Annotated in this window: 58 protein-coding genes and 2 riboswitches (2 of these 60 running past the window's edge); of the genes, 35 read left to right on the top strand and 23 right to left on the bottom strand. The window is 77.0% G+C overall.

Annotated elements, in window-relative coordinates; all coding sequences use genetic code 11:
* Positions 1-1,732: the 3' portion of a serine/threonine-protein kinase gene (locus ACI79V_RS02235; protein ID WP_456886454.1), read on the top strand. It extends 14 nt beyond the left edge of the window; only the last 1,732 of its 1,746 coding nucleotides appear in the window; its start codon lies beyond the left edge, outside the window; its stop codon occupies positions 1,730-1,732.
* A 14-nt stretch (positions 1,733-1,746) separates the two neighbouring features.
* Positions 1,747-3,390: a serine/threonine protein kinase gene (locus tag ACI79V_RS02230; protein WP_456886452.1), complete on the top strand. Its 1,644-nt coding sequence runs from the start codon at positions 1,747-1,749 to the stop codon at positions 3,388-3,390.
* Between the two features lie 13 nt (positions 3,391-3,403).
* On the opposite strand, the gene ACI79V_RS02225 is transcribed toward ACI79V_RS02230, so the two are convergent.
* Entirely contained in the window at positions 3,404-4,162 is a 759-nt protein-coding gene (locus ACI79V_RS02225) for a hypothetical protein (RefSeq protein WP_456886451.1), read from the bottom strand.
* A gap of 298 nt (positions 4,163-4,460) precedes the next feature.
* Between ACI79V_RS02225 and ACI79V_RS02220 the strand changes: the two genes are divergently transcribed.
* The 8 genes from ACI79V_RS02220 to ACI79V_RS02185 all read left to right on the top strand — a co-directional run bounded on the left by ACI79V_RS02220 (position 4,461) and on the right by ACI79V_RS02185 (position 12,972).
* Complete coding sequence (locus ACI79V_RS02220) at positions 4,461-5,744, top strand: competence/damage-inducible protein A (RefSeq protein WP_456886449.1); 1,284 nt, start codon at positions 4,461-4,463, stop codon at positions 5,742-5,744.
* A complete protein-coding gene (locus tag ACI79V_RS02215) occupies positions 5,741-6,088 on the top strand; it encodes a hypothetical protein (RefSeq protein WP_456886447.1) in 348 nt (115 codons plus the stop codon). The genes ACI79V_RS02220 and ACI79V_RS02215 overlap by 4 nt, the downstream gene beginning before the upstream one ends.
* Positions 6,085-6,480 carry an SRPBCC family protein gene (locus ACI79V_RS02210; protein WP_456886445.1) on the top strand — a complete coding sequence of 132 codons (396 nt, stop codon included), beginning with the start codon at positions 6,085-6,087 and terminating at the stop codon, positions 6,478-6,480. The genes ACI79V_RS02215 and ACI79V_RS02210 overlap by 4 nt, the downstream gene beginning before the upstream one ends.
* A gap of 128 nt (positions 6,481-6,608) precedes the next feature.
* Positions 6,609-7,826 (top strand): DUF222 domain-containing protein, encoded by a 1,218-nt coding sequence (locus tag ACI79V_RS02205; protein WP_456886443.1) that lies wholly within the window; start codon positions 6,609-6,611, stop codon positions 7,824-7,826.
* Between the two features lie 133 nt (positions 7,827-7,959).
* The gene (locus tag ACI79V_RS02200) at positions 7,960-9,609 is read left to right on the top strand and encodes an acyl-CoA dehydrogenase family protein (RefSeq protein WP_456886442.1); all 1,650 of its coding nucleotides are present in this window, start codon (positions 7,960-7,962) and stop codon (positions 9,607-9,609) included.
* A 143-nt stretch (positions 9,610-9,752) separates the two neighbouring features.
* Complete coding sequence (locus ACI79V_RS02195; RefSeq protein ID WP_456886440.1) at positions 9,753-11,855, top strand: putative bifunctional diguanylate cyclase/phosphodiesterase; 2,103 nt, start codon at positions 9,753-9,755, stop codon at positions 11,853-11,855.
* A 126-nt stretch (positions 11,856-11,981) separates the two neighbouring features.
* A complete protein-coding gene (locus ACI79V_RS02190) occupies positions 11,982-12,686 on the top strand; it encodes an NYN domain-containing protein (RefSeq protein ID WP_456886438.1) in 705 nt (234 codons plus the stop codon).
* A gap of 49 nt (positions 12,687-12,735) precedes the next feature.
* Positions 12,736-12,972, top strand: coding sequence for a hypothetical protein (locus ACI79V_RS02185; RefSeq protein WP_456876746.1), 237 nt, complete (start codon positions 12,736-12,738; stop codon positions 12,970-12,972).
* A gap of 4 nt (positions 12,973-12,976) precedes the next feature.
* Here ACI79V_RS02185 and ACI79V_RS02180 read toward each other — a convergent pair whose 3' ends face one another.
* Positions 12,977-13,474, bottom strand: a complete 498-nt coding sequence (locus ACI79V_RS02180) for an ATP-binding protein (protein WP_456886785.1) — start codon at positions 13,472-13,474, stop codon at positions 12,977-12,979.
* Positions 13,475-13,624: 150 nt separating this feature from the next.
* Here ACI79V_RS02180 and ACI79V_RS02175 point away from each other — a divergent pair, with 150 nt between their 5' ends.
* Complete coding sequence (locus ACI79V_RS02175) at positions 13,625-14,314, top strand: GAF and ANTAR domain-containing protein (RefSeq protein ID WP_456886436.1); 690 nt, start codon at positions 13,625-13,627, stop codon at positions 14,312-14,314.
* A 9-nt stretch (positions 14,315-14,323) separates the two neighbouring features.
* Here ACI79V_RS02175 and ACI79V_RS02170 read toward each other — a convergent pair whose 3' ends face one another.
* The gene (locus ACI79V_RS02170; RefSeq protein ID WP_456886434.1) at positions 14,324-15,277 is read right to left on the bottom strand and encodes a nucleoside hydrolase; all 954 of its coding nucleotides are present in this window, start codon (positions 15,275-15,277) and stop codon (positions 14,324-14,326) included.
* A 39-nt stretch (positions 15,278-15,316) separates the two neighbouring features.
* Between ACI79V_RS02170 and ACI79V_RS02165 the strand changes: the two genes are divergently transcribed.
* From ACI79V_RS02165 to ACI79V_RS02150, 4 genes are all read left to right on the top strand, one after another.
* Positions 15,317-16,189 (top strand): ATP-grasp domain-containing protein, encoded by an 873-nt coding sequence (locus ACI79V_RS02165; protein ID WP_456886432.1) that lies wholly within the window; start codon positions 15,317-15,319, stop codon positions 16,187-16,189.
* Positions 16,190-16,498: 309 nt separating this feature from the next.
* On the top strand, positions 16,499-17,383 hold the full coding sequence (locus tag ACI79V_RS02160) for a hypothetical protein (protein WP_456886430.1): 885 nt from the start codon (positions 16,499-16,501) through the stop codon (positions 17,381-17,383).
* Between the two features lie 687 nt (positions 17,384-18,070).
* A complete protein-coding gene (locus ACI79V_RS02155; RefSeq protein ID WP_456886428.1) occupies positions 18,071-18,958 on the top strand; it encodes a trypsin-like serine protease in 888 nt (295 codons plus the stop codon).
* A 161-nt stretch (positions 18,959-19,119) separates the two neighbouring features.
* Positions 19,120-21,204, top strand: coding sequence for a SpoIIE family protein phosphatase (locus ACI79V_RS02150; protein ID WP_456886427.1), 2,085 nt, complete (start codon positions 19,120-19,122; stop codon positions 21,202-21,204).
* 12 nt (positions 21,205-21,216) lie between these two features.
* Here the strand turns inward: ACI79V_RS02150 and ACI79V_RS02145 are convergent, their stop codons facing one another.
* On the bottom strand, positions 21,217-21,624 hold the full coding sequence (locus tag ACI79V_RS02145) for an ATP-binding protein (protein ID WP_456886425.1): 408 nt from the start codon (positions 21,622-21,624) through the stop codon (positions 21,217-21,219).
* Between the two features lie 117 nt (positions 21,625-21,741).
* Positions 21,742-23,073, bottom strand: a complete 1,332-nt coding sequence (locus tag ACI79V_RS02140) for a purine-cytosine permease family protein (protein WP_456886423.1) — start codon at positions 23,071-23,073, stop codon at positions 21,742-21,744.
* A riboswitch (TPP riboswitch) is annotated at positions 23,063-23,175 on the bottom strand. Its footprint overlaps the gene before it by 11 nt.
* A gap of 32 nt (positions 23,176-23,207) precedes the next feature.
* Between ACI79V_RS02140 and ACI79V_RS02135 the strand changes: the two genes are divergently transcribed.
* The 6 genes from ACI79V_RS02135 (at position 23,208) to ACI79V_RS02110 (ending at position 27,895) form a co-directional block, all read left to right on the top strand.
* Entirely contained in the window at positions 23,208-23,792 is a 585-nt protein-coding gene (locus tag ACI79V_RS02135) for a thiaminase II/PqqC family protein (protein ID WP_456886421.1), read from the top strand.
* Positions 23,789-24,409 carry a TenA family protein gene (locus tag ACI79V_RS02130; RefSeq protein WP_456886419.1) on the top strand — a complete coding sequence of 207 codons (621 nt, stop codon included), beginning with the start codon at positions 23,789-23,791 and terminating at the stop codon, positions 24,407-24,409. Before ACI79V_RS02135 ends, ACI79V_RS02130 begins: the two co-directional genes overlap by 4 nt.
* A 26-nt stretch (positions 24,410-24,435) precedes the next feature.
* Positions 24,436-24,532: riboswitch (TPP riboswitch) on the top strand.
* Entirely contained in the window at positions 24,525-25,310 is a 786-nt protein-coding gene (gene thiM, locus ACI79V_RS02125; RefSeq protein ID WP_456886417.1) for a hydroxyethylthiazole kinase, read from the top strand. It overlaps the preceding riboswitch by 8 nt.
* Entirely contained in the window at positions 25,307-25,942 is a 636-nt protein-coding gene (gene thiE / locus ACI79V_RS02120; protein ID WP_456886415.1) for a thiamine phosphate synthase, read from the top strand. Before thiM ends, thiE begins: the two co-directional genes overlap by 4 nt.
* Positions 25,939-26,754, top strand: coding sequence for a bifunctional hydroxymethylpyrimidine kinase/phosphomethylpyrimidine kinase (gene thiD / locus ACI79V_RS02115; RefSeq protein ID WP_456886414.1), 816 nt, complete (start codon positions 25,939-25,941; stop codon positions 26,752-26,754). The genes thiE and thiD overlap by 4 nt, the downstream gene beginning before the upstream one ends.
* 52 nt (positions 26,755-26,806) lie before the next feature.
* Positions 26,807-27,895: a GNAT family N-acetyltransferase gene (locus ACI79V_RS02110; protein WP_456886412.1), complete on the top strand. Its 1,089-nt coding sequence runs from the start codon at positions 26,807-26,809 to the stop codon at positions 27,893-27,895.
* Here ACI79V_RS02110 and ACI79V_RS02105 read toward each other — a convergent pair.
* The 3 genes from ACI79V_RS02105 to ACI79V_RS02095 all read right to left on the bottom strand — a co-directional run bounded on the left by ACI79V_RS02105 (position 27,892) and on the right by ACI79V_RS02095 (position 30,814).
* Positions 27,892-29,190 (bottom strand): Nramp family divalent metal transporter, encoded by a 1,299-nt coding sequence (locus ACI79V_RS02105; RefSeq protein WP_456886411.1) that lies wholly within the window; start codon positions 29,188-29,190, stop codon positions 27,892-27,894. The genes ACI79V_RS02110 and ACI79V_RS02105 overlap by 4 nt on opposite strands.
* Positions 29,191-29,354: 164 nt before the next feature.
* Entirely contained in the window at positions 29,355-29,984 is a 630-nt protein-coding gene (locus ACI79V_RS02100) for a superoxide dismutase (protein ID WP_456886408.1), read from the bottom strand.
* Between the two features lie 77 nt (positions 29,985-30,061).
* A complete protein-coding gene (locus ACI79V_RS02095) occupies positions 30,062-30,814 on the bottom strand; it encodes a Mut7-C RNAse domain-containing protein (RefSeq protein ID WP_456886406.1) in 753 nt (250 codons plus the stop codon).
* Between the two features lie 71 nt (positions 30,815-30,885).
* On the opposite strand from ACI79V_RS02095, the gene ACI79V_RS02090 reads away from it, so the two are divergent.
* The 3 genes from ACI79V_RS02090 to ACI79V_RS02080 all read left to right on the top strand — a co-directional run bounded on the left by ACI79V_RS02090 (position 30,886) and on the right by ACI79V_RS02080 (position 32,859).
* On the top strand, positions 30,886-31,398 hold the full coding sequence (locus tag ACI79V_RS02090) for a VOC family protein (RefSeq protein ID WP_456876256.1): 513 nt from the start codon (positions 30,886-30,888) through the stop codon (positions 31,396-31,398).
* 64 nt (positions 31,399-31,462) lie between these two features.
* Positions 31,463-32,269 carry an SDR family NAD(P)-dependent oxidoreductase gene (locus ACI79V_RS02085; protein ID WP_456886404.1) on the top strand — a complete coding sequence of 269 codons (807 nt, stop codon included), beginning with the start codon at positions 31,463-31,465 and terminating at the stop codon, positions 32,267-32,269.
* A gap of 26 nt (positions 32,270-32,295) precedes the next feature.
* Complete coding sequence (locus tag ACI79V_RS02080; protein WP_456886403.1) at positions 32,296-32,859, top strand: GNAT family N-acetyltransferase; 564 nt, start codon at positions 32,296-32,298, stop codon at positions 32,857-32,859.
* Here ACI79V_RS02080 and ACI79V_RS02075 read toward each other — a convergent pair.
* A complete protein-coding gene (locus ACI79V_RS02075; RefSeq protein ID WP_456886401.1) occupies positions 32,843-33,283 on the bottom strand; it encodes a rhodanese-like domain-containing protein in 441 nt (146 codons plus the stop codon). The two genes, ACI79V_RS02080 and ACI79V_RS02075, sit on opposite strands and share 17 nt — an antisense overlap.
* Before the next feature lie 126 nt (positions 33,284-33,409).
* Here ACI79V_RS02075 and ACI79V_RS02070 point away from each other — a divergent pair, with 126 nt between their 5' ends.
* Together ACI79V_RS02070 and ACI79V_RS02065 are read left to right on the top strand one after the other, a co-directional pair.
* Positions 33,410-34,075, top strand: coding sequence for a GntR family transcriptional regulator (locus ACI79V_RS02070; protein ID WP_456886400.1), 666 nt, complete (start codon positions 33,410-33,412; stop codon positions 34,073-34,075).
* Positions 34,059-35,081: a 1-aminocyclopropane-1-carboxylate deaminase gene (locus ACI79V_RS02065; RefSeq protein WP_456876261.1), complete on the top strand. Its 1,023-nt coding sequence runs from the start codon at positions 34,059-34,061 to the stop codon at positions 35,079-35,081. Before ACI79V_RS02070 ends, ACI79V_RS02065 begins: the two co-directional genes overlap by 17 nt.
* Here the strand turns inward: ACI79V_RS02065 and ACI79V_RS02060 are convergent.
* The 5 genes from ACI79V_RS02060 to ACI79V_RS02040 are packed head-to-tail and all read right to left on the bottom strand — an operon-like array spanning position 35,060 to position 37,752.
* On the bottom strand, positions 35,060-35,377 hold the full coding sequence (locus ACI79V_RS02060; protein ID WP_456886398.1) for a hypothetical protein: 318 nt from the start codon (positions 35,375-35,377) through the stop codon (positions 35,060-35,062). The genes ACI79V_RS02065 and ACI79V_RS02060 overlap by 22 nt on opposite strands.
* Positions 35,374-35,772 carry a DUF1622 domain-containing protein gene (locus ACI79V_RS02055; RefSeq protein ID WP_456886396.1) on the bottom strand — a complete coding sequence of 133 codons (399 nt, stop codon included), beginning with the start codon at positions 35,770-35,772 and terminating at the stop codon, positions 35,374-35,376. Before ACI79V_RS02055 ends, ACI79V_RS02060 begins: the two co-directional genes overlap by 4 nt.
* Positions 35,773-35,796: 24 nt before the next feature.
* Positions 35,797-36,495 carry a serine aminopeptidase domain-containing protein gene (locus ACI79V_RS02050; RefSeq protein ID WP_456886394.1) on the bottom strand — a complete coding sequence of 233 codons (699 nt, stop codon included), beginning with the start codon at positions 36,493-36,495 and terminating at the stop codon, positions 35,797-35,799.
* Between the two features lie 4 nt (positions 36,496-36,499).
* Positions 36,500-36,700 (bottom strand): hypothetical protein, encoded by a 201-nt coding sequence (locus tag ACI79V_RS02045; protein ID WP_456876265.1) that lies wholly within the window; start codon positions 36,698-36,700, stop codon positions 36,500-36,502.
* A gap of 29 nt (positions 36,701-36,729) precedes the next feature.
* A complete protein-coding gene (locus tag ACI79V_RS02040; RefSeq protein WP_456886392.1) occupies positions 36,730-37,752 on the bottom strand; it encodes an NADP-dependent oxidoreductase in 1,023 nt (340 codons plus the stop codon).
* Positions 37,753-37,894: 142 nt separating this feature from the next.
* On the opposite strand from ACI79V_RS02040, the gene ACI79V_RS02035 reads away from it, so the two are divergent.
* Both ACI79V_RS02035 and ACI79V_RS02030 read left to right on the top strand, forming a co-directional pair.
* Positions 37,895-38,812 (top strand): haloalkane dehalogenase, encoded by a 918-nt coding sequence (locus ACI79V_RS02035; protein ID WP_456886390.1) that lies wholly within the window; start codon positions 37,895-37,897, stop codon positions 38,810-38,812.
* The gene (locus tag ACI79V_RS02030; RefSeq protein WP_456886388.1) at positions 38,809-39,942 is read left to right on the top strand and encodes a class I SAM-dependent methyltransferase; all 1,134 of its coding nucleotides are present in this window, start codon (positions 38,809-38,811) and stop codon (positions 39,940-39,942) included. The genes ACI79V_RS02035 and ACI79V_RS02030 overlap by 4 nt, the downstream gene beginning before the upstream one ends.
* Before the next feature lie 198 nt (positions 39,943-40,140).
* Here the strand turns inward: ACI79V_RS02030 and ACI79V_RS02025 are convergent, their stop codons facing one another.
* The 4 genes from ACI79V_RS02025 to uraD form a co-directional block, all read right to left on the bottom strand.
* Positions 40,141-40,635 (bottom strand): phosphoribosyltransferase, encoded by a 495-nt coding sequence (locus tag ACI79V_RS02025; protein ID WP_456886386.1) that lies wholly within the window; start codon positions 40,633-40,635, stop codon positions 40,141-40,143.
* Positions 40,636-40,814: 179 nt separating this feature from the next.
* Positions 40,815-41,717, bottom strand: a complete 903-nt coding sequence (gene pucL / locus ACI79V_RS02020) for a factor-independent urate hydroxylase (RefSeq protein WP_456886383.1) — start codon at positions 41,715-41,717, stop codon at positions 40,815-40,817.
* A gap of 25 nt (positions 41,718-41,742) precedes the next feature.
* Complete coding sequence (gene uraH / locus ACI79V_RS02015) at positions 41,743-42,060, bottom strand: hydroxyisourate hydrolase (protein ID WP_456886381.1); 318 nt, start codon at positions 42,058-42,060, stop codon at positions 41,743-41,745.
* Positions 42,057-42,557 (bottom strand): 2-oxo-4-hydroxy-4-carboxy-5-ureidoimidazoline decarboxylase, encoded by a 501-nt coding sequence (gene uraD / locus ACI79V_RS02010; RefSeq protein WP_456876271.1) that lies wholly within the window; start codon positions 42,555-42,557, stop codon positions 42,057-42,059. Before uraD ends, uraH begins: the two co-directional genes overlap by 4 nt.
* A 9-nt stretch (positions 42,558-42,566) precedes the next feature.
* Between uraD and aceB the strand changes: the two genes are divergently transcribed.
* The 5 genes from aceB (at position 42,567) to ACI79V_RS01985 (ending at position 52,302) form a co-directional block, all read left to right on the top strand.
* Positions 42,567-44,174, top strand: coding sequence for a malate synthase A (gene aceB, locus ACI79V_RS02005; protein WP_456886379.1), 1,608 nt, complete (start codon positions 42,567-42,569; stop codon positions 44,172-44,174).
* 80 nt (positions 44,175-44,254) lie between these two features.
* Entirely contained in the window at positions 44,255-45,481 is a 1,227-nt protein-coding gene (locus tag ACI79V_RS02000) for a DUF6986 family protein (protein ID WP_456886377.1), read from the top strand.
* A 21-nt stretch (positions 45,482-45,502) separates the two neighbouring features.
* Complete coding sequence (locus tag ACI79V_RS01995) at positions 45,503-50,569, top strand: SpoIIE family protein phosphatase (protein WP_456886375.1); 5,067 nt, start codon at positions 45,503-45,505, stop codon at positions 50,567-50,569.
* A 183-nt stretch (positions 50,570-50,752) separates the two neighbouring features.
* Positions 50,753-51,766 (top strand): anti-sigma factor RsbA family regulatory protein, encoded by a 1,014-nt coding sequence (locus ACI79V_RS01990; RefSeq protein ID WP_456886373.1) that lies wholly within the window; start codon positions 50,753-50,755, stop codon positions 51,764-51,766.
* A 32-nt stretch (positions 51,767-51,798) separates the two neighbouring features.
* Positions 51,799-52,302: a MarR family winged helix-turn-helix transcriptional regulator gene (locus ACI79V_RS01985; protein ID WP_456876276.1), complete on the top strand. Its 504-nt coding sequence runs from the start codon at positions 51,799-51,801 to the stop codon at positions 52,300-52,302.
* On the opposite strand, the gene ACI79V_RS01980 is transcribed toward ACI79V_RS01985, so the two are convergent.
* The gene (locus tag ACI79V_RS01980; protein ID WP_456886371.1) at positions 52,299-53,312 is read right to left on the bottom strand and encodes an ATP-dependent DNA ligase; all 1,014 of its coding nucleotides are present in this window, start codon (positions 53,310-53,312) and stop codon (positions 52,299-52,301) included. The genes ACI79V_RS01985 and ACI79V_RS01980 overlap by 4 nt on opposite strands.
* A 186-nt stretch (positions 53,313-53,498) precedes the next feature.
* Positions 53,499-54,041 carry an NUDIX domain-containing protein gene (locus tag ACI79V_RS01975; RefSeq protein WP_456886369.1) on the bottom strand — a complete coding sequence of 181 codons (543 nt, stop codon included), beginning with the start codon at positions 54,039-54,041 and terminating at the stop codon, positions 53,499-53,501.
* Between the two features lie 47 nt (positions 54,042-54,088).
* On the opposite strand from ACI79V_RS01975, the gene ACI79V_RS01970 reads away from it, so the two are divergent.
* Positions 54,089-54,574, top strand: a complete 486-nt coding sequence (locus ACI79V_RS01970; protein WP_456886365.1) for a DnaJ family domain-containing protein — start codon at positions 54,089-54,091, stop codon at positions 54,572-54,574.
* Here the strand turns inward: ACI79V_RS01970 and ACI79V_RS01965 are convergent.
* The 3 genes from ACI79V_RS01965 to ACI79V_RS01955 all read right to left on the bottom strand — a co-directional run bounded on the left by ACI79V_RS01965 (position 54,571) and on the right by ACI79V_RS01955 (position 55,575).
* Positions 54,571-54,693: a hypothetical protein gene (locus tag ACI79V_RS01965; protein ID WP_456886363.1), complete on the bottom strand. Its 123-nt coding sequence runs from the start codon at positions 54,691-54,693 to the stop codon at positions 54,571-54,573. The two genes, ACI79V_RS01970 and ACI79V_RS01965, sit on opposite strands and share 4 nt — an antisense overlap.
* A gap of 84 nt (positions 54,694-54,777) precedes the next feature.
* On the bottom strand, positions 54,778-55,146 hold the full coding sequence (locus ACI79V_RS01960; RefSeq protein WP_456886359.1) for a nuclear transport factor 2 family protein: 369 nt from the start codon (positions 55,144-55,146) through the stop codon (positions 54,778-54,780).
* A gap of 27 nt (positions 55,147-55,173) precedes the next feature.
* Positions 55,174-55,575 carry a hypothetical protein gene (locus tag ACI79V_RS01955; RefSeq protein ID WP_456886357.1) on the bottom strand — a complete coding sequence of 134 codons (402 nt, stop codon included), beginning with the start codon at positions 55,573-55,575 and terminating at the stop codon, positions 55,174-55,176.
* A gap of 86 nt (positions 55,576-55,661) precedes the next feature.
* Here ACI79V_RS01955 and ACI79V_RS01950 point away from each other — a divergent pair, with 86 nt between their 5' ends.
* Positions 55,662-56,240: the 5' portion of a helix-turn-helix domain-containing protein gene (locus ACI79V_RS01950; RefSeq protein ID WP_456886355.1), read on the top strand. The gene runs 243 nt beyond the window's last position; only the first 579 of its 822 coding nucleotides appear in the window; the start codon lies at positions 55,662-55,664; its stop codon lies beyond the right edge, outside the window.

The raw sequence follows: 56,240 nt of genomic DNA, 5'->3' as shown, positions 1-56,240 counted from the left end.
TCGCCGGATGGTCGGTGACCGCTACGAGCTCGTCCAGCTCATCGCGTCCGGCGGGATGGGCCAGGTGTGGCGCGCCACCGACCTGCTGCTGCACCGGCCGGTCGCGGTCAAGGTGCTGCGCAGCGAGTACACCGGCGACCCGACCTTCCTCGCCCGCTTCCGCGCCGAGGCCCAGCACGCCGCGGCGCTGAGCCACCCGAACATCGCCGCCGTGTACGACTACGGCGAGGCCGAGGCGGGCGACACCGGCGAGCAGCTGGCCTACCTCGTCATGGAGCTGGTCGAGGGCCAGCCGCTGTCGGCGCTGCTGCGGCAGGAGGGCCGGCTCGACACCGCCACCACGCTGTCGGTGCTCAGCCAGACCGCCGCCGCCCTCGCCGAGGCGCACCGGGCGGGCCTGGTCCACCGCGACGTCAAGCCGGGCAACATCCTGGTCCGGCCCGACGGCAGCGTGAAGATCACCGACTTCGGCATCGCCTGGTCGGCCGGCAGCGTGCCGCTGACCCGCACCGGCCAGGTCATCGGCACGCCGCAGTACCTCTCGCCCGAGCAGGCCGAGGGGCACCTGGCCACCCCCGCCAGCGACGTCTACGCCCTCGGCCTCGTCGGCTACGAGTGCCTCACCGGGCACCCCGCCTTCGACGGGGACAACGCGGTCACCATCGCGCTCAAGCAGCTGCGGTCCGACCCCGAGCCGTTGCCCGACGACCTGCCCGGCGGCGTCCGCACGCTCATCCGCCGCGCCCTGTCCAAGGACCCGGCGGCGCGGATGCCTGACGGCGCGGCGTTCGTCGCCGCCGTCGAGGACGCCCGCGCCGGCCGGCTGCCCGAGTTCGAGCCCCCGGCCCCCGCCGCGGCCCCCGCGGACGGCGGCCCCGCGGTCCCCGGGCCGCCCGCACCCGACGCGGGCCCGGCCACCCAGGCGCTGCCCGGCCCGTCGGCCGGCCGGCCGCACCGCAGCCCCCCGCCCCGGCCGCGGCGGCGGACCGCCGCCGTCCTGGTGCCGCTGCTGGCCCTCCTCGTCGGCGCCGGCGTGGCCGCGGCCGTCCTGTCCGCGGTGACCGACCCCCGTCCGCAGGCCGTCGCCGCCGCGCAGACCCGGGAGGACGAGGAGGGCGTGCTCGTCCTCGAGAGCGACCACCTCGGCCGGCCGGTCGACGACGTCGCCACGCAGCTGTCCGCGCTGGGCCTCGCCGTCGAGCGCCGCGAGCAGGTCACGGACCGCGCGGTCCCGGGCCGCGTCCTCGCGGTCTCGCCCAGCGGCGTCGTGCTCCGCCCCGGCGACGACGTCGTCGTCACCTTCGCCGTGGCGCCGCCGGCCGACGACGGCGGGTGGTGGAACGGGGACGGCGACCGGGGACAGTGGTCGCCGGTGAGCGGCGCCGCCGCGCCCGGTCAGGTCACCCAGCCCACCGCGGAGCCGACCGGCTCCACCGGGACGACGCCGGCCCCGGCGCCGGACCCGGCCCCGGCGCCGGACCCGGCGGCCGCGCCCACCACCGCGGGCGGGACGACGGCGCCCGACGCCACCGACACGGCGACGCCCACGACGTCGGCATCCACCCGGCCGACCCGGCCGACGGCCCCGACGACCCCGGCGACGACCCGGTCGGCGACGCCGACCGGGACACCCACGCCGACCTCGCCGTCGGCCCCCGTGACTTCCGAGTCGCCGCAGTCCTCCACGGCGAGCGGCACCGCCTCGCCTGGGGCAGGATCGCCGCAGGCCTGATCGAGGGAGTGGCGGTGACCGGGAGCTCGACGCGGCGGGTGCTCGGAGGCCGCTACGCGCTCGACGCCCTCATCGCCACCGGCGGCATGGGGCAGGTCTGGCGGGGACGCGACACGCTGCTCGACCGCCCGGTCGCGGTGAAGCTGCTGCGCGCGGAGTACAGCGGCGACGACACCGTGCGCAGCCGCTTCCGCACCGAGGCGCAGCTGGCCGGGCGGCTCACGCACCGCAACATCGCCGCGCTGTTCGACTACGGCGAGCAGGTCGACGAGGACGGCCTGGTCTGCGCCCACCTGGTGATGGAGCTCGTCGACGGCGAGCCGCTGTCGGCCCTGCTCGCGCGGGAGGCGCCGCTGCCGCCCGACCGGGTGCTGGACCTGGTGGGGCAGACCGCGGCCGGCCTCGCCGCGGCCCACGCCGCCGGGGTCGTGCACCGCGACGTCAAGCCGGGCAACCTGCTCGTCGGCCGCGACGGCGTCGTCCGGATCACCGACTTCGGCATCGCCTGGTCGGCCGGGAGCATGCCGCTCACGCGCACCGGCCAGGTGGTCGGCACCGCGCACTACCTGTCGCCCGAGCAGGCCGCCGGCGGCAAGGCGGGCCCGGCCAGCGACGTCTACGCGCTCGGCATGGTGGCGTGGGAGTGCCTGACCGGGCGGCGCGCCTTCGACGGCGAGAACCCGGTCCAGATCGCGCTGCGGCAGATCCGCGAGGAGCCCGAGCCGCTGCCCGCCGTCGTCCCGGCGCCGGTGCGCGAGCTGGTGGCCCGGATGCTGGTCAAGGACCCGGCCGGCCGTCCCGCCGACGGCGCGGCGCTGCTCGAGGTCGTGGACGCGGTGCGCACCGGGAGCCCGCTGCCGCCCGCGCCGGCGCCCGTGACCGCGCCGCTGCCGCTCGGCGCGCCGCGCCTCGCCGGCTCACCACCGCGCCGGCCGCGCGCCGCCCGGGCGCTCACCGCGGTCGGCACGCTCGCCGCGGGCGCCGTCCTGGGCGTCGGCGTCCTGCAGCTGGTCGGGACCGGGTCGAGCACCCCGCCGGCCGCCGTGGCCGACGCGGCCCCCACGGGCCTGGAGCTCCGCCGGGACGACGCCGTGGGGCGCCTCGCCGACGAGGTCGAGGACGAGCTGGTGGCCGCCGGCCTGCGGGTGACCCGCATGACCGAGGAGAACGGCACCGCGGTGCCGGGGACCGTGCTCGCGGTGACACCGGTGGGGTTGCTGGCACCCGGCGACCCGGTCACGCTGACCGTCGCGGTCGCGCCGCCCCCGCCGCCGTCCGCCCCGCCGGAGACCCAGGAGCCCCAGCCGGCACCGGTGGAGGAGGCGCCCTGGTCGCGGGGCTGGCAGACGGGAGGCGGGTTCTCCACCGGCGGATCCGGCCCGGGTCCGGTCACCGCCGAGCCGGCCACCCCGGCCCCGGTCGCTCCCCAGCCCGTCGCGCCGGCTCCCGTCGCGCCGGTCGCGCCCGGCGCTCCGGAGCCCGCCGTCCCCGAGCCGGAGGAACCCGAGGCCCCCGAGGACTCCGACGGCCCGGACGAGCCGGAGGAGCCCGAGGACCCCGACGACGGGGAGGGCCCCGGTCAGGGCAACGGCAACGGCAACGGCGGGGGCAACGGCAACGGGAACGGCGGGGGGGAGGGCCGGGGGCGCGACGACTGACCCGCCGCCGTCCTCAGCTGCCGCGGCGGGACGGCGCCAGCCAGACGGCCACGCCGATCGCCCCGAGCGCCGCCGTCAGCAGGAACCCGCGGTCGGAGTCGACCCGGGGCAGGGCGATGAGCACCCAGAACACCGCCAGACCGGCCAGGCCGCCGAGGGCCAGCCGGTCGCCGACGGCCGGGCGCAGCCGCCCGCCCGGGAGCAGGCTCGCGGCAAGGCCGACGACGGCGACCAGCGCGGCGAGCGTCGCGAACGCCGACCACAGCGGCAGGTCCGACCAGAGGACCTGACCGCCCAGCCGCAGCGCCAGCCCGAGCTCGAGCAGCACGAGGCCCAGCACGCCGAGGCCGGTCGTGAGGAGCACCGCCCGAGCGCGCGGCGTCCGCGGGGCGCGGGGGGCGCGCGCGGCGCGGCGGCGGGACGGCGTCCCCGCCTCGGGGGCGCCGGCCGGCGGTGCGGCCGCGCCCGGCTGGGCCGCCGGCGGGGGCGGCGGTGCGCCGAAGAAGGAGTCCAGCGGACCGGTGGGCTGCGGGCCGTCGACCGCGGTCCCCGCGGGCGGGGCGACGGCGGTCGCCGGCTCGACGACGGCGGGCTGCGGAGCGGTGGTCGGGTAGGCGGGCGGCGGCAGGGGAGCCGCGGCAGGGGTCGTGTGCTCGTGGGCCGCGCCGACGGCGGTCGCCCCGTGCACGGCCGGGTCGGCGGGGGCCGATCCGGCCGGCGGGATGGCGATCTCCTGCGTGCGCGGGCCGGCCGGCGGCGTCGAGGCGGTCACGGTCGTTCCTCCAGGCGGTCGGCGGTGGACCGGGTCGGGCCCTCCCCTGCACGCTAACCGGGGCGGTCCGCGGGGCCGCGGAGGTGGGTCGGCGGGTCCGGCCGTCGGGGCCCTCGGTCTCCGCCCTCGCCGTCCGACCGCGCCGCGCCCTGGCGACCCGAGTGAGCACTCGCGGTCGACGACACGCGCCGACACGCCTCGTCGGGCGGCGACAACCGCTCACTCGGCGGCGGATCAACGGGTCCGGCTGCCAGCTCGCGAGCGGCGGGGAGCACGGGGGTCCTTCTAGGGTCGGGCGGTGGTCACCCGCGCGGGCATCGTCGTCACCGGCACCGAGGTCCTGACCGGACGGGTCGCCGACCGCAACGGGCCCTGGCTGGCCGAGGAGCTGCGGCAGGCCGGCGTCGACGTCGGCGCCGTCCTCGTGGTCGGCGACCGGCCCGACGACATGCGCGGGGCGCTGGGGTACCTCGCCTCGGCCGGCGTCGACCTGGTCATCACGACCGGCGGGCTCGGACCCACCGCCGACGACCTGACCGCCGCCCTCGTCGGCGAGGTGCAGGGCCGCCGGCTCGCCGTCGACCCCGACCTCGAGCAGCGGGTCGCCGCGATCGTGGAGCGGCTGATGGCCCGCCGTGGCTGGCGGGCCGACCCCGAGGCGACGGCGGCCGGCGTCCGCAAGCAGGCGATGGTCCCGGCGGGCGCCACCGTGCTCGAGCCGGTGGGCACCGCCCCGGGCCTCGTCGTCCCGCCGGCGGACGGGCGCACCGGGCCGGTCGTCGTCGTGCTGCCCGGGCCCCCGTCGGAGCTGCAGGGCATGTGGCCGGCGGCGCTGGCCGCCGCACCGGTGCGGGCGGCGCTGGCCGGGGCCACCGAGGTGCGGCAGGAGACCGTGCGGCTGTGGGGCACGCTCGAGGCCCAGCTCGCCGCCACGCTGCGCGAGCACGAGGCCGAGCTCGACGGGCTGGAGATCACCACCTGCCTGCGCGAGGGCGAGCTGGAGATCGTCACCCGCTTCCCGCCCGAGGCACAGCCGGCCTACGACCGGCTGGCCGCGGTGCTGGCCGAGGACTACGCGGCCACGCTCTTCTCCACCGGCCCGACGTTGGACGACCTGGTCGCGGACGCGCTGCTCGGCCAGGGGCTCACGATCGCCACCGCCGAGTCGTGCACCGGCGGCCTGCTGGTGGCCCGGCTGATCGAGCGGGCGGGGTCGTCGGCGTGGGTGCTCGGCGGGATCACCTCCTACGCCAACTCGGCGAAGGAGCAGCTCGTCGGCGTGCCGGGGGAGATGCTCGCCGAGTTCGGCGCGGTGAGCCCGCAGGTGGCGCAGGCACTGGCGGAGGGCGCGCGGGCACGCTTCGGTGCCGACGTCGGCGTGGGCATCACCGGCATCGCCGGTCCCGGCGGCGGGACACCGGAGAAGCCCGTGGGCACCGTGCACCTGAGCGTCATCGGGCCGTCGGGGACCCGGGCGAGGTCGGTGCGGCTGCCGGGGTCGCGGACGGCGGTGCGCGAGCGGGCGGTGGTCCTGGCGCTGCACCTGCTGCGGCAGCTGCTCATCGGCGGTCCGCCGGCGTGAGGGTGTCGAGGACGCCCGCCCGTCCGCTGACGGAGTTCGGCAGCGCCGGCGCGTCGCTGGTGCGGGCCGCGCTCGTCGGGGGGCTGCAGGACGCGGTCGCCGTCGACGTCGTCCGCCTGGCACGCGGCGGCACGGTCGGCCGCCACCCGACCCGCCTCTGGCAGCCCTTCCTCGCCGTCGAGGGCAGCGGCTGGGTGTCGGGGGCGGACGGCGCCCGGCGCCCGCTGGCGACCGGTGAGGCGGCGGTGTGGGAGCCGGGGGAGGAGCACGCGTCCGGTACCGCCGACGGCCTGCTCGCCGTCGTCGTGCAGTGCCGGGTCCCGCTGGTCGAGGAGGCGCCGTGACCGCCCTGACCCTGCACGCCACCGGGCCGGAGCCGCCGGCCGAGGTGTGGGAGCGCTACGCGCAGCCCGCGCGGTGGCCGACCTGGGCGCCGCAGATCACCGGCGTGCAGGTGCCGGTCCCGCGGCTGGCCGCCGGGGTGACGGGGCGGGTGCGGGGGCCCGCCGGGGTGAGCCTGCCGTTCGCCGTCGAGTCGGTGGACGAGGCCGCTCGACGGTGGGCGTGGACGGTGAGGGCCGGCCCGGTGCGGCTGTACCTCCTGCACTGGGTGTCCGACGGTCCCGACGGCGGCAGCACCACCGGCCTGCGGATCACCGGGCCGCTGCCCGTCGTGGTCGGTTACGCGCCGCTGGCCCAGGTGGCGATCAGCCGCCTGGTCCGGCCGCTCGACTGACCGTTCCCGGTCGCGTCAAGTGCCGACGGAGATCTGTGGACAAGCCGCTGACCTGCACATTCGGCTCGCCACGGGCTCATCCGTGCGGTAGTCTTCGAACACGCGATCGAGTCGTGGGGGGGGGTGTCGTGGACGAGCTGCGGACAGCGCTGGACGTACTCGCCGACGACGACCTGACCGCCATGTTCGGCCCGCAACTCAACGAGCGGCTGCGGGCCCTGCTGGTCGCGCAGAACCGGCTGGCCGCCGAGCTGGCCCGCACCGTGCGCCAGGCCGAGCTGGCCGGCGCCGCGGAGTTCGACGGGCACAAGACGGTCCAGTCGTGGCTGCGCGGACACGGGCACCTGGCCTCGGCGGAGGCATCCAAGCTGGTGCACACCGGCCGCGCGCTGGAGCACCTGCCTGCCGTCGCCGCCGGGTTCGCCGCCGGCACCACCACCGCCGGGCGGGCCGCCGAGATCGCGCAGGTGGCCACGCCGGCCAACCTGGCCCGCGCCGCCGCGCAGGACGTCGACCTGGCCGAGATCGACGCCGCGCTCGCCGTCGCCGCCGGTCTGCAGACCCACAGCGAGCTGGCCGGCACGGTGGCCGGCCTTCTGGCCCGCCTCGACCCGGACGGGCTCGAGCCCGATCCGACCGAGGGTCGGTCGCTGACGGTGGTCAGGCACGCCGATGGCAGCGTGAGCTTCCGCGGCCACCTGGATGCCGTGGGTGGGGAGAAGGTGCAGACCGCCCTCGAGTCCCACGTGCAGGCCGACCGGCCCGCCGGCGACCGGCGCACCAGAGCGCAGCGGCTGGGGGATGCCTGGGTGCAGTGGGCCGACACCACGCTGGCGGCGGGCACCCTCCCGGTGCTGCGCACCGTCAAGCCGCGCGTGGCCGTCCGGGTGGACCTCGACGACCTGGCCGACCCGGCCACCGGGCCCGGCGCCGCCGCCATGGGCTTCGGGGCCACCATCTTCGCCGCCCGGGCGCGGTGGCCGGCCTGCGACGGGCAGATCTCCCGGGTGGTGTTCGGGCCCGACGGGGTGCCGCTCGACCTGGGCCGCAGCCGGCGACTGGTCAGCCGGCAGCTGCGGCGCGCGGTCGAGCTGCGCGACGGGGGCTGTGTGTTCGCCGGCTGTGACGCCCCGAGTCACTGGGCCGACGTGCACCACCTGGTGCACTGGATCGACGGCGGCGAGACCTCACTCGACAATTCGGCGCTGTTGTGCGAGCGGCACCACACCAAGGTCCACCACGGGTTCCGCGTCGAACGGCAACCGGACGGGCGATGGCGCACGTACCGGCCGGACGGATCGGAGATCACCGCCTGCCTCGGCCCTCCGATGCCCACCGCCGCCTGAACCCGGCCGCCGACCACGGACACCCGCCGACCCGCCGTTCCACGTGGAACGGCGGGTCGGCCTGCGTACCCGGACGACGACGCCGGCGCGGGGTGTGGACCGGGCCGGCGCGGGGGGTCGTACGGTGCCCGCCGTGAGCGCGACGCACGAGGTCACCAACCAGGTCCCGCCGCTGGCCGGGTTCGACCCGATCGCCGGGGACGCGGTGCTCGCCGAGGCCTGCCTCCGGCACGCGGACCAGGCCACGCTCGCGTCGCTGGCCGACCTGGGCCGGCTGGCGGGCAGCGAGCAGGCGCGCGAGTGGGGCCGGCTGGCCGACGAGAACCGCCCCGTCCTGCGCACCCACGACCGCTACGGGCACCGGATCGACGAGGTCGAGTTCCACCCGGCCTGGCACGAGCTCATGCGGACCGCGTTCGCCCACGGCCTGGCCGGCACCGCCTGGGCCGCGGCCGACGCCGGCGACCGGCACGCGCACGTCCGCCGCGCCGTCGGCTACCTCGCCTGGACCCAGGTCGAGGCCGGTCACGGCTGCCCCGTGACGATGACCTACGCCGCCGTCCCCGCGCTGCGCGCCGCCCCGGACCTGGCGGCCCGCTACGGACCGGGCCTCACCGGCACCGGCTACGCCCCCGGCCTGACCGATCCCGCTGCCAAGCCCGGCCTCGTGGCCGGCATGGGCATGACGGAGAAGCAGGGCGGCTCCGACGTCCGCACCAACACCACCCGTGCCGCGCCGGCCGCCGACGGGACGTACGCGCTCACCGGCCACAAGTGGTTCACCAGCGCCCCGATGAGCGACCTCTTCCTCCTGCTCGCCCAGCTGCCGGAGGGGCTGTCCTGCTTCCTCGTCCCCCGGGTGCTCCCCGACGGCAGCCGCAACGTCTTCCGCCTCCAGCGGCTCAAGGACAAGCTCGGCGACCGCGCCAACGCCTCCAGCGAGGTCGAGTTCGACGGCACCACCGGCTGGCTGGTCGGCGACCCCGGCCGCGGGGTCCCGACGATCATCGAGATGGTCAACGCCACCCGGCTCGACTGCGTCATCGGCTCCGCGGCCACCGTCCGCGCGGCGCTGACCCAGGCGCTGCACCACGCCCGCCACCGCCGCGCGTTCGGCGCCCCGCTCGCCGACCAGCCGCTCATGCAGAACGTCCTCGCCGATCTCGCCGTCGAGAGCGAGGCCGCGACGGCGCTGGCGATCCGGCTGGCCGCCGCGGTCGACGCCGGCGAGACGGCGTTCCTCCGGCTGGCGGGCGCCGCGGCCAAGTTCCTCGTGTGCAAGCGGACCCCCGCCGTCGTCGGTGAGGCCATGGAGGTCCTCGGCGGCAACGGCTACGTCGAGGAGTCCGGCCTGCCGCGGCTCTACCGGCAGGCGCCGCTCAACAGCATCTGGGAGGGCTCGGGCAACGTCATCGCCCTCGACGTGCTGCGCGCCCTCGGCCGCTCCGCCGAGTCGCTGGCCGCGGTCACCGCCGAGCTCGAGCTCGTCCGCGGCGCCGACCCGCGCTTCGACGACGCCGTCAAGCGGCTCTCCGCCGAGCTCGGGGACCCCGACGCGCTGCCGCTGCGCGCCCGCCGCGTCGCCGGGCTGCTGGCCCTGTGCCTGCAGGCCTCCCTGCTGCTCCGGTACAGCCCGCCGGAGGTCGCCGACGCCTTCTGCGCCACGCGCCTGGGCGGCGACTGGGGCACCGTGCTGGGCACTCTCCCCGCCGGCGTCCCGGTGGCCCGCCTGGTCGCGCGGTCGGCCGTCCCGGCGGCACGAGGGAACGGACCGGGCGTCTGAGCACGGGTCCTGCCCGACCCCTCCCGGCTCCACTACTCTCGGACAGGCGTCGCGCACGGACCGACTTCCCATCCCGTCCCGGTCCGTTCCCGGAGGCGGCCCGCTGGGCGGGACCCGGGGTGCGGCAGGGGGAGAGAGAGCGCGTGCAGCGATACGACCATGCAGGCACGGTCCTACCACCGGACCTGCTGGCCAGCGTCCCGGACGCCGTGTGCCGACTCGACTCGGAGTGGCGCTTCACCTGGGTCAACGCCGCCCTCTCGGAGCTCCTCCAGCGGCCGCCGGCGCGGCTGCTCGGCCGCCCGGTCCGCGACTGCGTCCCCGACGTGCTCGGCTCCCGGTTGCAGTCCCACGTGCACGCCGCCGTCGCCGACGGCCGCCCGTGCGCCTTCGAGTACCTGTACGAGCCGCACGACCGGTGGTTCGAGGTCCGCGTCTCCCCCGACGCGGACGGCGGGGTCGTGGTCTTCCTCCGCGACATCGACACCCGGCACCGCCAGCAGGCCGCGCAGGCGCGCCGGCTGGAGGACCTGGCCGGGGTGCTCGACGCGCTGCCCTCGCCCACGGTCCTGCTCGACGGCGACGGCCGGATCCGCACGGTCAACCGGGTCTGGGCGGGCAACGCCGACCGGATCCGCCAGGGCGGCTGGGAGCCGGCCGACGTCGGGGACGACTACGTGACGCGGATCCGGCAGGGGCTGGCGCCGGAGGACGCCCACCGGATCGACGCCGGCCTGCGCCGGCTCCGCACCGGGCCCGACGGCGTCGTCCCGCGCACGTTCACCCACGACTACGCGCACGAACTGGGCGGCGCCACCACCTGGTGGCGGCTGCAGGCCGCGCGGGTGGACGACGCCGGACAGGTCGTCATCACCCACACCGACATCAGCGAGCGCGCCCGCCACGAGCAGCAGCTGGCCTGGCAGGCCTCCCACGACGACCTCACCGGCCTGCCCAACCGCGCCCGCGTCCTCGAGCTCATCGGCGAGGCGCTGGCCGACGAGTCGTCGCGGACCACCCTGCTGTTCCTCGACCTCGACGGCTTCAAGACCGTCAACGACTCGCTGGGCCACGAGGTCGGCGACGAGCTGCTGCGCCAGGTGGGCGCCCGGCTGGCCGGCCAGGTCCGCCCCGGCGACGCCGTCGGCCGGCTCGGCGGCGACCAGTTCGTCGTCCTCGCCCGCTCCTGCGACACCCCGGAGGCGGCCGCCCTCGCCTTCCGGCTGCAGCGCTCCTTCACCCGGCCGTTCACCGCCGCCGGGCTCACCGTGCCGGTGTCGGCGAGCATCGGGGTCGCCGTCGCCCAGCCCGGCACGCGGCACGCCCACCAGCTGCTCAGCGACGCCGACGCCGCCGGGTACGCGGCCAAGGCCGCCGGCCGGGACCGGGTCCGGCTGTTCTCCCCGGACCTGCGCGACGCCGCCCGCTGGCGGATGGACGTCGCCACCCGGCTCCGCGACGGCGCCATGGACCAGTTCGTCGTCCACTACCAGCCCGTCGTGCGGCTCGACACCGGCGAGGTGGAGGGGGTCGAGGCGCTGCTGCGCTGGCGGCACCCCGAGCGTGGCCTGCTCGGCCCCGACGCCTTCCTCTCCGTCGCCGAGGAGACCGGGCAGCTCATCCCGATCACCCGCTGGCTGCTGCGGGAGACCACCCGGCAGGCCGCCGAGTGGGCGCGGCAGGGCCTGGCGCTGCGCATGGCGGTCAACATCAGCGCCCGGCACTTCTCCGCCGAGACGCTCGTGCGCGACGTCCGCACCGCGCTCAAGGACTCCGGCCTGGACCCCGAGCAGCTGATGCTCGAGCTGACCGAGACCTGTGTCGCCGAGGACCCGACCCGCGCGGAGGACCAGCTCGCCGTGCTGCGGCAGTTCGGCGTCCGGGTGGCGATCGACGACTTCGGCACCGGCTGGTCCTCGCTGGCCCAGCTCATGGCCCTGCCCATCGGCACGCTGAAGATCGACCGGTCGCTCATCGCCGCGGCCGAGCGCCTGGCCGCCGGGGGCACCGGCGCGGTGCTCGGCGCGATCGTCGAGCTGGCGCACACCCTGGGCATCCGCTCGGTCGCCGAGGGCGTGGAGACCGCCGAGCACCTGCGGATGGTCCGCGAGGCGGGGTGCGACTCCGCCCAGGGCTACCTGCTCGCCCACCCGATGGCGGCCGTCGAGGTCGAGCGCTGGGCGCAGCGGGTCCGCGCCGGCGGCGGTGACTCCTGCGCGATGGCCCTCGCCGGCCAGCTCGGCTGAGCGCCGCCGCGGTGGACCGGTGACGGGACGGGCGGGGTGAGCGGACCGGTGCGCCGCCGCGCCGTCCGCCGGGCCACCTCACCGGCCGGGCCGCCGGTCCGGGAGCCGGCCGGGCAGACTGCCCCCGTGACCGACACGATCGTGGCCGACGAGCCGGCCGGGGCGGCAGCCGCGCTGCCCGACGAGGCGGAGGGCCGGGGACGGCCGGCGCTGGACCTGCTCATCTGGGACGCGCCGAACATCGACATGACCCTGTCCACGGTCATCGGTGCCCGCCCCACCGCCGCCTCCCGCCCGCGCTTCGACGCGATCGCCGCCTGGTTCGTCGACGGCGCCGGCGACCCGGCCGCCCCGGACGCGCCCGAGGTCGAGGCCTGCGTCTTCGCCAACATCCCGCCCGTCGTCGGGTCGCTGCAGCGCTGGGTGGAGGCGCTGCGCGGCTTCGGCTACGCCGTGTTCGCCCGGCCGAAGTCCCAGCCCGACGACGACATCGACCAGGCGATGCTCGACCACATCGACGTCCGCCGGCACGGCTACCGGCTGCGCCGCCTGGTCGTCTTCTCCGGCGACGGCCGCAACTTCGCCGAGCCGCTCGAGGAGCTCGCGCGCGCGGGCACGCAGGTCGTCGTCGTCGCCTTCAGCGAGGTCGCCGGCTACGCGATCGGCTCGGACCTGCTCGAGTTCATCGACATCGAGGACGTGCCCGGTGCCTTCGCCGCCCCCCTCGACCGGGTCCGCCTCGACGCCCTCCCGCCCGACGGGGCGTGGCTGCGGCCCACCCGGAGCCTGCGCGACTTCGTCTCCTCCTGGACCGCCCGCCGCAACGGCTGACCCCCGGGACGGCGGTGTCCGCGGGCTGCCGCCGGGGAAGGAAGGGCCCATGGCGGTCTGCGAGGTCTGCGGCAACGACTACGACATGAGCTTCGAGGTGGTGGCGCAGGGCGCCCGGCACACCTTCGACAGCTTCGAGTGCGCCATCCACCGCATGGCCCCGATCTGCGAGCACTGCGGGGTGAAGGTGATCGGCCACGGCGTCGTCGTCGAGGGCCAGTTCTACTGCTGCGCGCACTGCGCCCGCGCCGAGCACGAGGGCGCCGCGGTGGCCGACTCGGCCTGAGGGGTCAGTCGCGCGGGAACTGCGGGCTGCGCGGCTCGGGGACCCGGTCGCCGATGCCCTCGAGCGGGGCCAGCCCGGAGGGCAGCCGCGACCAGACGTGCTTGCGGCCCGGCCGGCGCTCCCAGCCGTAGTCGACCGACAGCTGCGCCACCAGGTGCAGCCCCATCCCGCCCAGGGAGGGGTCGCGGTCGACGGCCGGCACCGGCGGGCGGTCGGGCGCCTCGTCGCTGAGGTCGAGCAGCCAGCCGGAGGGGCTGGCCACCACCAGGGCGCGGACGTCGCCGCCGCCGTGGCGCAGCGCGTTGGAGGCCAGTTCCTCGAACACCAGCAGCAGGCCGTCGCGGGCGTCCTCGGTCGACGACGAGCTGACCGACGGGTGGGCGATGCGGGCCCGCAGGTCGGCCCGCACGCGGGACACCACGTGCATGGCCTCCAGCTGCCAGTGCCAGACGTCGCCTGCGACCGAGGGCACCGGTACCAGCGGCCACGCCTCCTGGCCCATCGTCACCCCTCGAGTCCTGTTCCGTGGCGCCCTCACCGGCGTCCATCCTGGCCGAAACCGTCGTGGGCTGCACCGGCGGCCCCCGGTTCAGGAACCGATCCGGGCGTCTTCCCTGCCCCAGGTGGCGCCGTGCCCCGGCAGGATGGGCCCGTGGAGGACCTCTGGCGTGCGCTGAGCCGGCTGCAGCTGGTCGACCGGGAGCTGTCGCACGTCCTCGGGGAGGTGACCCGGCTGGCGGCCGAGCACGTGCCCGGTGCCGAGGCGACGTCGATCACGCTGGTCCGGGGGGACACCCCGACGACCGCGGCACACCACGGCGACGTGGCGCTGGCCGCCGACGAGATGCAGTACGAGCGCGGCTACGGGCCCTGCCTGGACGCCGGCCGGGGCGGGGTCCAGCTGCGGATCGACGACATGCGCACCGAGACCCGCTGGCCCGACTACACGCCGCGGGTGGTGGAGGTCGGGGTCCTCAGCTCGCTGTCGACGCCGCTGCCCTACCAGGGGACCGCGATCGGCGCGCTGAACATCTACTCCACGCGGCCCGGCGCCTTCTCCACCGAGGCCTCGGCCGAGGCGGCCCGCGAGGTGGCCGAGGCCGTGGCGGTCGCCGTCGCGAACGCCGACGCGCACGCCGAGCTCGGTGACCGGGCCCGCAACATGGAGCTGGCGATGCAGTCGCGCGCGGTGATCGAGCAGGCGAAGGGCGTGCTCATGGCGCAGCGGGGGGTGGACGCCGACGGCGCCTTCGACATCTTGCGGGCCGCCTCGCAGCGCTACAACCGCAAGCTCCGCGACATCGCCGCGGGCATCGTCGCCTCGACCCGGCCCCCCGACTGACCCCTGCGCTCAGCCGGCCCGGGCGGCCAGGTCGGCCAGCCGGCCGACGAGGAACTCCACGGCGGCGGGGCTGTCGACGGTCTCGGCGACGTCGACCGCGGTGGGGGAGTCCGACACCGAGCGGCGGTCGACCAGCGTCTGCCCGCGACCGGCGCCCCGGGTGGTGTCCACGACGACGTCGCGGCGGACGGTGCCCAGCGTGCCGGGGACGATCGCCTCGGTGAGGGCCAGGGCGTCGTGGACGACGACGCCGGCCGTGCCGTACGAGCTGCGGGCGTTGTCCAGGTACTGCTGCAGGATCGCCGCCGCCGCCGCGCCCACCGGCCCGGCCGCGGCGAACCGCGCGATGCCGTCCTCGCCCAGCACCGTGGGCACGGTGACGTCGAGCCCGACGAGGACGGTGGGCACCGTCGAGCCGAGCACGCGCGCGGCGGCCTCGGGATCGGCCCACACGTTGAACTCGGCGGCGGCGGTCACGTTGCCGCCCCGGGCGGCCGAGCCCCCCATGAGGACCAGCCGGTCGATCCGCGCCGCGGCCTCCGGGTAGGTGGCCAGCAGCAGCGCGATGTTGGTCCACGGCCCGATCGCCGCGACGGTCACCGGCTCCTGGCTGCCCAGCAGCAGCTCGGCGAGCGCGACGACGGCCGGCCGCGGGTCGACGGCGGCCGGCGACGGCGGCAGCTGCACCCCGCCGAGACCGGCCGTCCCGTGCACGTGCCCGGCCCGCTCCGGCTGCGGGTAGACCAGCGACTCGGCCGCGCCGGCGGCGACCGGGACGTCGGACCGGCCGGCCAGGTGCAGCACGCGCAGCGCGTTGTCGGTGGTCTGCGCCAGCTCGACGTTGCCGTGCGTCGTCGTCACCAGGCGCAGGTCCACCTCGGGGCTGGCGAGGGCCAGCAGGATCGCGATGGCGTCGTCGATGCCGGGATCGGTGTCGATCACCAAGGGGCGGGGGGCAGCCACCCGGACATCCCAGCAGACCCCGTCGGGCAGGATCGAGCCGTGCCCGACGTGCTCCTCGCCAGCTGTGCCGCCGCCGCGGGCCGGGACGAGGACGAGCCGCTGCTGCTCGCCGCCCTGGCCGCCGCGGGGCTGTCCGCCGCTCCCGCCGACTGGGCCGACGGCGGCGTCGACTGGGGCGCCGCGGCCGCCGTCGTCGTCCGGTCGACCTGGGACTACGCGCCGCGGCGCGCGGAGTTCCTCGCCTGGGCGCGCCGGGTGGAGGCCGCCACGCTGCTGGCCAACCCGGCCGACGTCCTGGCCTGGAACACCGACAAGCGCTACCTGCGCGAGCTGGCCGCCGCCGGGGTGCCCGTGGTCCCCACGGCGTGGGTCGAGGCGCCGGGGGACGCCGCGGCCGCGCTGGAGCGCTGGCCCGGCGACGTGGTGGTCAAGCCGGTCGTCTCGGCCGGCGCGCGGGACACCGTCCGCTTCGCACCGGCCGACCGGGACGGCGCGGGGGCCCTCGCCGCGCGGATCCTGGCCGGCGGCCGGGCGGTGATGGTGCAGCCCTACCTCGACCGGCTCGACGCCGAGGGGGAGACCGGCCTGGTCTACGTCGACGGCGCCCACAGCCACGCGTTCGGCAAGGGAGCGCTGCTCGCCGGCGAGGCGCTGGGCGAGGGCCTGTACGCCGAGGAGGAGATCACCGCCCGCACCGCGACCCCGGCCCAGCGGGCGGTCGGCGACCGGGTGCTGGCCTGGGTGGTGGAGCGGACGGGGCGGACCCCGTTGTACGCGCGCGTGGACCTGGTGCCCGGCGCGGACGGGCCCCAGGTGATCGAGGTGGAGCTCACCGAGCCGAGCCTGTTCCTCACCACCGACGCCGGCGCGGCCGAGCGGTTCGCCGCGGCGATCAGCACCCGGGTCGGCTGACCGGCGTCGCGCTCCCGGCCGTGCGCCGGCCGCGCGACCGGGCCCGACACGCCGGGCGCGCCGGGGCGTGTCCCGGGACGACCGGAGGCCGCGGAGGGCGCTCCCACGCTCGGGAACCGCCGACCTGTCGACAAGTGATCGCCGGCAGCGCGGGGTCACCAACCCGCAGGTCGGAGCCGCACAACGGTTCCGTCACGGGCCCTCCAGGACGTGTCCCGAGCGGCCGTCCGCGGGGCCTGCGCTCCCTACGGTTCTCCCTGTCCGCGGCACCTTCCCCGGCCGCGGACACAGACCCCCGAGGAGGCCGGCATGGCGATCGACCGGGCAGCGGTGCTGTGGTGGGCCCCGCTGCCGCCCGTGTCGCCGGCCGTGTCACCGGCCCCGGCCGTGTCGCGGATCCCGGTCCCGGCTCCGGCCGCGTCACCGGCTCCGGCCCCGGCCGTGCTGCCGGACGACCGGCCGCTGGCCGGCCTCCTCGACCTGCTGGAGCGGGCCGACGTGCCGCCGCGCCGTCGTCGTCCGGCCCGGGCCGCCGTCACGCGGCACCCGGTCGCACGGCGGGCGCTGCGTCCGCTGCCGACGGCCCGCCCCGTCCCGGCGCCGCGCCCCCGCCCCCGGGTCGCCGAGACGCCCCCGGCGGCGCTCCCGGCGCCCGCACCCGCAGCGGCACGTCCCGCTCCCGGCTCCCGGCTGCGGACCCGGATCCGGGCCACCGTCCGGCGCCTGGCCCTGTGGGGCGCCGGCCCCGACGGCACGTACGCCGCGTGGCCGACCCCGCCGGTCGCCGTCCCGCCCGCGGGTCCGGGGCTGGTCCGCCGGCTGGCCCTGTGGGGCGCCGGTCCCGACGGCGCGCACCTGGCCTGGGGTGCCCCGCGGCGCCCGGCCCCCGCCGCCGACGGCCCGGTGGTGCTCACCGAGCTGCCCAGCACCCCGACGACCGGGCCCGCGGCGTCCCGGTCGGCCGGCGCCGCCCGGCCGGTCCCGGCGCCGCGCGCCGCCACCGCGCGGGCCGTGCTCCCGGCCCTGGTCCCGGCCCTGGCCCCGGCGGGCTGGCCCGCCCGGCCGGCACCCGGCCGGCCCCCGGCGCGGGCACCCGACCCGCCGGTGCCGGGCGGCGGCGCGGTGCGCACCCGGGGTGACCCGGCACTGCACCGGGCCCGGGGCTCGCCCCGGCCGCCACCGGATCCCGACTGACCCCTCGCGCCTCCTCCTCCCAGGACGTCGCGCGTCCGCTCCCCTCGTCGACGTGCTCGACGGGCCCGGCCACCCCCTTCCCCCCGCGGGTGGCCGGACCGCCGGCCCGCTCCGCGAGCAGCTCCCCTCCCGGCCCTCGCGGCCGCCCCTGACCTCCCGCGGCACCCGTGCCGCCGGCAGACCCCACCGCACGACGATCCGGCCTCGACCTCCCGCCGGCTGACCCCCTGGGTGCAGCGCGCGGACCCTCCCGGGAGGCCCGGACGCGACGCGGGACGGCGCGCCGGCGGTCTCCCCCGCGGACGAGGACCCAGGCCCTGCCGGTGCCCGGCGCAGGACGACCCGCCCCGTCGTCCTCCGGGTCTCTGACCGGCACGACCTGGCCAGGACGGCGCCCGTGGACCGGTGCGGCCCCGCCGGCCGCCCGGGGAGACGCCCGCCGGACCGGGACGCGGTCACCGGCCCGGCGCCGCGACGGGGAGGACCGCCGGACGCCGTCCCGGGAGCCCGGGGAGCGACGGCCTCGACGGGCGCTCCCGGAGCGCCGGACCGGCAGCCCGCCGGCCGGCTCCCCGGGGGCGCCCGTCCGGCGTCCCGGGACCGCCGGGTTGCGCATCCGGCCCGTACACGGTTCGTTGCCCTCCGTGGGGCTGCCGTCCGGCGGCCCCGACGACCGAGAGGACGAGGATGCACGCACGCACCAAGGCGGTGCTCGCCGGGGCCGCGGCCCTGCTCACCGCCGGCCTGGTGGCACCGGCGCCGGCCGGCGCGGTCACTGGGGGCATCGAGGACACCGGCAACACCTACGCCAACGTGGGGATGCTGGCCTTCTACAGCGACGGCGGCCGGTACCGCTGCTCCGGGACCCTGGTCAGCCCGACCGTGGTCCTCACCGCCGCGCACTGCACGGACGGGACCGACGGCAAGACCCTGGTGACCTTCGACTGGGAGGTCGCCCGCACCCAGCCCGCGCCGGGCCAGCCCTCGGCGCTGCCGGTGGCCGCCGACCCCGCGGCCGGGTACACCGGCTCGGAGGAGACCGACGGCTCCGACTGGTACTCGGGCACGGCCTGGACCCACCCCGAGTACTCGGACTTCACCGACACCGACAACTGGAACGACGTGGGCGTGGTCGTCCTCGACGAGGCGGTCACCGGGATCACGCCGGCGCAGCTCGCCGCGCCGAACGAGCTCGACCAGTACGCCCAGCCGCGGCTGAACTCGACGACCTTCCGCGCCGTCGGCTACGGCACCGAGGTCCGGCAGGCCGACTCCGGGCCGCAGAAGCCGACCCCGATGAGCTACCCGATCGTGCGCCGCTACACCGACGTCGTCGGGCAGAAGCTGACCCCGCAGATCCTGCAGGTCAACGGCAACGAGCACGACAACCGCGGGGGCGGCGGCACCTGCTTCGGCGACTCCGGGGGCCCGGCCTTCGGCCCGTCGGGCAACGTCGTCACGGTGACCAGCTACGGCTACACCGCCAACTGCCGCTACATCGACGGTCTGCAGCGCGTCGACATCCCCGTCGTGCAGGACTGGCTCGCCGAGTTCGACGTGTACCCGGCCGCCTGAGCCCGTCGCCGGAGCCCCGGCCCGCCGGCCGCGGACCGGGGCTCCGTGCAGGCGCCGCCGTGGTGTCGACTCCGGCACACCGGTTGTCCTCTCCCGTCCCGGCATGGGAGAAAGGACGGCGGACCGCCGCTCCCCCCGTACGAATGGACCTCCTCCGCCCCGTGACCGTCCCCGAGCAGCGTCCGGGGTCGCCGGGTGAGGCGCCCCGCCCGCTGTCCCTCCTCCCCGGCGACGCCGAGGCCAGCCGGCTCCGCTTCGAGCTGGCCATCGAGGCCGCGGGGATCGGCAGCTTCGACTGGGACCTGCGGACCGGCCGGCTGACCTGGGACGAGCAGCTGCTCGTGCTCTTCGGCTACCGGGACGAGGACTTCGACGAGACGCTCGACGCCTTCGCCGCGCGGCTGCACCCCGACGACCGCGACCGGACCCTGCAGGCGCTGCAGGAGGCCGTCGACACGTGCGGCACCTACGAGGCCGAGTTCCGGGTGGTGCTGCCCTCGGGCGACATCCGCTGGGTGCAGGGCCGCGGCCGCGCGCTGGCCGACTCCCGCGGCCGGGTCGTGCGGCTGCTGGGTGCAGCCCTCGACACGACCCGGCCGCGGGAGGGCGACGCCCGCGTCTCGCGGGTGCTCGAGACGATGCGCTCGGCCTTCTTCGCCCTCGACCGCTCGTGGCGGTTCACCTACGTCAACGCCGAGGCCGAGCGGGTGCTGCACCGCAGCCGCGACGAGCTGATCGGTGGCGCCATCTGGGACCTGTTCCCGGCCGCCGTCGGCAGCGACTTCGAGGAGAACTACCGCGCGGCGATGGAACTCGGCCAGGAGCGGGTCTTCGACGCGTACTACCCGCCGCCGCTGGACGCCTGGTACGAGGTCCGGGCCTGGCCCGGCCCCGACGGCCTGTCGGTGAACTTCCTCGACGTCACCGAGCGCCGGGCCGCGGAGGAGCGCGCGCGGGTCAGCGCCGACCGGCTCGCCCTCGTCGCCGAGGTCAGCGCCCTGATGTCCACGTCGCTCGGCTCGACCTCGGCGGAGCGGGGAGCGCTGCAGCGGGTGGCCGAGGCCGTCGTCCCCGTCCTCGGCGACTGGACGATCCTCACCCTCGCCGACGGCATCGACGGCCGGATGCAGGACGTCGCGAGCTGGCACGCCGACCCCGCGATGCGGCCGGTGGCCGCCGCCTACGCCGGGCTGCGGCTGGCCTCCATCGCGCCCGACGCGCCGGTGCTGCGGGCCCTGGAGTCCGGCCGGCTGCTGAGCGTCTCCGACGTCCCGGCCGTCGTCCGGCCGACCCTGCCCGAGGGCGAGGTGCGCGACCACTTCGACGCCCTGGCACCCCGCACCGGGATGGCGCTGCCGCTGCTCGCCCGCGGCCGCACGCTCGGCGCGCTGACCGTCTACCGCGGCGCGGACCGGCCGGCCGCCACCGCGGAGGACGTCGCCGCCGCGCGCGAGGTGGCCGACCGCGTCGCGCTCGCGCTGGACAACGCCCGCCTCTACGACCAGCAGCGACGGCTGGCCGAGGCGCTGCAACGCAGCCTGCTCACCGCGCCGCCCCAGCCCGACGACGCCGAGATCGTCGTCCGCTACCAGCCGGCCGTGCAGGTCGCCCAGGTCGGCGGGGACTGGTACGACGCGTTCCTCCAGCCCGACGGCGCGACGGTGCTGGTCATCGGCGACGTCGTCGGCCACGACACCGAGGCCGCCGCGGCGATGGGGCAGCTGCGCGGGATGCTGCGCGGCGTCGCCCACCGCGGGGACACCCCGCCCGACGCCGTCCTGGCCGAGCTCGACGCCGCCATCGACGCGCTGGGGCTGCACACGATGGCCACCGCGGTGGTCGCGCGGGTGGAGCAGACCCCGGAGCAGCGCGCGGCGGGGACGAACACGCTGCGCTGGTCGAACGCCGGCCACCCGGTGCCGCTGCTGCTCACGCCCGACGGCGAGGTGCACCGGCTCGGCGGGGACCGCGGCCAGCTCATGCTGGGCGTCGACCCGGGCGCGCACCGCACGTCCCGGCAGGTGGAGGTCCGCCGCGGCTCGACGCTGCTGCTCTACACCGACGGCCTGGTCGAGGGCCGCGACCTGCTGCTCGACGAGGGCATCGACCGGCTGTCCGCGGCGCTGGCCCAGCTCGCCGACCTGCCGCTGGAGCGGCTGTGCGACGCGCTGGTCACCCGGTTGCAGCCCGAGGGCCTCCAGGACGACGTCGCCCTCGTGGCCATCCGCCTCCACTCCCAAGACTGAGCGCCAGGGCGCTCACTGCGTGGGCAGGACCGCCCAGACGGTCTTGGCGTCGCCCTCGACGCACCAGCCGTGCGCCGCGGACAGCTCGGCGATCAGGTACAGGCCCAGGCCGCCCTGGCCGGGGTCGCGGTCGACGGCGGGCGTGGGCGGGGTGCCGGCGTCACCGTCGGAGACGGCCACGAGGAAGTCCTCCCCCGTGCGGCGGACCGCCGCCTCCACCTGCCCGCCGCCGTGGCGCAGCGCGTTCGAGGCCATCTCGTCGAGGACGAGCAGCAGCCGGTCGCGCACGTCACCCGGGCCGGTCACCTGGTCCGCCCGGCGCAGCTCGTCACGCATCCGCGGGAGCTCGGCGACGTCGGAGAGCCGCCAGGACAGGCCGTCCCAGGCGGGCGGCGGTGACGCCGACGGCCAGCCGGGCACGGCTGGTCCTCGTCTCACCGCTCTGCACCTCGCGCGTCCCGCCCACCGCTGGGCGTCGATGGCCAACACCTGCGTATGGCTCACGGCGGGCACCGGCAAACACGGGTGCGAGCAGCGTCACACCCCGGCGGGCGGGCGTCGGCGGCCGGTCACCACGACCGGCAGGGTCAGGACGGCGGCGACCGCCAGCCCGACCAGCGACGCCGACCAGCCGTTCCCCGGGTCGATGCCCAGGTCGGCCTGCCGGGCGGTCCACCACGCCGTCCAGCCCGAGCCCGGGCCCGGGAAGTACGTGGGCAGCGTGAGCTGGTGGGCGACGAAGCCGGCGGTCCACGGCAGCAGGTAGCGCGGCCGGGCCGGGGCGGTGTCGGAGGTGTCCCAGCGCCCGCGCGGGGTGAGCCAGTACGCCGTGATGAGCACCCCGGCCAGCGGCACGAACACCGCGCCGATGAGGAAGAGGAACGGCTCGTAGGCGGCGACGTCGAGGCCGAGCGCCAGCAGGGTGGCCACGGTGCCGACGGTGGCGGCGAGCACCCGCCGGTCGGCGCGGGCGACGACGTTCTGGGCCGACACCGCGGTCGAGTACAGGTTGGCGAAGGCCTCGTCGAGCTCCACGGCGACCAGCACGAGCACCGCCACCGCCCCCAGCGGCACCGCCAGCAGCGCGTCGATGACGTCGAACCCGGCGCTGCCGTACGCGGCCAGGGCCAGCACGCCGAGCACGAACATCACCACGGTGGCCAGGCCGTAGCCGACCGCCGCCCCGACGCCGGCGGCCCGTGCACCGCGCACGTGCCGGGTGTAGTCGGCGGCCAGCGGCAGCCAGGAGACCGGCAGGGCGATGACGATGTCGGCCGCCGTCCAGAACGACGTCGCCCCGCCGCCCTCGACCGGCGGCAGCGGCTCGGCCAGCACCTGCACGAAAAGGTAGCCGACGGCGGCGAGCGCCGCCCACACCGCGTACCGCGCCAGCACCCGGACGACGCCGAGCGGGCGCAGCGCCATCGCGGTGGCCAGCACGCCGGCGGCGACGGCGAACGGCCAGCGCGGCGCGTCGAGCACCCGGGCCGCGGCCTCGGCGATGACCACGATCTCGAAGGTCGCCCAGCCCACGCACTGGACCAGGTTGAACGCCGTGGGCAGCCAGGACGTGCGGCGGCCGAGCAGCCCCCGCAGCAGCACCATCCCCGGCACGCCCTCCCGCGCCCCGGCCGCGGCGACCGCACCGAGCAGCGTCGCGCCGACGACCGCGCCGACGACGATCGCGGCGACCGTGACCCCGAGCGGGCGCCCCGGCAGGACCACGAACACCGCCGCCACCGGCAGCAGCAGGCTGACGCCGAGGTTGGCCCACAGGCCCAGCGAGTCGGCCAGGCCGAGGGTGCGCGGCGGCGGGCCGTCGAGGGTGAGGGGGGCATCGGCCGCGCGGACGGTGCCGGACGTGCTCATGGTCGCTCCCTACGCCGGCATTACCCGGTCAGGTTCCAGCGGTCGGCGGCGCGTCCAGCCGCCCTCTCAGCCCGGTCGACCCGAGCTCCCGCACATGGCGGCGTCACCCTAGCCACCCCGTAGGGTCGGCGGCCGTGCCGGTCGCCGACCTGCTCGCCCGCCACGCCGGCGCGTGGGGCCGAGCAACCCGCCATCCCTTCCTCGACGCCGTCCGCGACGGCACGCTGCCCCCGGCCGCGTTCGACACCTGGCTGGTGCAGGACGCGCACTTCCTCGCCGACCTGCTGCGCTTCCAGGCCCGGCTGCTGGCCCGTGCCCCGCGCCCGGCGCAGGGGGTGCTGGCCGGCGGGTGCGTCGCGCTGGTGGAGGAGCTGGACTGGTTCGCCCGGGTCGCCGACGGCCGCGGCCTGGACCTCGCCGCGCCGCGGCTGCCGGAGACCATCGCCTACGGCGACCTGCTCTACCGGCTCGACGCCGCCGACGTCGGCACCGCGCTGACCGCCCTGTGGGCGGTGGAGCGGGCCTACCTCGACGCCTGGTCCTCGGCGCGGCCGGGAGTCGAGCCCTACCGCGAGTTCGTCGAGCACTGGACCGTGCCCGGGTTCGCGTCCTACGTCGCCGGGCTGGAGACGGCGGCCGACGCCGCCGGCCCACCCGACGAGGCGGTGTTCCTCGAGGTCGCCGCCGCGGAGGCGGCGTTCTGGGGGATGGCCCGGTGACCCTCGCCACCCGGCTGTGGGCCGACAGCGCCGACCTGGCCGCGGCCGCGCTGCGCCACCGGTTCGTCACCGGCACCGCCGACGGCACGCTGCCCCGCGGGCGCTTCGCCGGCTACGTCGCCCAGGACGCGTTCTTCCTCGAGGCCTTCGCCCGCGCCTACGCGCTCGGGGTGGCGCACAGCCGCGACCGCGCGACGCTGGAGGCCTTCGCCGACCTGCTGGCCGGCGTCCGCGAGGAGCTGCGGCTGCACGACGGCTACGCCGCCCGGTGGGGCATCGACCTGTCCGCCGTCGAGCCGGCGCCGGCCACGCTCGCCTACACGGACTTCCTGCTGGCCACCGCGGCGCTCGGCGACGTCGGGGAGGTGTGCGCGGCCATGACGCCGTGCATGCGGCTCTACGCGCACCTCGGGCAGTCGCTGGCCGGTTCGGCGACCGGGCCCTACCGCGAGTGGGTGGACACCTACGCCGACCCCGGCTTCGCGGAGCTCGCCGCGACGCTGGAGGCGCTGCTGGACCGCCTGGCCGCCGACACCCCGGCCGTGCGGCGGGCCTACCGGCGGGCGATGGAGCTGGAGCTGGGCTTCTTCGACGCCGCCTGGGGCCCGGCGGCCTGACCGGCCGACCTGGGGTACCGTCGCCGACCAGTGACACGGGGTGTCCGCCCTCCGGCGGACTGAGAGCACACCCGTCGAACCTGTCCAGGTCATGCTGGCGAAGGGATGTCACGGCGTGGATGCCGCATCGCTCACTGCTGTCCGTTCGGCGCTGCCCGGCGCCGCTCCGCTCGTGCACTGCCTGACCAACACGGTCGTGCAGACGCTGACCGCCAACGCGCTGCTCGCCGTCGGGGCGGCACCGGCGATGGTCGACGAACCGGCCGAGGCCGAGGGCTTCGCCGCCGTCGCCTCGGCCGTGCTGGTCAACGTCGGCACCGTCAACCGGCGCACCGCCGAGGCGATGCGGCTGGCCGCCCGCTCGGCCGCGGGCGCCGGCACGCCGTGGGTGCTCGACCCGGTCGCCGTCGGCGGGCTGGCGTTCCGCACGGAGCTCGCCGGAGAGCTGCTGGAGTCGCGGCCGGCGGTCGTCCGCGGCAACGCGAGCGAGGTCATGGCGCTGGCCGGGGCGGGGGAGGGCGGCCGCGGGGTCGACTCCACCGCCAAGGTCGACGACGCGCTCGACGCCGCGGTCGCACTCGCCGGGCGCACCGGCGGCGTGGTCGCCGTCAGCGGGGAGGTCGACGTCGTGACGGACGGGTCCCGCACCGTGCGGATCGGCGGCGGCTCGCCCCTGCTGACCCGCACCACCGGCGCCGGCTGCGCGCTCGGGGCCCTGGTCGCGGCCTACACCGCCGTGGCCGACGACCCGCTCACCGGCGCGGTGGCCGCGCACGCGCACGTCGCGCTGGCCGCCGAGGCCGCGGCCGCCCGCGCCGCCGGCCCGGGCACCTTCGCGCCGCTGTGGCTCGACGCGCTCGACGCGGTCACCGACCTCGGCCCGGCGCAGGTGAGCGGGTGAGGCCCGCGTTCGACCCGACGCTCTACCTGGTCACCGACACCGCGCTGGCCGGGTCCCGCGGGGTGCCCGACGTCGTCCGCGCGGCGGTGGCCGGCGGGGTGACCGCGGTCCAGGTACGGGACAAGACGGCGTCGCGGCGCGAGCTCCTCCAGCTCACCCTCGCCGTCCGGGAGGTGCTCCCCGCGGGCGTCGCGCTGTTCGTCAACGACGCCGTCGACGTCGCGCTGCTGGCCGGCGCCGACGGCGTGCACGTCGGCCAGGACGACCTGCCGGCGGAGGAGGTCCGCGCGCTGATCGGCCCCGACCGGCTGCTCGGCCTCTCGGTGGGCTCCGAGGACGACCTGGCCACTGCGCTGGCGCTGCCGCCGGGCACGGTCGACGTCGTGGGCATCGGGCCGGTGTGGGCCACGACCACCAAGCCCGACGCCGGGACCGGGCTCGGGCCCGAGGGGGTGGCGGCACTGGCGGCGAAGGCGGCGGCCGCCGGGCTGCGGTCGGTCGCGATCGGCGGGATCTCCTCCGACCGGGCTGCGCTGGTCACCGGGGTCGACGGGATCTGCGTCGTCTCGGCGGTGTGCGCCGCCGACGACCCCGCCGCCGCGGCCCGGACGCTGCGGGAGGCGCGCCGGTGACGCCCGTGGCGCTGACCGTGGCCGGCAGCGACCCCAGCGGCGGGGCCGGGGTCCAGGCCGACCTCAAGACCTTCAGCGCGCTGGGCGCCTACGGCACCGCCGTGCTGACCGCGCTCACCGCGCAGAACACCCGCGGCGTCACCGGCGTGCACCCGGTGCCGGCGGCGTTCGTGGGGGAGCAGATCGCCACCCTCCTCGACGACGTGACCGTGCACGCGGCCAAGACCGGGATGCTCGGCACCGCCGACGTCGTCCGCGAGGTCGCGGCCGCGCTGGCCGGGCGGGCGGCCGGACCGGTCGTCGTCGACCCGGTCATGGTGGCGACCAGCGGCGACCGCCTGGTCGACGACGACGCGGTCACCGCCGTGCGCGAGGCGCTGCTGCCGGTGGCCGACCTGGTGACGCCGAACGTGCCCGAGGCCGCCGCCCTGCTCGACGTGCCGCCCGCCCGGTCGGTCGACGAGCTGCCCGGCCAGGCCGAGGCGCTGCTCGAGCTCGGTCCCGGCGCGGTGCTGCTCAAGGGCGGTCACCTCGGCGGCGTCGACAGTGTCGACGTGCTGGCCACCGCCGACGGCGTCGTCCTCACCCGGCGGCCGCGGATCGACACCACCGCGACGCACGGCACCGGCTGCACGCTGTCCTCGGCGATCACCGCGCTGGTGGCCCGGGGCGTCGGCGGCCCGGCGCGGTGGGAGCCGGCGGTCGAGCAGGCGCGCGACTACCTGCAGCGGGCGCTGGAGGGCGGGCGGTCGCTGGGCATCGGCTCCGGCGCCGGCCCCGTGGACCACTTCGCCGGCACCTGGCCCGCCTGAGCCGTCGTCCCGCCGCCGGAAACGCGGTTGCCCGCCCGGTTACAACACACGGGTGGAGATCGTGGAGACCGGTCCGGACGACGCGCGGTTCGCCGCCTGGTGCGCGGTGTGGGCGGCGAGCGAGCGCGACGCCCGTCCCGACGAGGCGCCGCGGCCGGCGAGCGACCACGTCGCCCTGGGCCGGCAGCTGACCACCCCCGGCGGCTCGCGGACGGGCACCCACCGGGCCGCGGTCGTCGACGGCGCCGTCGTGGGCGCGCTGCGCGTGCTGCTGCCGGTGCGGGACAACACCACCGTCGCCTTCCTCGACGTGGCCGTGCACCCCGCCTCCCGTCGCCGCGGCATCGGTGGCGCTCTGCTGGCGGAGGGCGCGCGGCTGGCCGCGGCGGCCGGCCGCTCGTCCCTGGTGAGCGAGGTCGACGAGCCGGGGCCGGACACGCCCGGTCGCGCCTTCGCCCTGGCCCGCGGGTGGAGCTGCGACCTGCAGGAGACCCGCCGCGACCTGCTGCTCCCCGTGGCCGAGGAGCGGCTGGCGGCGCTGGAGGCCGAGGCGGTCGCGGCGAGCGCGGGCTACGAGGTGGTCACCTGGCGGGACCGCACGCCCGACGCCCTCCTGGCGGACCGGGCGCTGCTCAGCCGGCGGATGTCGACCGACGCGCCGAGCGGGGACGTGCCGGTCACCGAGGAGGAGTGGGACGGCGCCCGGGTGCGCGAGCAGGAGGCGGTCGACCGCGCCCGCGACCGCACCGTGCTGTCGGCCGGCGCGGTGCGGGACGGCCGGCTGGTCGCCTTCACCGACCTGCACGTGCCGCTGGCGCAGCCCGAGCGCGCCAGCCAGAGCGGCACGCTGGTGCTGCGCGAGCACCGCGGGCACCGCCTGGGCGCCCGCGTGAAGATCGCGGTGCTGCGCGAGCTCGCCGTGACCCTGCCGGCCGTCCGGCGCATCAGCACCTACAACTCCGACGTCAACCGGCCGATGGTCGCGGTCAACGAGGCGCTGGGCTTCCGCCGCGCGGGCGGGCTGTCGACCTGGTCGACCCGCATCCGACCGGGCCGTCCGCTGACCGGGCCACCGCTGACATCGCCCGGGACGTCGAGATCACGTGATCTCGGCGAGGCGGGGGGAGCGTGGCGCGGCTAGCCGAGCACGAAGCCCAGCAGCAGGTGGGCGTTGAGGCCGATGATCAGGGCGGCCACCACCGACCCGGCCACCGTGGTCACCCGCCGGTTGACCCACCCGCCCATGAGGTCGCGGCGGCTGGTCAGCCACAGCAGCGGCACCAGCGCGAACGGGATGCCGAAGCTGAGCACGACCTGCGACCAGACCAGTGCCGTCGTCGGGTCACCGCCGAGGACGAGCACCAGCAGCGCCGGGGCGAGGGTGATCAGCCGCCGCGTCATCACGGGCACGTGCCGCTTGAGGAACCCGGCCATGACGACCTGCCCGGCGTGGGTGCCGACCGAGGAGGAGGCGAAGCCCGAGGCCAGCAGCGCCAGGGCGAAGGCGAGCGAGGCGCCGGCGCCCAGCTGCTCGCCGAGGCCGGCGTGCACGCCCTCCAGCGAGGCCGCCTGTCCCTCGTCGCCGGTGAACAGCTGCGCGGCGATGACCAGCATCGAGGCGTTGACCAGCCCGGCCAGGCCCATGGCCAGCAGCACGTCGATCCGCTGCGCGCGCAGCAGCCGGCGCCGTCCCTCGCGGGTGCGGCCGGCGGTGACGATGTCGCCGTAGCGCCCCGGCGTCAGCGCGGAGTGCACGTAGATCACGTGCGGCATCACCGTGGCGCCGAGGATGCCGGCGGCCAGCACCAGGCTGTCGGGACCGGCGAAGGAGGGCACCAGCCCGCCGGCCAGCCCGCCGACGTCGACGCCCGAACCGACCAGCGTGTAACCGAAGCCCAGGCCGATGACCAGCAGCAGCCCGGTGATCACCCGCTCGAAGGGCCGGTGCCCGCGGGACTGGGCGGCCAGCAGCGCGAAGGCGACCACGGCGGTGATGACCCCGCCGACCGGCAGCGGCACCCCGAACAGCAGGTACAGCGCGACCGCTCCGCCGACGATCTCGGCCAGGTCGGTGGCGATGGCGACCGCCTCGGCCTGCACCCACAGCCCCCAGGTGACCGGCCGGGGCAGCTGCTCGCGGCAGTTGGTCGCCAGGTCGCGCCCGGTCGCGAGGCCCAGCTTGGCGGTCAGCGTCTGGATGAGCATCGCCATGAGGTTGGCCGCGACGATCACCCACAGCAGCGTGTAGCCGAACGAGGCGCCGCCGGAGAAGTTGGTGGCGAAGTTGCCGGGGTCGACGTAGGCGACGGCGGCGACGAACGCCGGGCCCAGCAGCGGCCACAGCCGGCGTCGGCCGGTCGCCGGCGGCGGTGGCGTCCTCGGGGTGCCGACCAGCGTCGTCGGCAGGACGGCGGCCTCGGTCTTCGACAGGTACACGGCGGGCCTCGCAGGGGACGGGCGGTGCGGGGTGGGGTGTGGTCGTCGGTGGTCCTGCCCGCCGGGGGTGACACGGTGGGGCCAGGGTGTGGCCCGGGCGGGCCGAGGTGAGGCTGGCCTGAGCCGGTCCGGGGCCGCGGGCGGTCCCGCGGCCCCGGGGTCGCTCAGGCCGCCGGGACGATGAGCCCGGCCGTGGCGGTGCGCGCCGCGGTGAAGCGGGCGGTCACGTCGGCCCAGTTGACGACGTTCCACCACGCCGTCACGTAGTCGGCCTTCACGTTGCGGTACTGCAGGTAGAAGGCGTGCTCCCACATGTCGAGCAGCAGCAGCGGCACCAGGCCGACGGCGAGGTTGCCCTGGTGGTCGTAGAGCTGGCAGATCAGCAGCTTCTGGCCCACGGAGTCCCACGCCAGGATCGACCAGCCCGAGCCCTGCACCCCGTTGGCGACGGCGGTGAAGTGCGCCCGGAACCCCTCGAAGGAGCCGAAGTGCTCGTCGATCGCCGCGGCGAGCTCGCCGTCGGGTCGCTCGCCGCCGTCGGGGCTCAGGTTCGGCCAGAACACCGAGTGGTTGACGTGCCCGGCCAGGTTGAACGCCAGGTTCTTCTCGTGCAGGTTGGCCGTTCCCAGCCCGTCGTTCTCACGCGCCTCGGCGAGCTTCTCCAGGGCGGTGTTCGCCCCGGTCACGTAGGTCTGGTGGTGCTTGTCGTGGTGCAGTTGCATGATCTCGCCGGAGATGTGCGGCTCCAGTGCCCCGTAGTCGTAGGGCAGGTCAGGGAGCACGTACTCGGGCATGGGGTTCCCTCCGTCGGCTGGGTGGACGCCCTCGTCCTGCCCGGCCCGGCTGACACGGCGGGGCCGACCCGTGGCCCCTACGGGCCGTCGTCGCGCTGTCGGCTGCCGGTGAGGCGGCGCGCGCGGGCCACCAGCGCGTCGATCCGCCGGGCGTGCGCGCCGCGCCAGTAGACCCGCCCGCACCCCGGGCAGCGGGAGAAGTCCGTCGCGGTGCGCCGGGTGCCGGGCCCGAGCCGGGCGGCGACCTCGGCCAGCGGCACGGGCACCGGCACGCCGTTGCAGGCCGGGCAGCGGGTGAGCGGGGCCAGCGGCGGGCGGAAGCGGTCGAGGACGTCGTCGAGCTGCTCGTCCGGCGTCGCGCCGCGCACCCAGGCCCCGGCCGGCAGGGCGCGGCGCATGAGCAGGCCGCGGTCCTGGGTGAGCAGCACCCGGTCCCCGGCGACGGCGGCGGCGACCAGCTCGGCGTCGTCGGCATCGGGCGCGCGGGCCTCGGGCGACCACGCGGTGTCCAGGCCGAGCAGCCGCATCCGCCGGGCCAGCGCGCCCAGGCCGACGTCGAGCAGGAACCCGCCCGGCGGCACCGGCTGGGGCCGCGGGGCGGCACGGACCACGACGGTCGCGCCGGGCGGCGGCCGCGCGGCCCGCGGGACGGCGTCGCCGTCGACGAGCAGCTCGCCGACCTCGGTGAGCGGGACGCCAGCGGCCTGGACCAGGTGGCCGGCGGTCGCGTCGGGGTCGGCGGCCAGCACCCGCCGGCCGGCCGCCCGGTCCCGCGCCGGCAGGAGCGGCCGCAGCACGTCGTCGACCTCGACGACGACGGAGGCGGGCACGGGGGACCGGGTACCCGACCTGCCCCGGGCAACTACTTGAACGTTCATCCACACCGGCGCACACTGAGGTCATGCCGGTCCAGCGTCTCAACCACGCCGTCCTCTACGTCCGCGACGTCGCCCGCAGCACCGCCTTCTACCGCGACGTCCTCGGCTTCCGGGTGAAGGCCGAGATCCCCGGCCGGGCGGTGTTCCTGCAGGCCGAGGGCTCGACCAACGACCACGACCTGGGCCTGTTCGCCGCCGGCCCGGGCGCGGCCCCCTCGGAGGCCGGCCGGGGCACCGTCGGCCTCTACCACCTGGCCTGGGAGGTCGACACCCTCGCCGAGCTGGCGCGGGTCCGTGACGCGCTGACCGAGGCCGGCGCGCTGGTCGGCGCCTCCGACCACGCCACCACCAAGGCCCTGTACGCCCAGGACCCCGACGGCCTGGAGTTCGAGGTCTCCTGGCTGCTGCCGGCCGACCTCGTCACCGACGACGTCCGCGCGCAGGCCATGAGCACCCGGCGGCTGGACCTCGACGCCGAGATCGCCCGCTACGGCGCGCGGACCCGCGGCGGGATCGGCGTCTCCGTCCCGGCCTGAGGCGTCGGCCCACGGGCGACGGGGCATGCACCGGGGACCGCACCCGCGACCTCCGGGAGACCCCGTGACCGTCCCCACCGACCGCCCCCTCGCCCTCGTCACCGGCGCCTCCAGCGGCATCGGCCTGGAGCTGGCCAAGCAGTTCGCCGAGCACGGCTACGACCTGGTGGTCGCCGCCGAGGACGACGAGCTCGACGCCGCCGCCGAGACGCTGCGGGGGATGGGCGCCGCGGTCTCGCCGGTGCGCGGCGACCTCACCCGCCACGACGACCGCGAGCTGCTGGTGGCCGCCGTCCGCGGCGCCGGCCGCCCGCTGGACGCCGCGGCGATCAACGCCGGCGTGGGCGTCGGCGGCGCGTTCGTCGACACCGACCTCGACGCCGAGCTGGCCATGGTGGCGCTCAACTGCGCCTCGACGGTGCACGTCGCCAAGCGCGTCGCGCAGGACATGGCCGCCCGTGGGCAGGGCCGGATCCTGTTCACCTCGTCGGTGGCCTCGCAGGCGCCACAGCCGTTCCAGGCCGTGTACGGCGCGACCAAGGCCTTCGTCCAGCACCTGGCCCTGGCGCTGCGCGAGGAGCTCTCCGACCGCGGCGTCAGCGTCACCGCGCTGCTGCCCGGGCCCACCGAGACCGAGTTCTTCGACCGCGGCGACCTCACCGACACCCGGCTCGGCGCCTCCGACTCCAAGGACGACCCGGCCCAGGTGGCGCGCCAGGGCTACGAGGGGCTGGTCGAGGGCGAGGCGTCGGTCTTCGCCGGGTCGCTGGCCAGCAAGGCGATGGGCCGGCTGTCGGCGGTGACGCCGGGCAACGTGGCCGCGAAGCTGAACCGGAAGATGGCCGAGCCCGGGTCCGCTCCCCAGGAGTGAGCGGTGCGTCGGGCACGATGCCCGTCGTGCCCGACGCCGTCCCCGAGATCCCCGCCGGCCCGGTCCTGCTGCGCCCGTGGCGGCCCGGCGACGCCCCGGCGGTCCGCGCCGCCCTGACCGACCCGGCCACCGACACCTGGAGCAACCCGGGGCGGGTCCGCACGCTGGAGGACGCCGAGTTCTGGGTGGACCGCCGGGCCGGCCGCAGCGAGACGATGGCCGCCTGGGCCGTCGTCGACGCCGCGACGGGGGAGCTGGCCGGCTCGGTCGCCCTGCACGCCATCGACCGCGAGCAGGGCGACGCCGAGGTCGGCTGCTGGACGGTGCCCGCCGCCCGGGGCCGCGGGGTGGCCGCGCGCGCCGTCGACGCCGCCGTCCGCTGGGGCTTCGCCGCCCTGCCGGTCGACCGGGTGGAGCTGGTGCACGCCGTGGAGAACCCCGCCTCCGGCCGGGTGGCCGAGAAGGCCGGGTTCACCTTCGAGGGCCGGCTGCGCCGTTCGTACCGCTACGCCGATGGCGTCAAGCGCGACGAGCTGCTGTGGGCCCGGCTCTCCGACGACGACGTCCCCGACCTCAGCACCCGCAGCTGACCGCCCGGGGCGCCGTCAGCGGGTCGACGTCGGCGCGGGTCAGGCCGACGGCGGTGGCCACCGGCAGCCCCTCGCGCGCCCAGTACTCGAAGCCGCCGAGCATCTCCCGCACCCGGTAGCCGAGCAGCGCCAGTGCCAGGGCGGCGCGGGTGGCGCCGTTGCAGCCCGGACCCCAGCAGTAGGTGACCACCGGCACCGACCGGTCCAGCTCTGCCATCGCGCGGGCGGCGATCTCGTGGCCGGGCAGGTGCCGCGCGCCGGGCACGTGGCCCTGGTCCCACGCCTCGCGGCTGCGGCTGTCGAGGAGCACGAAGCCGGGGGCGCCGGACTGCAGGGCGGCGTGGACGTCGCTGACGTCGGTCTCGACGGCGAGCCGGCGGGCGAAGTGCGCGGCGGCATCGGCGGGGTCCGTGCTCCAGTCCATGGCGGTGATCGTGCGGGCCCCGCGCGGGCCGGACGAGGCTCCCGGCTGCCAGCTGTCGCACGAGAAGTGCCTTTGTCGGGACAGAGGCACTTGACGGGACGGCGTCTGACATCTGAGATGTCAGTTATGGCCGCGCCGCTCACCCCCGTCGGCCGGGTGCTCCTGCGCGACGAGGCGCTGGCCCGCATCCGGACGGCGATCGTCAGCGGCGAGCTCGCGCCCGGCACCGTCGTCAAGGACGCCGACCTCGCCGCCCGGCTGGGTCTCTCGGTCGCCCCGGTGCGCGCCGCGCTGGCCCGGCTGGTCGACGAGGGGCTGGTCGAGGCCAAGCCGCAGAGCCACACCCGGGTCACGCCGCTGCGTCCCCGCCAGGTGCACGACGCCGCCGTCGTCGTCCGGGCGATGCACGAGCTGGCCGCCCGCGAGGCCACCGGGCGGGTGACCGGCGACGACGTCGCGGCGATGCGCGCGGCCAACGAGCGGTTCGCCGCGGCGGTCCGCGACGGCGACGTCGGCGCCGCGCTGGCCGCCGACGACGACCTGCACGCCGTCCTGCTCGCGCGCGCGGGCAACACCGCCCTGACCGCGACCGTCGAGCGCTTCACCCCCGCGGTCCGCCGGCTGGAGCGGGCGCGGTTCGCCGCGGCGCACGGGCGGGAGTCCGTCGTCCTGCACGACCGCCTGATCGCCGCCTGCGCGGCCCGGGACGTCGACGCCGCCGTCGCCACCACCACCGAGATCTGGACCGCGCTGCTGTCCGAACTGGAGGACACCGATGTCGACCCTGGCTGACTTCCCCCGCCACCCGCTGCTGTTCGGCCCCTCGCCGGTGCACCGGCTGGACCGGCTCACCGCGTCCCTCGGCGGCGCGGAGGTCTGGGCCAAGCGGGAGGACTGCAACTCCGGCATCGCCTACGGCGGCAACAAGACCCGCAAGCTCGAGTACCTGGTCGCCGACGCGCTCGCGCAGGGCTGCGACACGCTGGTCTCCATCGGCGGCGTGCAGAGCAACCACACCCGCCAGGTGGCCGGGGTCGCCGCGGCGGTGGGCCTGTCGTGCGTGCTGGTGCAGGAGAGCTGGGTCGACTGGCCCGACGCCGTCTACGACAAGGTCGGCAACATCCTGGTCAGCCGGCTGGCCGGCGCCGACGTGCGGCTGGTCAAGGCCGGCTTCGGCATCGGGTTCAAGGAGAGCTGGGAGGCCGCGCTGGCCGAGATCGAGGCGCGCGGCGGGAAGCCCTACGCCATCCCGGCCGGGGCCAGCGACCACCCGCTCGGCGGGCACGGGTTCGCCAACTGGGCGCTGGAGGTGGCGCAGCAGGAGGCCGAGCTGGGCGTCTTCTTCGACACCGTCGTCGTCTGCTCGGTGACCGGCTCGACGCAGGCCGGGATGGTCGCCGGGTTCGCGCTGCTGGAGGAGCAGGGCGGCCGGCCGCGGCGGGTCCTCGGCGTCGATGCCTCGGCGAAGCCCGCCGAGACCCGCGACCAGGTGCTGCGCATCGCCCAGCGGACCGCGCGGGCCATCGGCGTGCGGCGCGAGCTCACCCTCGACGACGTCGAGCTCGACGAGCGCTACCACGCCGGGGTCTACGGCATCCCCGACGCGACCACGATCCGCGCGATGGAGACCGCCGCCCGCACCGAGGGGATGGTCACCGACCCGGTGTACGAGGGGAAGTCGATGGCCGCGACGATCGACCTGGTCGGCCGGCGGGAGATCGACCCGTCGTCGACCGTGCTCTATGCCCACCTGGGCGGCCAGCCCGCGCTCAACGGCTACAGCGCGCTCTTCTCCTGACCCTGGTGCCCGCCGGGCCCCGGGCCGGGGACCGGCGGGGACAGCGCCCGGCCTCCGGCCCGCAGACCCGCCCCGATCACCCGGCGCAGCGCGACGACGGCCGCCGCGGTGCCCACCGCGGTCCACGTCGGCTCGGCGGCCAGGCGGAGCAGACCGGCCGCGAGCAGCAGGTCCAGGAACACCGCCAGCGCGAGCCGCGGCTGCCGGGTGCTCACCAGGGCCACCACCCCGGCGACCAGGGCCAGCCCGCCGACGCCCAGGGCGAGCAGCCCGGGGACGGGACCCAGCGAGGTCACACGGCCCGTCCCCGGTGCTTGGCGGACGCCGGGTCCGGCGCCGGTGCGCGGCTCTCCTCGGCCACCTGCCGCCGCTCCTCGGCGATCTCCTTCGACAGGAAGTAGTTCAGCGCCGTCCGGATCGCGGCCACGGCGGCGAGCTGGCCGAGCTCGCGGAAGCTCGGTGCCACCGCTGTCCGCAGCACGTCGCTGGCGAGCTGGAACTCCAGGCCCAGCGCGAGGAAGCGGCCGAGGGTGAGCCGGATCGGCACGAAGGCCGAGGTCCCGCCGCGGCGCAGCCCCACCCACAGGAAGCGGGCGAACGCCCACAGCGCACCGACGGCGATGACCACGGCCCCGCACGCCTCGACGACGGTGACCATGACGCCGACGACCTCGGCGAGGACCTCCTCCACGTGGGCTCCCTCCCGGGCGTCGCCTCACAGCGGGACGGCGAGCCCCTCCCCGTCCGGGGCGCCCAGAGCGTCCCCCAGGTCGGCGCGCCACGGGGCCAGCCCGGCCCCGGCCAGGACGACGTCGCGGACCAGCCCGTGCCACCGGCCGACCCGGCGCAGCATGCCGTGCCCGCCGGGCAGGGTGAACCGGGCGATCCGCACGCCGGTGCGGTGCGCGCGCTCGGCGAAGTCGGCCGAGAGCCGGGCGGGCACCCAGCGGTCGCCGCGGCCGTGCGCGAGGACGACGGTGCGCCCGTGCAGGTGGTCGACCGGCTCGCCGGGCGGCGTCCACGGCGCCAGGCCGCAGACGGCGGTCACCGACGGGTCGTCGCCGGCGCGCAGCACCGCGCGGCCGCCCATCGAGTGCCCGACCAGCACGACCGGGACGTCGCCGTGCCGCTCGCGCACCCGGTCCAGCGCCCAACGGACGTCGGCGTGCGCGTCGGCGGCGGCGCCGTTCCACCCGGCCACCCGGTAGCGGACCAGGTAGGTCTCCACCCCGCGGCCGGCCGCGGCGGCCGACACGGCCTCCTGGATCGCCCGCATCCGCACCAGCGACAGCGCCCGCTCCCGCGGCGGCTCCACGCTGGCCACGGTGCCGCCGTGCGCGAAGACGGCGACCGCGCGGGTGGGCGCGGTCGCCGGGGTGTGGTCGAGGGCCGGGACCCGTTCGGCGGTGGTCACGCGGTCAGCGACGGCGGCCGCCGCGCAGCCGGGCGCGGGCCCGGTCGCCGAGGTCGCCGGCCTGCAGCAGCGCGCGGCTGGCCCGGGTCGGGCCGTTGCGCCGCTCGAGCGCCCGGCCGACCCGGCGCAGCAGCCCGGTGGCCAGCGGCACGAGCACGGTCAGGATCAGCCAGATGCGCAGGCGTCGGGTGAGGAGCAACCACATGCCTGCGCCCTTCCCGGTGCCGTCCCGCCTCAATCCGGGTCGGGCGCCAGACGGACGACCATCTTCCCGGTGTTCGCGCCCTTGAGGAGGTCGAGGAAGGCGGGGACGGCGTTCTCCAGGCCCTCGTACACGGTCTCCCGGACCACCAGCTCACCCGACCGGATCCAGCCGGACACCGTCTCGGTGAACTCGCGGTGCAGGTCGGAGTGGTCGCTCACCAGCAGGCCCGTGACCGCGAGCCGCTTGGCGATCATCAGCGAGCTGAAGTTCTTCGGCCCCGGCACCGTCTCGGTGGCGTTGTAGTTCGAGATCGCGCCGCAGATCACCGCCCGGCCGTGCACGTGCAGCGCGCCCAGCGCGGCGTCGAGGTGCTCTCCGCCGACGTTGTCGAAGAAGACGTCGATGCCGTCGGGCGCGGCCTGCCCGAGCAGGTCGCGCACGCGCCCGTCGTGGTAGTCGAAGGCGGCGGTGAAGCCGATCTCGCGCAGCCAGGCCACCTTGTCCGGGCTGCCTGCGCTGCCCACCACCGCCGAGGCGCCGCGCAGCCGCGCGAACTGGCCGACCGCGCTGCCCACCGCCCCGGCCGCACCGGAGACGAACACGGCGTCGCCCTCGCGGAACGCGGCCACCCGGAACAGCCCGGAGTACGCGGTCAGCCCGGGCATGCCCAGGATGCCCAGCGAGTAGGTGAGCGGCAGGTCCTCGGTGGCCGGCAGCTGCCGGACGTGCCGGGCGTCGAGGACGGCGACGTCGCGCCAGGCGGCGTCGGTGAGCACCAGCGCCCCCTCGGGGACGTCGGGGGAGCGGGACCCGACGACGACGCCGACCGCACCGCCCCGCATCACCTCGCCGACCTCCCACGGCGCGGCGTAGGAGGGCCCCAGGCGCATCCGGCCGCGCATGTAGGGGTCGACCGACATGGCGACCATGCGCACCACCACCTGCCCCTCGGCGGGGTCGGGGTGCTCGACCTCGACCAGCCGGAAGTCCTCGGGGGTGGGCTCGCCGTGGGGGCGGGCGGCCAGGTGCCACTCGCGGGCGTGGATGGGCACGGTGGGCTCCCTGGGTCGTCGGAGGTCGGGTGCACCGGCGATCCTGCCGTGTCCCGCACGGGGACCCGCAAGGCATAGGAAGCTCTACGCACGTATCGCGCCGCTGGACGTGCGCAGAGCTTCCTATGCCTGGAGGGGCCACATGGACGTCGTCCGCACGCCCGACGAGCGGTTCGCCGCGCTGCCCGGGTTCCCGTACCCGCCCACCTTCGTCACGTTCGACGGCGGCGACGGCACGATGCTGCGGGTGGCGGTGGTCGACGTCGGGCCGGCCGACGGCGAGGTCGTGGTGCTGCTGCACGGCGAGCCGTCGTGGTCGTTCCTCTGGCGGCACGTGATCGCCGAGCTGACCGCCGCGGGGCTGCGCGTCGTCGCGCCCGACCTGGTCGGCTTCGGCCGCTCCGACAAGCCCACCGACCCGGCCGCCTACTCCTACGCCGCGCACGTCGAGTGGATGCGGCGGACGCTCTTCGAGGGCCTCGGCCTGGTCGACGTCACCCTCGTCGGGCAGGACTGGGGCGGGCTGGTCGGGCTGCGGCTGGTGGCCGAGCACCCCGACCGGTTCGCCCGGGTCGTCGTCGCCAACACCGGCCTGCCCACCGGGGACACCCCGATGAGCGAGGCGTTCCTCGCCTGGCAGCGGTTCGCCGCGACGGCGGAGGAGTTCGAGGTCGGCCGCGTCGTCGTCAACGGCACGGTCACCGACCTGCCGCCCGAGGTCGTCGCCGCCTACGACGCGCCGTTCCCCGACGAGGCGTCCAAGGCCGGCGCCCGGGTGTTCCCGAGCCTGGTGCCGACGACGCCCGACGACCCCGCCGCGCCCGCCAACCGGGCCGCCTGGGAGGTCCTCGCCCGCTGGGACCGGCCCTTCCTCACCGCGTTCTCCGACTCCGACCCGATCACCGCCGGTGCCGACCGGGTGTTCCAGCAGGTCGTGCCCGGCGCGCGGGGGATGCCGCACACCACGCTGCCCGGCGGCGGGCACTTCCTGCAGGAGGACGTCGGCCCCGAGCTCGGCCGGGTGGTGGCCGCCTTCGTCGCGGCCACGCCGCGGCGGTGACGACGGTCGGGCCCGGCGAGGTCGCAGCGGTCCTGGCCCGGTTGCGGCGCGAGCCCGACGTCGAGGCGCCCGACCTGGTCGCCGTCGACGCCACCGACCGGCTGCTGCTCGACACCGCGGGCGAGGCGCTCGCCGGCCCCGGGCGGGTGGCCGTCGTCGACGACGCCTACGGCGCGCTGACCCTCGGTGCCCTCACGGCCGGCGCCACCGACGTCCGGGTGTCCCAGGACCTGCTGGTCGGGGAGCGGGCCCTGGCCGCCAACGCCGCGCGCACCGGCCTGGCCGGCGCCTACCGGTCGCTGCCGCTGACGACGGAGCTCCTCGACGGCGCGACCCTGGTGCTGGCCAAGGCGCCCCGGGCCCTCGACGCGCTGCGCGAGCTCACCGAGCTGGCCGCCGCCGCGGCCGCGCCCGAGGTCGTCGTGCTGGTCGGCGGGCGGGTCAAGCACATGACGCTCGGCATGAACGACGTGCTGCGCGCCGGGTTCTCCGACGTGTCGGCGACGCTGGCCAGGCAGAAGTCCCGCGTGCTCGTCGCCCGCGGCCCGCGTCCCGGGACCCGGCCCACCTTCCCCCGCTGCCGGCACGACGACGCCCTCGACCTCGACGTCTGCGCGCACGGCGCCGCCTTCGCCGGCACCCGCGTCGACGACGGCACCCGGCTGCTGCTCACCGCCCTCGCCGGTGCCGCCCCCGACGCGCGGACCGCGGTCGACCTGGGCTGCGGCACGGGGGTGCTGGCCGCGGTCCTCGCCCGGTCCCGGCCGGAGCTGGTCGTCACCGCCACCGACCAGTCGGCCGCCGCCGTCGCCTCGGCGCGGGCGACGCTGGAGCGGGCGGGGCTCGGCCGGGTCCGGGTCACCCGCGACGACGCCGCCGGTGACCTGCCCGACGGCAGCGCCGACCTCGTCGTCTGCAACCCGCCCTTCCACCTCGGGACCGCCGTGGTCACCGCCGCGGCCGACCGGCTCTTCGCCGCCGCGGCGCGGGTGCTGCGCCCGGGCGGGGAGCTGTGGGCGGTGTGGAACAACCGGCTGCCGCACCGGGCGGCGCTGCGGCGCCTGGTCGGTCCGACCCGGGTGGCCGCCGCCGACCGCCGGTTCACCGTCTCGGTGTCGACCCGCCGCTGAGCGGCGCCCCGTTCCGCTGCAGCTGGTCCACCGCCCTGCCGACGAGCGGCGGTGTCCCGTCGACCGTCGGGTTGTCGCCGCCGACCCGCGACGACACGCCGCGGCGCGCGGCGACGACCCGCATCTCGATCCCGGCCGGGCGCGACCCGCTGCTCGTACCCTGCCTGGAGTCGTCCGGCGTGAGCGGCTCGAGCTCCCTCAGTGGGGAGGTCGGTTGCTGCGCCTGCGGACCGGTGGCAGCGACGACCACGGGAAGTCGATCCACGCGTCGGTACGCCGCCACACGTAGTCGCACTTCACCAGCGACCGGGACTTCTCGTAGACCACCGCCGTGCGCACCTCGGCCACGTAGCCCGAGCAGAAGTCGCGGACCAGTTCGAGGGTCTTGCCGGTGTCGGCGACGTCGTCGGCGACGAGGACGTTCGACCCGGTGATGTCGACCTGGTCCAGCGTGGGCGGGAGCACGACCGGCAGGTCCAGCCGCTCGTCGATGCCGGTGTAGAACTCGACGTTCATCACGAACGTGTTCTTGACGTCGAGGGCGTAGCCCAGGGCCCCGCCGAGGAACAGCCCGCCGCGGGCGATCGACAGGATCAGGTCGGGCTCGAAGCCGTCGTCGACCACCTGCCGTGCCAGGTCGCGGGCCGCGGTGCCGAACGCCTCGTAGGTCAGGACCTCGCGCTCGTCGGGCACGTGCCGATCGTGCCAGCAGCGGTGACCAGGACACCGCCCGGGCCACTGCCGGCGTGGCCGCCCGGTCGACATGGCGAGCGGCCGGAGACGGTCACCGTGCGATCTCGGAACTCCGCTCAAGGCTGCTGCCCCTGGGGCGTCGCCGGCGACGGGCCCCGCGGGTCCCCTCCGGCCGGGCGTCAGCAGAAGCCGGGCGTCCCCAGCCACGCGACGTCGGCCGGCGGGACGTCGTCGCGCAGCACGGACCCCTCGATGAGGCCGTAGGGCCGGTCGTCGGCGTGGTAGACGACCGGGTCGGGACCGGGGGTGTTGTCCAGGCCGAAGGCGGACAGGTCCTGCAGGAAGTGGTGCCGGTTGGGCATCGACATGCGCACCTCGGCCACCTCGGGGAACGCCTCGAGCACCGCCTCGCCCATGCGGTACAGCGTCTGCTGGAGAGCGAGCGAGTGGGTGGCGGCGAACGTCTCCAGCAGGGTGGTCCGGACGCCCGCGAACAGCGCGTCCCAGTCGAGCTCCGCCGACGTGTACCGCCAGCGGGCGGTCACCGCGGTGGCCAGGATCCGGTCGCGGGTCTCGGCCAGCGTCGTGTACCGGTCGCGCGGGAAACCCCAGAACTCCGAGCCGGTGGTCTTGAGGACGACGAGGTCGGTCAGGCCCGCGAGCACGTGGACGTCGTCGCCGTCCGCGGTCACCACCGCCGTCCGCACCTCCCCGCCCGGCCGCCGGAAGGCGTGGTCGTGCGGCTGCCCGCCCACGGCGATCCGCTCCCAGCCGTAGGAGTCCACCGCCACCCGCGCGCCGGTGATCCAGCCGTAGGAGCCCGCGAGGTGGCGGGCCAGCCGCAGGCCGAACGCCTCCGGCGAGCCGACGCCGTCGCGCGCGAAGGCGAACACGGTGTTCTTCTGCGCGTCGGTGGTCAGGACGTGCGCGTTGTCGCCGGCGGTGTGTGCCACGGCGAAGTCGCCGCGCAGGGCGGTGCTGACGTTGAGGTCGACCAGCTCGTGCCGGGGGGAGCGGCGGTCGACCGCGACGACGCGGACCTCCGCCTTCCCGTACTGGTTCGGGCCCAGGACGATCGCCATGCCGCGCACTGTTGCACGTGGAACCTCAGGAGCCCCGGTAGGTCGAGTACGCGAACGGCGAGAGCAACAGCGGCACGTGGTGGTGGGCGGCGGGCTCGGTGACGGTGAAGGTCAGCGTCACCTCCGGCCAGAACGCCGTCACGCCGCGGACCTCGAACCAGGCGCCCGTGGCGAACACCAGCCGGTGCGGGCCCGCGACGGTCGCCTCCTCGGTCAGCCGGCAGCGGCCGTCGTCGTCGGTGATGCCCACGGCGAGCAGCTCGTCGCCCGCGTGCAGCTGGACGGCGATCCCGGCGGCCGGCCGCCCGGCGACGGCGTCGAGGACGTGCGTCGACACGCTCACGCCTCCACCAGCCCGCGCACCCGCAGCTCGGTGATCTGCGCCAGCTGCTCGACCACCTCGGCGCGCTCGGCGTCGGCGTCGTTGTCCAGGCGGCGGCGCAGCTCGGCGAGCATCTCCTCCGGGGAGCGGCCCGCCGCCCGGATCAGGTAGACGTGCCCGAAGCGCTCCTCGTAGGCGCGGTTGCCCTCGACGATCGCGGCGCGGGTGTCGTCGTCGGCCCCGCCCATCGAGCCCTGCTCCCGGCGGGAGGCCGCCGCCTCGGCCGAGGAGCCCTCCACCCGGTCGCCGATGCGGGGGTGCGTCGCCAGCGCCAGCGAGACCTCGTCCCACGGCAGCGCCCGCGCCACCTCCCCGGCCCGCCGGACCAGGGTGTCGGTGTCGGGGAACGGCCGGCCGGCGACCAGCTCGGCGGCGAAGCGCGGGGCGGCGTTGCAGCCGCGCAGCTGCTCGACGGCGGCGTCGGCGGGCTCGCTGTTGAACTCGTCGAGGCGGGACACGGTGACAGGATGGCAGCCCGGCCGGCCGAGAAGAGGGTGCAGCGGATGAGCGACGTGCGCGTGGAGGGCCCCGACGTCGAGCGGGCCGGGGAGGTGCTGACCCCCGAGGCGCTGGAGTTCGTCGCCGACCTGCAGCGCCGGTTCGGCCCGCAGCGCGACGCCCTGCTCGCCGCCCGCGCCACCCGCCGCGCCGAGATCGCCGCCGCCCGGTGGCTGGACTTCCGCCCGGAGACCGCCGACGTCCGCGAGGGCGACTGGCGGGTGCCCCCGCCGCCGCCGGCCCTGGTCGACCGCCGGGTCGAGATCACCGGTCCGACCGAGCCGAAGATGGCGGTCAACGCGCTGAACTGTGGTGCCGACGTCTGGCTGGCCGACCTGGAGGACGCCAACACCCCGCACTGGCGCAACGTCGTCACCGGGCAGGTGGTGCTGCGCGACGCCGTCCGCCGGCAGCTCGCGTTCACCAGCCCCGAGGGGCGTGAGTACCGGCTGCGCGAGGACGGCGAGCTGCCCACGATCGTGCCGCGCCCGCGCGGCTGGCACCTGCCCGAGCGGCACCTGCTCGTCGACGGCGAGCCCGCGGTGGGGGCGCTGGTCGACGCCGGGCTGTACCTGTTCCACAACGCCGCCGAGCAGCTGTCCCGCGGCGGCGGGCCGTACCTCTACCTCCCGAAGCTGGAGGGCCGGCTCGAGGCCGGGCTGTGGACGCTGGTGTTCGACCACGCCGAGCAGGTGCTCGGGATCCCCGCGGGGTCGATCCGCGCCACCATGCTCATCGAGACCATCCCGGCGGCGTTCGAGATGGAGGAGATGCTGCACGCGCTGGGCAGCCACGCCACCGGCCTGAACGCCGGCCGCTGGGACTACCTGTTCAGCGTGATCAAGGTCTTCCGCGAGGCCGGCCCGGACTTCGTGCTGCCCGACCGCGCCGCGGTGACGATGACCGCGCCGATGATGCGGGCCTACACCGACCAGCTGGTCGCCGTCTGCCACCGCCGCGGCGCGATGGCCATCGGCGGCATGGCCGCGGCCATCCCGAGCCGGAAGGACCCCGAGGCCAACGAGCGGGCGCTGGCGAAGGTCCGGGAGGACAAGACCCGCGAGGCCGGTGACGGCTTCGACGGCTCCTGGGTGGCCCACCCCGACCTGGTGCCGATCTGCCGGGAGGCCTTCGACGCCGTGCTGGGCGACCGGCCCAACCAGCTCGACCGGCAACGCCCCGAGGTGTCGGTGACCGCGGCCCGGCTGCTCGACGTCGCCGGCGTCCCGGGTGGCCGCACGATGGCCGGCCTCCGGGCCAACGTCGAGATCGCGATCCGCTACCTGGCGGCGTGGCTGGGCGGCAACGGCGCGGTCGGCATCCACGGGCTGATGGAGGACGCCGCCACCGCCGAGATCAGCCGCTCGCAGGTGTGGCAGTGGGTGCACGCCGGCGTGGAGCTCGACACCGGGGAGACGGTGACCGAGGAGCTGGTGCGCCGGGTCGTGGCCGAGGAGGTCGCCGGCATCGGCGAGCTGCCGCGCCTGGACGACGCCCGGCGGCTGTTCGAGCAGGTGGCGCTGGCCGACGACTTCCCCGACTTCCTGACCCTGCCCGCCTACGAGCTGGTGGACTGAGGAAGGACCCCCGTGCCCCCCACCACTCGCGAGCTCGCGGCGGGCCCCTGCACGGAGGCCGAACTCATCCGAGCTGCGCCGTGACCCTGGACGACGCCGTCTACGCCGAGCTCGACCGCCGCCTCGCCCCCGTCGACGCCGCGCGGGCGGCCGCCTACCCCGGGGAGCGGCCCGGCCGGCAGCCGGTGCACACCTGCTACGTGCCCGCCGACGCCGTCGTCCCCGGCCTGGCCGCCGGATGGGGCGCCGCGGCGCTGGCCGCCCTCGACGAGCACGGCCTGCCGGACCTGGGCTACGACGCCGGCCTGCTCGCGGAGGTGCTGCCCCGGGTGCGGGCCAAGCTCGCCGCCGAGCCGGTCGAGGACCTGCGGGTCGACGCCGAGGACGGTTACCGCGGCCGGCCGGAGGACGAGGACGGCGACGTCGTGCGCGCGGCCGAGGCGGTGGCCGCCGACCGCGCCGCCGGCACCGCGCCGCCGTCGGTCGGGATCCGGGGGAAGTCGCTGGAGGGGCCGACCCGCCGCCGCGGCGTGCGCTCCCTCGACCTCTTCCTGGGCGCCGTCGGCGCTACAAAGGCCACGGTCACCCTCCCCAAGGTGACCGCCGTCGAGCAGGTGCGGGCCTTCCTGCCCGTCCTGGACGCCCTGGAGGCCGCGCACGGCGTCGCGCTCGACCTCGAGCTGCAGGTGGAGACCCCGCAGGCGGTCCTCGGCGACGACGGCGCGGTGACCCTGGCGCGGATGGTGCACGCGGCCGGCCCGCGGCTGACCGGCCTGCACCACGGCACCTACGACTACAGCGCCGCGCTGGGCATCGCGGCGGCCCACCAGTCCTCCGACCACCCGGCGCTCGACCTCGCCAAGCAGCTCATGCAGGTCGCCGTCGCCGGCACCGGCGCCCGGGCGGTCGACGGCTCCACCAACGTGCTCCCCGTCGGCTCCCGCGAGCAGGTGCACGCCGGCTGGCGGGTGCACGCCGGGCTGGTCCGCCGGGCGCTGGAGCGCGGCCTCTACCAGGGCTGGGACCTGCACCCCGCGCAGCTGGTCACCCGGTACCTGGCCACCTACGCCTTCTTCCGCGGCGCGCTGCCGGCCGCGGCCGGGCGGCTGTCGGCCTACGTCGAGCGGGCCGACGCCGGGGTGCTCGACGAGCCGGCCACCGCGCGCGCCCTGGCCGGTGTGGTGCTGCGCGGACTGGACTGCGGCGCCCTCGACGACGCCGAGGTGGCCGCGGCCACCGGACTCGACCGGGTGACCCTCGACGGCCTGGCCGGGCGGAGCGGAGCAGTGTCCCCCTCCAGCGCCTAGGCTGCCGGACGTGGTGGCGCGGTGACACGGGACGCGCTCGGCTCCCTCTTCTCCGGGGGTGGGGAGGTGGGCCGGGAGATGGCCGCCCGGGACTGGTCGGCCACGCCCGTCGGCCCGCCGGAGGAGTGGCCCGCGGCGCTGCGCAACCTGGTCCGGATCGTGCTGACGTCGCGGTTCTCCATGTGGGCCGCCTACGGCCCCGAGCTGACCGCCTTCTACAACGACGCCTACCAGCGGGACACCCTGCAGGACAAGCACCCGTGGGCGCTGGGCCGGCCGGCGCGCGAGATGTGGTCGGAGATCTGGGAGGACATCGGGCCGCGGATCGAGTCGGTCCTGACCAGCGGCGTCGCCACGTGGGACGAGGACCTGCTGCTGTTCCTCGAGCGCAGCGGGTACCCGGAGGAGACCTACCACACCTTCTCCTACAGCCCGGTCGACGACGACTCCGGCGCCACCGCGGGGATGCTCTGCGTCGTCACCGAGAACACCCGGCGGGTCCTCGCCGACCGCCGCCTGCGCGCGCTGCACGACCTCGGTGAGCTGTCCACCGCGTCCGTGGGCAGCGAGGCCGACGCCTGCCGGGCCGTCGTCGACGTCCTCGCCCGGCACCGCGCGGAGGTGCCCGTCGCCCTCGCCGTCCTGCGCACCGCCGAGGGCGCCCTGGAGCCGGCCGGGGCCGCCGGGCTGACCGACCCCGCGGTGCTCCTGGGCGGCCCCCTCCGGGAGGTCGTCGAGCGGGTGGCCGCCGGCGGCGCCGCCGAGGTGGTCGCGGGGCTGCGGGCGCGCGCCGGGCAGGCGCTGCTGCCCTCGCCGGTCGGTGACGCCCGCCCCGACCAGGCCGTCGTCCTGCCGATCAGCACCGCGGCGGCCGACGTGCCCACCGGCGTCCTCGTGCTGGGCGTCAACCCCTACCGGGCCTTCGACGCCGACTACCGGGGCTTCGCCGACCTCGTCGCCGGGCACGTGTCCACCGCCGTCAGCGACGCCCAGGCCTACCTCGCCGAGCGGCGCCGCGCCGAGGCCCTCGCCGAGCTCGACCGCGCCAAGACCGACTTCTTCAGCAACGTCAGCCACGAGTTCCGGACGCCGCTCACGCTGATCATGGGCCCGGTCGCGGAGCTGCGGTCCTCCCCGGTGGCCGAGACCGACGCCCGGGTGGCGCAGGAGCTCGAGGTGGTGGAGCGCAACGCCCTGCGGCTGCAGAAGCTGGTCAACACCCTGCTGGACTTCTCCCGGCTGCAGGCCGGCCGCATCGACGCCCGCTTCGAGCCGGTCGACCTCGCCGCGGTCACCGCCGAGCTCGCCAGCGTCTTCCGGTCGGCGGTCGAACGGGCCGGCCTGACGCTCACCGTCGACTGCCCGCCGCTGCCCGAGCCGGTGCACGTCGACCGGGACATGTGGGAGAAGGTCGTCCTCAACCTGCTGTCCAACGCGCTGAAGTTCACCTTCACCGGCGGCATCACCGTGCGGCTGCGCGCGGACGGCGGCGCCGCGGTGCTCACCGTCACCGACACCGGCACCGGCATCCCCGCCGCGGAGCTGCCGCGGCTGTTCGAGCGGTTCACCCGCGTGTCCGGTGCCCGCGCCCGCTCGGGCGAGGGCAGCGGCATCGGCCTGGCGATGGTCCGCGAGCTGGTCGGGCTGCACGGTGGGGAGGTCGACGTCGACAGCACGCCCGACGTCGGCACCACGTTCACCGTCACCCTGCCGCTGGGCACCGCGCACCTGCCCGCCGACCGGCTCGTGCCGCCGGCGCCGGAGGCGCCGGCCCTGTCGGCCGCGGTGACCCCGTTCGTCACCGAGGCGGTGCGCTGGCTGCCCGACGCCGCCGAGGAGCTCCCGCCGCCCGCGTCCGGCGTCCGCGCCGGCCGGGTCCTGGTCGCCGACGACAACGCCGACATGCGCGACTACGTCAGCCGGCTGCTCGCCCCGGTGCACGAGGTGCGGGCGGTGTCCGACGGCCGCGCGGCGCTGGAGGCGGCACTGGCCGACCCGCCGGACCTCGTGGTCAGCGACGTGATGATGCCCGGCCTCGACGGCCTGCAGCTGCTCGCCGCCCTGCGCGCCGACGCCCGCACCTCCCGGGTGCCGGTGCTGCTGCTCTCGGCGCGGGCCGGACAGGAGGCCGCCGTCGAGGGCCTGGCCGCCGGCGCCGACGACTACCTGGTCAAGCCGTTCTCCGCGCAGGAGCTGCTGGCCCGCGTCGACGCCCACCTCCAGCTCGGCCGGGCCCGCCGGGAGGCCGAGGAGCGGTTCACCACCATGGCCGACCTCGCCCCGGCGCTCATCTGGGTCGCCGACGCGGAGGGCCGGCGGGTGTTCCTCAACGCCGCCTGGACCGGTTTCACCGGCCGGCCCGTCTCCGCCGAGCGCGGCGACGGCTGGCGGGACGGGCTGCACCCGCAGGACCGGGAGCGCTACGACGCGGCCGTCGCCGAGGCGACGGCGCGCGGGGAGGGGTGGGAGGTCGAGTTCCGGCTCCGCCGGGCCGACGGCGCCTTCCACTGGCTGCTCGAGCGGGCCGTGCCGATCGGGGGCGGCGGCGGTCCGGGCGGCTGGGTCGGCAGCTGCACCGACATCAACGCCCGCTACCAGGAGACCGAGCGGCAGACCCTGCTCGCCGAGGTCGGCACGGCGCTGGACCGGGAGACCGAGATCGGCGCCCAGCTCGCCGTGCTGGCCCGGCTGGTGGTCGACCGGCGGCTGGCCGAGGTGTGCACGGTCCGCGTGGTGGGCGAGGACGGCCGGCTGCGCTACGCCGGCCGGGCGGGGGACGACGACGGCGTCCGCCGGGCGCTCGAGGGCCTCGACGCCCACGGCGGGCTGGGCCTGACGGTGCTCACCAGCGGCGAGTCGGTGCTGCGGCCGCACCTGTCGGGGCCCGGCGACGGCGGCGTCCGGCTGGACCTGCGCTCGGCGCTGCTGGTCCCGCTGTCGGTCCGCGGCCGGGTGCGCGCGGTGCTGGCCATGGGTCGGCAGGACGACGCCCCGCCGTTCCACGAGGACGACCGCGTCCTGGCCGAGCAGATCGCCGCCCGCGCCGCCCTGGCACTGGACAACGCGATGCTGCTCGCCGACGCGCGGGCCACCGCCCGCCGGCTGGGGCTGCTGCAGCGGGTGACCGCGGAGCTCTCGGCGGCCACGACGCCCGAGGAGGTCGCCCGCGCCACCGCCGGCCACCTCGTCGCCCAGGTCGGGGACGAATGCCGGGCCGGCGTCTACGAGCTCGACGAGACCGGCCGCGGGCTGCGCCTGCTGGCCCTCACCGGCGACGACGGCGAGGCGCGCCGCCACTTCGCCGAGCTGCCGCTGTCGGCGCCGCTGGCGGTGACCCGCGCGGTCGCCGAGCGGCGGGCGCTGTGGGTCGAGCGGCTCGAGGACTGGCCCGGCCGCGACGGTGGCCTCGACGGCGGGCAGGCCGAGACGCTGACCCGGTTCGGGCTGGCCTCCACCGTGGCGCTGCCCCTGCTGGTGGCCGGCCGCGTGGTGGGCGTGGTCGGCGCCGGGTTCCCGCACCCGCGGTCCTTCGGCCCGGCCGAGCGCGGCATGCTGCTCGCGATCGTCGAGCAGAGCGCCCAGGCGCTGGACCGGGCCCGGCTCTACCGCGCCGAGCAGGACATCGCGCAGACGCTGCAGCTGAGCCTGCTGCCCCAGCGCCTGCCCCGGCTCGAGCGGCTCGCCCTGGCCGCGCAGTACCTGCCCGGCGCCGCGGGCACCTCGGCCGGCGGCGACTGGTACGACGTGGTGGAGCTGGGCGAGGGCCGGGTCGGGATCGCCGTCGGCGACGTCGTCGGCCAGGGGCCGTCGGCCGCCGCCGTCATGGGGCAGCTGCGCAGCGCGCTGTCGGCCGCGCTGCTGCAGGGCTGCCCGCCCGCGCAGGCGCTGGAGCTGCTGGACCGGTTCGCGACCCGGCTGCCCGGGGCGCTGGCCTCGACGGCGGCCTGCCTGGTCCTCGACTGGGAGGCCGGCACGGTGGAGTACGCCCGCGCCGGGCACCCGCCGCCGCTGCTGCTCGACGACACCGGCGCCACCGTCCTCGACGACGCCGGCGGCGCGGTCCTCGGCGTCCCCGGCCGGCCGCCCTACACCGAGGGGCGGGCCCGCGTCGCGCCCGGGACGACGCTGCTGCTCTACACCGACGGCCTCGTCGAGCGCCGGGGCGAGCTGCTGGACACCGGCCTGCAGCGGGTGGCCGACGCCGCCGTGCGGCTGGCCGTGGCCGCACCGGACCGGCTGACCCGCGACCTGCTCGCTGAGGTGCTCGACGAGGACGCGCTGCCCGACGACGTCGCGGTGATCGCCGTCCGGGTGACCCCGCCGCCGCTGCAGGAGCGGCTGCCCGCCGACCCCGCGCGCCTGCGCGGCGTGCGGCGTGCGGTCGCGGCGTGGGCGGCCGCCGCGGGCCTGTCCGAGGACGCCGTCGACGACCTGCAGCTGGCCCTCGGCGAGGCGCTGGCCAACGCCGTCGAGCACGCCTACGCCGGCAACGGCGGGGAGGGCCGCTGCGAGTACCGCCTCGAGCGGACCGCCGACGGCAGCGTCGACGTCTGCGTCCGCGACGAGGGCGTCTGGCGCCCGGCACCGGCCGACCGGGGCCACCGTGGCCGGGGCCTGGAGCTGATCTCGGCCCTGGCCACCGAGGTGGAGGTCGCGCGCACCACCGACGACCGGGGGACCGCGGGGTCCGGGACGACGGTGCGCTTCCGGTTCGTCCCGGCCGGTCCGGGGCCCGACGACCCGCCGGTCCGCACGCGGCCCGCCCTCGTCCCCGGGGAACCCCCGCGGGTGACCGTGCACCGGGAGCCCTCCCGCCTGCGGCTGGAGCTCTCCGGCGAGGTCGACCTCGACGTCGCGGCGGGGCTGCGCGCGCAGGCCCTGCAGGCGCTCGAGGACCTCCCGGACGGTGCGCGGGTGGTGCTCGACCTGCGGCCGGTGACCTACCTGGCCAGCGCGGGCGTCGGGCTGGTGCTCGAGCTGTGTGCCGCGGTGACCGCCCGACACGGCGAGGTCGACGTCCGGACCCGCGAGCGCAGCGCACCGGCCCGGGTGCTGGCCCTGGGCGGGGTCGCCGTCGGGGCGGGCTGACCGGCGCACCCGGCGCCCGGGACCCCACCGGTCTCCACCGGAGGGAGGAGGCCGCGGGCACCCACCGAGCGGTGCGCCCAGTGCGTGTCCCACAATCGACGGGAACGGCCGGGCAGTCGCGGCCCGGACGCTGTCGAGGGGCCAGTGGACCGACCTGCAGGAGCCTCCGCCACGCGGGCGGGGGTGCCGCGCGGTGCGCTCGCCCGCCGCCACTCCCCGCCCGTCGCTCCCGGGGGTCTCCTGCACACCGCCGCGCTGGTGCACTCGGCGGTCGAGGCGGTCGAGGTCGCCACGGCCTTCCTCGAGGAGGGCCTGCGCGCCGGGGACCTGCCGGTCCTCGCCTGCTCGCCCGACACCGCCGGCGCGGTCCGCCGCGCGCTCGGCGTCGTGGTCGGCGCGGTCGAGGAGGACCCCCGCATCTGCATGCTCGGCGTCCGCGCCCCCGACGCGATGGCCGCCGCCCGGCGGCTGGTCGAGCGCGCCGCCGGGTCCCGGTCCGGGCGGCTCCGGGTCGTCACCGAGCCCCAGTACGAGGCCGACCCGCGGCGCTGGCGCGAGGTGCGCCGGTACGAGGCCGCGGCCAACGCCCTGGCAGCGACCCTCCCGCTCACCCTGCTGTGCCTCTACGACCGGCAGCGGTTGCCCGCCCAGGCGCTCGAGACGGCCCGGCTGACGCACCCGGAGCTGTTCATGGGCGGGGTGCGCGTCGCCAGCTCCGACTACCGCCGGCCCGGGTCGTGCCTGCGCGATCTCGCCGTCGTCCGGGAGCCGGTCGAGGCCGGGGAGCCGGTCTACGCCGTCGACGCCGTCCCCACGCTGCCCCAGCTGCGCGCTGGCCTGCGGCAGGTGCTGGCCGCGGTCGTCCCCGACGCCGACCAGCGCGCCGACCTGCACCTGGCCGCCAGCGAGGTGGCCGCCAACGCCTTCCGCCACGGCCGGCCGCCGGTCTCGGCGCGGGTGTGGGCCGACGACACCGCCGTCGTCTGCACGATCACCGACTCCGGCCCCGGGGTCGCGGACCCCCTCGCCGGCTTCCTCCCCGCGCACGGCGACGACCTCGCCGCCGGCGGCATGGGGCTGTGGCTGGCGCGCAAGCTGTGGGACTCGGTGGACCTGCTGCCCGGGACCACCGGGGGGTTCACCGTGCGGCTGGCCACCACGCTGCACGACACGCGGGCGGGGCGCGGCGCGGCTTGACGCCCGCGATCTCTCACTGCTGAGGTACCGGCGTGGAGGATGCCGTCGACCTCATCCTCGAGCAGTGGGCGCGGGAGCGCCCCGACCTCGACTGCTCGCCGATGGGGGTCATCGGCCGGATCACCCAGCTGCAGCGCGAGGTGCACCTGGCCCAGCGCGCCACCTTCGCCCGGCACGGCCTCGACGCGCCGTCGTTCGACGTCCTCGCCGCCCTGCGCCGGGCCGGTGAGCCCTACCAGCTGACCCCCACGGCGCTCATGCGGACCGCCCTGGTCACCTCCGGCGCCATCACCCAGCGGCTGGACCGGCTCGAGGAACGGGAGCTGATCACCCGCACGCGCAGCGACGCCGACGGGCGGGCCGTCGTCGTCACGCTGACCCCGGCCGGCCGGGAGGCGCTGGACGCCGCGCTGCCCGACCACCTGGAGACCGAACGAGGCCTGCTCGCCGGCCTCAGCGACGACGAGCTCACGCAGCTGGCCGGGCTGCTGCGCCGGTTCCTGGTGACGCTGGGACGGCTGCCCCAGCGTCCCTAGCCGGCAGGGGGCACGTCGTCGACGGTGAGGTCGGGACGCACCCGCACGAAGCGCAGCGGGTGCCGGAACACCCCGGCGGTCAGGGCCGCGTCGGCGCTGACCTCCACGACGGCGACCGGCTCGACCCGGGTGAGGGCGACCGACAGCCGCCCGCCGCCGAAGCGGCCGGTGCCGATCCGGTCGGGCCACGGGTGGTCGGGGCCGGCGGGCGTGAGGACGGCGGCCAGCTCCTCGGCCTGCGCGGGGGAGAGCGGGCCGGTCCGGCCGACGACGACCAGTTCGCCGTCGCGGTAGCGCCCGGCGACGAGCTGGCCGGGGCGCTCGAGCGTGCCGATGACGCCGCCGGCGACGACCTCGGTGGTCTCCCAGGACTTGACCTTCAGCCACTCGCGGCGGCCGCCGGCGTAGCGGGTGGCCGCGCCCTTGGCCACCAGGCCCTCGATGCCCAGCGGGCGCAGGTCCTCGGCCCACCGGCGGGCCTCGGCGGGGTCGGCGGTCACCGGGGAGAGCTGCATCGGGGGCGCCCACCGCTGCGCCAGCTCCTCGAGCGCGGCGCGGCGGGCACGCAGCGGGCGGCGGCGCTGGTCGGCGCCGCCGGAGGCGAGCAGGTCGAAGGCGACGTAGGAGGCCGGGTGGGCGGCGGCCAGGGCGGCCATCCGCGCCGGCGGGGTGACCAGGCGCCGCTGCAGCAGGCCGAAGTCCAGCCGGTCGCCGCCCCAGACGACGACCTCGCCGTCGAGCACGGTGCCGGCCGGGACCTGGGCGAGCGCGGCCGCGGCGAGGTCGGGGAACCGGTCGGTGAGGTCTCGGCCCTGCTTGGACCACAGCCGGGTGCCGGTGGCACCGCGGACGACGACCAGCCGGTAGCCGTCCCACTTGGGCTCGTAGCGGCAGCCGCCGGGCAGCGCGTCCGCCGTCGGCAGGTCCCGGACGGGCTTGGCCAGCTCCACCGCGACCGGGCCGGCCAGGTCGGGCGGCAGGCCCGGCAACCCGGGGACGGAGAGCGGCACCCGGTCAGCGTCGGGCCTGCCCACCGCCCGCGCAGGCTCCTGAGCTGCCGGATCACCCGTTCAGGGCAGGTCGCGACGCTCCGCGACGGCGGCGGAGGCAGGCACGAGCGGAGGCCCGCTGTCGAGGCACGATCGGGTCACGGGACCCGGAGGGGGTGACCCCGAGTGCAGAGTGCCTTTGTAGCGCTAATGGCACCGTAGGAGGTACAGCGCGTAGGCGGCGAGCGAGGGGCCGTCGGTGAACCGGCCCTCGGCGACCATCGCCCTCAGCTCGGTCTCGGGCACGAACGCCGTCACCATGTCGGCCTCGGTGACCTCCCGGGCGGTCGGGCCCGGGGTGAGGCCGGTGGCCAGCCAGACGTCGAACTCCTGCGTCGACAGGCCCGGCGCGAGGTCGAGGTGGCCCAGGTGCTCGAGCCGCTCGGCCCGCAGCCCGGTCTCCTCGGCCAGCTCGGCGCGGGCCAGCTCCTCGGGCGTCCCGCCGCTGCCAGCGGCCAGTGCCTCGGCGGACCAGGTGCCCTGCGGGAACTCCCAGGCCCGGCGGCCCACCGGGTGGCGGAACTGCTCGACCAGCCAGAACCCGTCCCGCTCGGCGGCCAGGACGATGGCGAAGTGCGGCTTCTCGACGACGGAGTAGACGCCGGTCGACCCGTCGGCCCGTTCCACGGTGTCCTCGCGCACCCGGATCCAGGGGTTGCGGTAGATCTCCCGGCTGCCCGTCGTCCGCATGCAGCCGAGCATCGCAGGGGCGGACCATGGGGACAGGAGGTGAGCGGGTGACCGAGCGCAAGCCGGCCGGGGTGTCGTTCGAGACCTGGGTGGAACGGCAGATCCACCAGGCCCAGGAGCGCGGGGACTTCAGCGGACTGCGCGGCGCCGGGCGCCCGCTGCCGGCCTTCGACCCGGACGAGACCGTCTACGACTGGGCGGTGGCCAAGGCCCGCCGCGAGGGCATCACGCCGGCCGAGATGCTGCCGCCCGGGCTGGCGCTGCGCCGGGAGCGCGACGACCTGCCCGCCCGCGTCGCCCCGCTGCCGTCGGAGGCCGCCGTCCGCGCCGTCGCCGAGGACTACAACGCCCGCGTCGAGGCCTTCTGGCGCCGGCCGCAGGAGAGCCGGTGGTCGCCGGTGCCGGGCCTGGCCGACGTCGAGGCGCTGGTGGCGGGCTGGCGGCGCGACCGCCCGCCCCCGCCGCCGGTGGAGGAGGTCCGGGCCGAGGTGCCGCCCCGCCGCCGCTGGTGGCAGCGGCGGCGCGGACGCTAGCGCTCGAGCAGGTGCTCCCGGCCGACGGGCGGCTCGTGGGGCTCGGGCCGGTGGTCGAACGCGTCCCGGTCGCGGGCGCCCAGCGCCGACGCGTACCGCTGCACCAGCTCACTGTCCACCGGTGGTCCTCCCTCTCCCGGGCACGGCGCCGGGACCACCCGGTCGGTGGTCCCGGCGCCATGGTGGCCGCGAGGGGTGACGGTTCAGTCCGGCGTGGGCACGCGGTCGAGGAAACCGAGGACGGTGCGGATGCGGCCGTCGCCGTCGGTCACCGCGACGTCGAACCCGGTCACCGGCGGCTCGGCGCCGTCGGGCCCGAGGTGCCACGTGAAACGCACCTGGTCGTGGTGGGCGTCGGCGGGTCCGGCGAGGCGGAAGACGAAGGCGGGGAACCGGGACCGGACGGCGGCGATGAGGCCGTCCACCCCGTCCCGGCCCTCGACGTCGGCCAGCGGGTCGGTGTAGCGGACGTCGTCGGTGAGCAGCTCGTCGACGAGGGCCCGCCGCGCGGCGGGGTCCTCTTCGTTCCAGGCGTCGAGGTAGCGATCGGCGAGGTCGGTCGTGGCGGTCATGGCGGGTCTCTCCTGTCCGGATGGGGGTCAGCGGGTGCGGAGGGCGGTGAGCTGCAGGGCGGCGAACCCGGCGACGACGGCGGCCTGGAGCAGCACCCAGCCGGTGCCGGCGGCGGTCAGGTCGAACCGGCCGGTGACGACGGCGGCGACGCTGCCGGCCGCCCACAGCAGGTTGGCGCCGACGACGGCCTCGACGGCCCCGGCCGGCACCGGACGGCGCGCCGCGACCAGTGCGACGCCGGCGGCGAAGGCGAGCAGGAAGGCGCCCAGGCCGCGCAGCGCCCCGGAGGGGATCCCGAGCAGGCCGGTCAGCAGCGGGGCGGCGACCAGGTAGGCGGCGCCGTTGACGCCGGTGACGACGGCGTCCAGGCGCAGCGCCACGCGGAGCAGGTCGAGGGGGCGGCGGGTGGGGGTGGCGGTCGTTGTCATGGGACGACCGTGGAGCCGCCGGGGAGGCGCGTCGATTACCTCGGAGGTAGGCGACGCCCGGCGGCGCCGTCGCTAGCGTCCGTGCCGTGACCACCACCGCCACCGCGCCGCCGGTCGGCCGGCTGCTGCGCGGCTGGCGGCAGCGCCGCCGGCTCTCCCAGCTGGACCTGGCCGTCGACGCCGGGGTCTCCGCCCGGCACCTGAGCTTCCTCGAGACCGGCCGGGCGCGGCCGAGCCGGGAGATGCTGCTGCGGCTGGCCGAGCGGCTCGACGTGCCGCTGCGCGAGCGCAACGACCTGCTGCTCGCCGCCGGGTTCGCCCCCGCCTACGGCCGTCGCTCGCTCGGCTCGCCCGACATGGCCGCCGTCACCCGGGCCCTCGACCTGGTGCTCAGCGCGTACGAGCCGTTCCCGGCCCTCGCCGTCGACCGGTCCTGGGCGCTGGTGACGGCCAACGCCGGCGTGGTGATGCTCCTCGACGGCGTGGCGGCGCACCTGCTCGAGCCGCCGGTCAACGTGCTGCGGCTGAGCCTGCACCCGGAGGGGCTGGCGCCGCGGATCGCCAACCTGCCGCAGTGGCGGGCGCACGTGCTGCACCGGCTGGACCGCGAGGCGCACCTGACCGGCGATCCCGGGCTGGCCGCGCTGCACCGCGAGCTGGCCGCG

Source organism: Geodermatophilus sp. SYSU D00700 (assembly GCF_054050255.1).
The sequence above is the reverse complement of the archived record's forward strand: the minus strand, read 5'-3'. Positions and strand labels throughout refer to the sequence as shown.

What these genes read in the sequence shown, in the direction of transcription:
- ACI79V_RS02160 (WP_456886430.1), top strand. Translation starts at nt 16,499, where the DNA reads ATGGCGATCGACCGGGCAGCGGTGCTGTGGTGGGCCCCGCTGCCGCCC.
- ACI79V_RS02065 (WP_456876261.1), top strand. Translation starts at nt 34,059, where the DNA reads ATGTCGACCCTGGCTGACTTCCCCCGCCACCCGCTGCTGTTCGGCCCC.
- ACI79V_RS02100 (WP_456886408.1), bottom strand. Translation starts at nt 29,984, where the DNA reads ATGCCCGAGTACGTGCTCCCTGACCTGCCCTACGACTACGGGGCACTG.
- ACI79V_RS02140 (WP_456886423.1), bottom strand. Translation starts at nt 23,073, where the DNA reads ATGAGCACGTCCGGCACCGTCCGCGCGGCCGATGCCCCCCTCACCCTC.
- ACI79V_RS02045 (WP_456876265.1), bottom strand. Translation starts at nt 36,700, where the DNA reads ATGTGGTTGCTCCTCACCCGACGCCTGCGCATCTGGCTGATCCTGACC.
- ACI79V_RS01975 (WP_456886369.1), bottom strand. Translation starts at nt 54,041, where the DNA reads ATGCGGACGACGGGCAGCCGGGAGATCTACCGCAACCCCTGGATCCGG.
- pucL (WP_456886383.1), bottom strand. Translation starts at nt 41,717, where the DNA reads ATGGCGATCGTCCTGGGCCCGAACCAGTACGGGAAGGCGGAGGTCCGC.
- ACI79V_RS02090 (WP_456876256.1), top strand. Translation starts at nt 30,886, where the DNA reads ATGCCGGTCCAGCGTCTCAACCACGCCGTCCTCTACGTCCGCGACGTC.
- ACI79V_RS02035 (WP_456886390.1), top strand. Translation starts at nt 37,895, where the DNA reads ATGGACGTCGTCCGCACGCCCGACGAGCGGTTCGCCGCGCTGCCCGGG.
- ACI79V_RS02180 (WP_456886785.1), bottom strand. Translation starts at nt 13,474, where the DNA reads ATGGGCCAGGAGGCGTGGCCGCTGGTACCGGTGCCCTCGGTCGCAGGC.
- ACI79V_RS01955 (WP_456886357.1), bottom strand. Translation starts at nt 55,575, where the DNA reads ATGACAACGACCGCCACCCCCACCCGCCGCCCCCTCGACCTGCTCCGC.
- ACI79V_RS02075 (WP_456886401.1), bottom strand. Translation starts at nt 33,283, where the DNA reads ATGGACTGGAGCACGGACCCCGCCGATGCCGCCGCGCACTTCGCCCGC.
- ACI79V_RS02070 (WP_456886400.1), top strand. Translation starts at nt 33,410, where the DNA reads ATGGCCGCGCCGCTCACCCCCGTCGGCCGGGTGCTCCTGCGCGACGAG.
- ACI79V_RS01960 (WP_456886359.1), bottom strand. Translation starts at nt 55,146, where the DNA reads ATGACCGCCACGACCGACCTCGCCGATCGCTACCTCGACGCCTGGAAC.
- aceB (WP_456886379.1), top strand. Translation starts at nt 42,567, where the DNA reads ATGGCAGCCCGGCCGGCCGAGAAGAGGGTGCAGCGGATGAGCGACGTG.
- ACI79V_RS02155 (WP_456886428.1), top strand. Translation starts at nt 18,071, where the DNA reads ATGCACGCACGCACCAAGGCGGTGCTCGCCGGGGCCGCGGCCCTGCTC.
- ACI79V_RS02185 (WP_456876746.1), top strand. Translation starts at nt 12,736, where the DNA reads ATGGCGGTCTGCGAGGTCTGCGGCAACGACTACGACATGAGCTTCGAG.